General features: G+C 73.2%; 56 protein-coding genes (2 of these 56 only partly in view). 31 read left to right on the forward strand and 25 right to left on the reverse strand.

Going from position 1 to position 53,580, the window contains the following annotated elements; genetic code table 11:
- The 5 genes in view from ureG to ACIA6C_RS28480 are tightly spaced (at most 25 nt apart) and all read right to left on the reverse strand, a layout consistent with a single transcriptional unit that may run on beyond the window.
- A protein-coding gene (gene ureG, locus ACIA6C_RS28460; RefSeq protein ID WP_361137591.1) for an urease accessory protein UreG crosses the window boundary here: on the reverse strand, nt 1–573 show its 5' portion. Its footprint begins 114 nt before the window's first position; only the first 573 of its 687 coding nucleotides appear in the window; its start codon is at nt 571–573; the stop codon falls past the left edge of the window.
- Between the two features lie 25 nt (nt 574–598).
- Entirely contained in the window at nt 599–1,273 is a 675-nt protein-coding gene (locus ACIA6C_RS28465; RefSeq protein WP_399280109.1) for an urease accessory protein UreF, read from the reverse strand.
- A 13-nt stretch (nt 1,274–1,286) separates the two neighbouring features.
- Complete coding sequence (locus ACIA6C_RS28470) at nt 1,287–3,008, reverse strand: urease subunit alpha (RefSeq protein ID WP_399280111.1); 1,722 nt, start codon at nt 3,006–3,008, stop codon at nt 1,287–1,289.
- Entirely contained in the window at nt 3,001–3,312 is a 312-nt protein-coding gene (locus tag ACIA6C_RS28475) for an urease subunit beta (protein WP_399280113.1), read from the reverse strand. Before ACIA6C_RS28475 ends, ACIA6C_RS28470 begins: the two co-directional genes overlap by 8 nt.
- 14 nt (nt 3,313–3,326) lie before the next feature.
- The gene (locus ACIA6C_RS28480; protein WP_190186959.1) at nt 3,327–3,629 is read right to left on the reverse strand and encodes an urease subunit gamma; all 303 of its coding nucleotides are present in this window, start codon (nt 3,627–3,629) and stop codon (nt 3,327–3,329) included.
- 302 nt (nt 3,630–3,931) lie between these two features.
- Here ACIA6C_RS28480 and ACIA6C_RS28485 point away from each other — a divergent pair, with 302 nt between their 5' ends.
- The gene (locus ACIA6C_RS28485; RefSeq protein WP_361137594.1) at nt 3,932–4,321 is read left to right on the forward strand and encodes a VOC family protein; all 390 of its coding nucleotides are present in this window, start codon (nt 3,932–3,934) and stop codon (nt 4,319–4,321) included.
- Between the two features lie 21 nt (nt 4,322–4,342).
- Here ACIA6C_RS28485 and ACIA6C_RS28490 read toward each other — a convergent pair whose 3' ends face one another.
- Nucleotides 4,343–4,792 (reverse strand): ATP-binding protein, encoded by a 450-nt coding sequence (locus ACIA6C_RS28490; protein WP_361137595.1) that lies wholly within the window; start codon nt 4,790–4,792, stop codon nt 4,343–4,345.
- A 197-nt stretch (nt 4,793–4,989) separates the two neighbouring features.
- Here ACIA6C_RS28490 and ACIA6C_RS28495 point away from each other — a divergent pair, with 197 nt between their 5' ends.
- Nucleotides 4,990–5,874: a helix-turn-helix transcriptional regulator gene (locus tag ACIA6C_RS28495; RefSeq protein ID WP_366080675.1), complete on the forward strand. Its 885-nt coding sequence runs from the start codon at nt 4,990–4,992 to the stop codon at nt 5,872–5,874.
- 12 nt (nt 5,875–5,886) lie between these two features.
- On the forward strand, nt 5,887–6,108 hold the full coding sequence (locus tag ACIA6C_RS28500) for a DUF397 domain-containing protein (protein ID WP_399280117.1): 222 nt from the start codon (nt 5,887–5,889) through the stop codon (nt 6,106–6,108).
- Nucleotides 6,109–6,111: 3 nt separating this feature from the next.
- On the opposite strand, the gene ACIA6C_RS28505 is transcribed toward ACIA6C_RS28500, so the two are convergent.
- Nucleotides 6,112–7,284, reverse strand: a complete 1,173-nt coding sequence (locus ACIA6C_RS28505; RefSeq protein WP_399280119.1) for an 8-amino-7-oxononanoate synthase — start codon at nt 7,282–7,284, stop codon at nt 6,112–6,114.
- A 193-nt stretch (nt 7,285–7,477) separates the two neighbouring features.
- Here ACIA6C_RS28505 and bioB point away from each other — a divergent pair, with 193 nt between their 5' ends.
- Genes bioB through bioD form a run of 3 tightly spaced genes read left to right on the forward strand, consistent with a single transcriptional unit; the run spans nt 7,478 to nt 10,740 of the window.
- On the forward strand, nt 7,478–8,716 hold the full coding sequence (gene bioB / locus ACIA6C_RS28510) for a biotin synthase BioB (RefSeq protein ID WP_361137599.1): 1,239 nt from the start codon (nt 7,478–7,480) through the stop codon (nt 8,714–8,716).
- Nucleotides 8,709–10,019: an adenosylmethionine--8-amino-7-oxononanoate transaminase gene (locus ACIA6C_RS28515; protein WP_399280121.1), complete on the forward strand. Its 1,311-nt coding sequence runs from the start codon at nt 8,709–8,711 to the stop codon at nt 10,017–10,019. Before bioB ends, ACIA6C_RS28515 begins: the two co-directional genes overlap by 8 nt.
- Nucleotide 10,020: 1 nt before the next feature.
- Nucleotides 10,021–10,740: a dethiobiotin synthase gene (bioD, locus tag ACIA6C_RS28520; RefSeq protein WP_399280123.1), complete on the forward strand. Its 720-nt coding sequence runs from the start codon at nt 10,021–10,023 to the stop codon at nt 10,738–10,740.
- A 195-nt stretch (nt 10,741–10,935) separates the two neighbouring features.
- Here bioD and ACIA6C_RS28525 read toward each other — a convergent pair whose 3' ends face one another.
- Nucleotides 10,936–11,586 carry a hypothetical protein gene (locus ACIA6C_RS28525; RefSeq protein ID WP_399280125.1) on the reverse strand — a complete coding sequence of 217 codons (651 nt, stop codon included), beginning with the start codon at nt 11,584–11,586 and terminating at the stop codon, nt 10,936–10,938.
- A 217-nt stretch (nt 11,587–11,803) separates the two neighbouring features.
- Here ACIA6C_RS28525 and ACIA6C_RS28530 point away from each other — a divergent pair, with 217 nt between their 5' ends.
- Complete coding sequence (locus tag ACIA6C_RS28530) at nt 11,804–12,469, forward strand: class I SAM-dependent methyltransferase (RefSeq protein ID WP_366080683.1); 666 nt, start codon at nt 11,804–11,806, stop codon at nt 12,467–12,469.
- 83 nt (nt 12,470–12,552) lie between these two features.
- Here the strand turns inward: ACIA6C_RS28530 and ACIA6C_RS28535 are convergent, their stop codons facing one another.
- A complete protein-coding gene (locus ACIA6C_RS28535; protein ID WP_399280127.1) occupies nt 12,553–12,978 on the reverse strand; it encodes a GNAT family N-acetyltransferase in 426 nt (141 codons plus the stop codon).
- Nucleotides 12,979–13,195: 217 nt separating this feature from the next.
- Between ACIA6C_RS28535 and ACIA6C_RS28540 the strand changes: the two genes are divergently transcribed.
- From ACIA6C_RS28540 to mug, 5 genes are all read left to right on the forward strand, one after another.
- Nucleotides 13,196–14,533: a hemolysin family protein gene (locus ACIA6C_RS28540; protein WP_399280129.1), complete on the forward strand. Its 1,338-nt coding sequence runs from the start codon at nt 13,196–13,198 to the stop codon at nt 14,531–14,533.
- Nucleotides 14,530–15,555, forward strand: coding sequence for a hemolysin family protein (locus tag ACIA6C_RS28545; protein WP_399280131.1), 1,026 nt, complete (start codon nt 14,530–14,532; stop codon nt 15,553–15,555). The genes ACIA6C_RS28540 and ACIA6C_RS28545 overlap by 4 nt, the downstream gene beginning before the upstream one ends.
- A 70-nt stretch (nt 15,556–15,625) precedes the next feature.
- Nucleotides 15,626–16,417 carry an SGNH/GDSL hydrolase family protein gene (locus ACIA6C_RS28550; RefSeq protein ID WP_399280133.1) on the forward strand — a complete coding sequence of 264 codons (792 nt, stop codon included), beginning with the start codon at nt 15,626–15,628 and terminating at the stop codon, nt 16,415–16,417.
- A gap of 71 nt (nt 16,418–16,488) precedes the next feature.
- Complete coding sequence (gene purB / locus ACIA6C_RS28555; protein WP_190186974.1) at nt 16,489–17,922, forward strand: adenylosuccinate lyase; 1,434 nt, start codon at nt 16,489–16,491, stop codon at nt 17,920–17,922.
- Nucleotides 17,919–18,485 (forward strand): G/U mismatch-specific DNA glycosylase, encoded by a 567-nt coding sequence (gene mug, locus ACIA6C_RS28560; RefSeq protein ID WP_366080697.1) that lies wholly within the window; start codon nt 17,919–17,921, stop codon nt 18,483–18,485. The genes purB and mug overlap by 4 nt, the downstream gene beginning before the upstream one ends.
- 33 nt (nt 18,486–18,518) lie before the next feature.
- Here the strand turns inward: mug and ACIA6C_RS28565 are convergent, their stop codons facing one another.
- The 3 genes from ACIA6C_RS28565 to ACIA6C_RS28575 all read right to left on the reverse strand — a co-directional run bounded on the left by ACIA6C_RS28565 (nt 18,519) and on the right by ACIA6C_RS28575 (nt 20,729).
- The gene (locus ACIA6C_RS28565) at nt 18,519–18,956 is read right to left on the reverse strand and encodes a hypothetical protein (RefSeq protein WP_399280135.1); all 438 of its coding nucleotides are present in this window, start codon (nt 18,954–18,956) and stop codon (nt 18,519–18,521) included.
- Nucleotides 18,957–18,996: 40 nt separating this feature from the next.
- On the reverse strand, nt 18,997–19,749 hold the full coding sequence (locus ACIA6C_RS28570; protein WP_399280137.1) for an ABC transporter permease: 753 nt from the start codon (nt 19,747–19,749) through the stop codon (nt 18,997–18,999).
- Between the two features lie 65 nt (nt 19,750–19,814).
- The gene (locus ACIA6C_RS28575) at nt 19,815–20,729 is read right to left on the reverse strand and encodes an ABC transporter ATP-binding protein (RefSeq protein WP_399280139.1); all 915 of its coding nucleotides are present in this window, start codon (nt 20,727–20,729) and stop codon (nt 19,815–19,817) included.
- A 108-nt stretch (nt 20,730–20,837) separates the two neighbouring features.
- On the opposite strand from ACIA6C_RS28575, the gene ACIA6C_RS28580 reads away from it, so the two are divergent.
- The 3 genes from ACIA6C_RS28580 (at nt 20,838) to ACIA6C_RS28590 (ending at nt 23,930) form a co-directional block, all read left to right on the forward strand.
- The gene (locus tag ACIA6C_RS28580; RefSeq protein ID WP_399280141.1) at nt 20,838–22,016 is read left to right on the forward strand and encodes a sensor histidine kinase; all 1,179 of its coding nucleotides are present in this window, start codon (nt 20,838–20,840) and stop codon (nt 22,014–22,016) included.
- Nucleotides 22,017–22,020: 4 nt separating this feature from the next.
- On the forward strand, nt 22,021–22,671 hold the full coding sequence (locus tag ACIA6C_RS28585; RefSeq protein WP_399280143.1) for a response regulator: 651 nt from the start codon (nt 22,021–22,023) through the stop codon (nt 22,669–22,671).
- 101 nt (nt 22,672–22,772) lie between these two features.
- Nucleotides 22,773–23,930 carry an ROK family transcriptional regulator gene (locus ACIA6C_RS28590; protein ID WP_366080693.1) on the forward strand — a complete coding sequence of 386 codons (1,158 nt, stop codon included), beginning with the start codon at nt 22,773–22,775 and terminating at the stop codon, nt 23,928–23,930.
- A 231-nt stretch (nt 23,931–24,161) separates the two neighbouring features.
- On the opposite strand, the gene ACIA6C_RS28595 is transcribed toward ACIA6C_RS28590, so the two are convergent.
- Nucleotides 24,162–24,926 carry a GntR family transcriptional regulator gene (locus ACIA6C_RS28595; RefSeq protein WP_399280145.1) on the reverse strand — a complete coding sequence of 255 codons (765 nt, stop codon included), beginning with the start codon at nt 24,924–24,926 and terminating at the stop codon, nt 24,162–24,164.
- A 336-nt stretch (nt 24,927–25,262) separates the two neighbouring features.
- On the opposite strand from ACIA6C_RS28595, the gene ACIA6C_RS28600 reads away from it, so the two are divergent.
- The 4 genes from ACIA6C_RS28600 to ACIA6C_RS28615 all read left to right on the forward strand — a co-directional run bounded on the left by ACIA6C_RS28600 (nt 25,263) and on the right by ACIA6C_RS28615 (nt 31,353).
- Nucleotides 25,263–26,135, forward strand: coding sequence for an alpha/beta fold hydrolase (locus ACIA6C_RS28600; RefSeq protein ID WP_399280147.1), 873 nt, complete (start codon nt 25,263–25,265; stop codon nt 26,133–26,135).
- Nucleotides 26,136–26,233: 98 nt separating this feature from the next.
- The gene (locus ACIA6C_RS28605; protein WP_399280149.1) at nt 26,234–27,832 is read left to right on the forward strand and encodes an alkaline phosphatase D family protein; all 1,599 of its coding nucleotides are present in this window, start codon (nt 26,234–26,236) and stop codon (nt 27,830–27,832) included.
- Between the two features lie 267 nt (nt 27,833–28,099).
- Nucleotides 28,100–29,527 carry a GNAT family N-acetyltransferase gene (locus ACIA6C_RS28610; RefSeq protein WP_399280151.1) on the forward strand — a complete coding sequence of 476 codons (1,428 nt, stop codon included), beginning with the start codon at nt 28,100–28,102 and terminating at the stop codon, nt 29,525–29,527.
- A 119-nt stretch (nt 29,528–29,646) separates the two neighbouring features.
- Complete coding sequence (locus ACIA6C_RS28615) at nt 29,647–31,353, forward strand: DUF885 domain-containing protein (protein WP_399280153.1); 1,707 nt, start codon at nt 29,647–29,649, stop codon at nt 31,351–31,353.
- A 166-nt stretch (nt 31,354–31,519) separates the two neighbouring features.
- On the opposite strand, the gene ACIA6C_RS28620 is transcribed toward ACIA6C_RS28615, so the two are convergent.
- Nucleotides 31,520–32,056 (reverse strand): rhodanese-like domain-containing protein, encoded by a 537-nt coding sequence (locus ACIA6C_RS28620; protein WP_399280155.1) that lies wholly within the window; start codon nt 32,054–32,056, stop codon nt 31,520–31,522.
- A gap of 94 nt (nt 32,057–32,150) precedes the next feature.
- Here ACIA6C_RS28620 and ACIA6C_RS28625 point away from each other — a divergent pair, with 94 nt between their 5' ends.
- The gene (locus ACIA6C_RS28625; protein WP_399280157.1) at nt 32,151–32,597 is read left to right on the forward strand and encodes an Lrp/AsnC family transcriptional regulator; all 447 of its coding nucleotides are present in this window, start codon (nt 32,151–32,153) and stop codon (nt 32,595–32,597) included.
- A 43-nt stretch (nt 32,598–32,640) separates the two neighbouring features.
- Here ACIA6C_RS28625 and ACIA6C_RS28630 read toward each other — a convergent pair whose 3' ends face one another.
- The 3 genes from ACIA6C_RS28630 to ACIA6C_RS28640 form a co-directional block, all read right to left on the reverse strand.
- Complete coding sequence (locus ACIA6C_RS28630) at nt 32,641–35,652, reverse strand: AAA family ATPase (protein ID WP_399280158.1); 3,012 nt, start codon at nt 35,650–35,652, stop codon at nt 32,641–32,643.
- A complete protein-coding gene (locus tag ACIA6C_RS28635; protein WP_399280160.1) occupies nt 35,649–36,818 on the reverse strand; it encodes an exonuclease SbcCD subunit D in 1,170 nt (389 codons plus the stop codon). Before ACIA6C_RS28635 ends, ACIA6C_RS28630 begins: the two co-directional genes overlap by 4 nt.
- Nucleotides 36,819–36,934: 116 nt before the next feature.
- Complete coding sequence (locus ACIA6C_RS28640) at nt 36,935–37,561, reverse strand: YigZ family protein (protein WP_399280162.1); 627 nt, start codon at nt 37,559–37,561, stop codon at nt 36,935–36,937.
- Between the two features lie 136 nt (nt 37,562–37,697).
- Between ACIA6C_RS28640 and ACIA6C_RS28645 the strand changes: the two genes are divergently transcribed.
- Both ACIA6C_RS28645 and ACIA6C_RS28650 read left to right on the forward strand, forming a co-directional pair.
- Nucleotides 37,698–38,225 carry a DUF3887 domain-containing protein gene (locus ACIA6C_RS28645; RefSeq protein ID WP_399280164.1) on the forward strand — a complete coding sequence of 176 codons (528 nt, stop codon included), beginning with the start codon at nt 37,698–37,700 and terminating at the stop codon, nt 38,223–38,225.
- Between the two features lie 100 nt (nt 38,226–38,325).
- The gene (locus ACIA6C_RS28650; protein ID WP_399280166.1) at nt 38,326–38,730 is read left to right on the forward strand and encodes a CoA-binding protein; all 405 of its coding nucleotides are present in this window, start codon (nt 38,326–38,328) and stop codon (nt 38,728–38,730) included.
- Nucleotides 38,731–38,739: 9 nt separating this feature from the next.
- On the opposite strand, the gene ACIA6C_RS28655 is transcribed toward ACIA6C_RS28650, so the two are convergent.
- The gene (locus tag ACIA6C_RS28655) at nt 38,740–39,336 is read right to left on the reverse strand and encodes an XRE family transcriptional regulator (protein ID WP_399280234.1); all 597 of its coding nucleotides are present in this window, start codon (nt 39,334–39,336) and stop codon (nt 38,740–38,742) included.
- Between the two features lie 135 nt (nt 39,337–39,471).
- Between ACIA6C_RS28655 and ACIA6C_RS28660 the strand changes: the two genes are divergently transcribed.
- Entirely contained in the window at nt 39,472–40,338 is an 867-nt protein-coding gene (locus ACIA6C_RS28660; RefSeq protein WP_399280168.1) for an EamA family transporter, read from the forward strand.
- 161 nt (nt 40,339–40,499) lie between these two features.
- Here the strand turns inward: ACIA6C_RS28660 and ACIA6C_RS28665 are convergent, their stop codons facing one another.
- Nucleotides 40,500–41,264: an acyltransferase gene (locus tag ACIA6C_RS28665; protein ID WP_399280170.1), complete on the reverse strand. Its 765-nt coding sequence runs from the start codon at nt 41,262–41,264 to the stop codon at nt 40,500–40,502.
- A gap of 130 nt (nt 41,265–41,394) precedes the next feature.
- Here ACIA6C_RS28665 and ACIA6C_RS28670 point away from each other — a divergent pair, with 130 nt between their 5' ends.
- Nucleotides 41,395–41,940, forward strand: coding sequence for a gamma carbonic anhydrase family protein (locus tag ACIA6C_RS28670; protein ID WP_399280172.1), 546 nt, complete (start codon nt 41,395–41,397; stop codon nt 41,938–41,940).
- A 53-nt stretch (nt 41,941–41,993) separates the two neighbouring features.
- Here the strand turns inward: ACIA6C_RS28670 and ACIA6C_RS28675 are convergent, their stop codons facing one another.
- Nucleotides 41,994–42,662 (reverse strand): DedA family protein, encoded by a 669-nt coding sequence (locus tag ACIA6C_RS28675; RefSeq protein ID WP_399280174.1) that lies wholly within the window; start codon nt 42,660–42,662, stop codon nt 41,994–41,996.
- A 201-nt stretch (nt 42,663–42,863) separates the two neighbouring features.
- Entirely contained in the window at nt 42,864–43,316 is a 453-nt protein-coding gene (locus ACIA6C_RS28680) for a DUF4442 domain-containing protein (protein WP_190186993.1), read from the reverse strand.
- A gap of 96 nt (nt 43,317–43,412) precedes the next feature.
- Here ACIA6C_RS28680 and ACIA6C_RS28685 point away from each other — a divergent pair, with 96 nt between their 5' ends.
- Both ACIA6C_RS28685 and ACIA6C_RS28690 read left to right on the forward strand, forming a co-directional pair.
- A complete protein-coding gene (locus ACIA6C_RS28685; protein ID WP_366080102.1) occupies nt 43,413–44,453 on the forward strand; it encodes a hypothetical protein in 1,041 nt (346 codons plus the stop codon).
- A 71-nt stretch (nt 44,454–44,524) separates the two neighbouring features.
- On the forward strand, nt 44,525–45,838 hold the full coding sequence (locus ACIA6C_RS28690; RefSeq protein WP_399280176.1) for an MFS transporter: 1,314 nt from the start codon (nt 44,525–44,527) through the stop codon (nt 45,836–45,838).
- Between the two features lie 17 nt (nt 45,839–45,855).
- Here ACIA6C_RS28690 and ACIA6C_RS28695 read toward each other — a convergent pair whose 3' ends face one another.
- The 3 genes from ACIA6C_RS28695 to tuf all read right to left on the reverse strand — a co-directional run bounded on the left by ACIA6C_RS28695 (nt 45,856) and on the right by tuf (nt 48,835).
- Entirely contained in the window at nt 45,856–46,647 is a 792-nt protein-coding gene (locus ACIA6C_RS28695) for a spermidine synthase (RefSeq protein WP_399280236.1), read from the reverse strand.
- Nucleotides 46,648–46,714: 67 nt separating this feature from the next.
- Nucleotides 46,715–47,560, reverse strand: a complete 846-nt coding sequence (locus ACIA6C_RS28700) for a patatin-like phospholipase family protein (protein WP_399280178.1) — start codon at nt 47,558–47,560, stop codon at nt 46,715–46,717.
- Nucleotides 47,561–47,656: 96 nt separating this feature from the next.
- A complete protein-coding gene (gene tuf / locus ACIA6C_RS28705; protein WP_361137634.1) occupies nt 47,657–48,835 on the reverse strand; it encodes an elongation factor Tu in 1,179 nt (392 codons plus the stop codon).
- Nucleotides 48,836–49,229: 394 nt separating this feature from the next.
- On the opposite strand from tuf, the gene ACIA6C_RS28710 reads away from it, so the two are divergent.
- The 5 genes from ACIA6C_RS28710 (at nt 49,230) to lnt (ending at nt 53,299) form a co-directional block, all read left to right on the forward strand.
- Nucleotides 49,230–49,958, forward strand: a complete 729-nt coding sequence (locus tag ACIA6C_RS28710; RefSeq protein WP_399280180.1) for a TVP38/TMEM64 family protein — start codon at nt 49,230–49,232, stop codon at nt 49,956–49,958.
- A gap of 48 nt (nt 49,959–50,006) precedes the next feature.
- Nucleotides 50,007–50,879 carry an undecaprenyl-diphosphate phosphatase gene (locus ACIA6C_RS28715; RefSeq protein ID WP_361137636.1) on the forward strand — a complete coding sequence of 291 codons (873 nt, stop codon included), beginning with the start codon at nt 50,007–50,009 and terminating at the stop codon, nt 50,877–50,879.
- 112 nt (nt 50,880–50,991) lie between these two features.
- Nucleotides 50,992–51,168, forward strand: coding sequence for a hypothetical protein (locus tag ACIA6C_RS28720; RefSeq protein WP_190186999.1), 177 nt, complete (start codon nt 50,992–50,994; stop codon nt 51,166–51,168).
- Nucleotides 51,169–51,236: 68 nt separating this feature from the next.
- The gene (locus ACIA6C_RS28725; RefSeq protein ID WP_366080107.1) at nt 51,237–51,704 is read left to right on the forward strand and encodes a nuclear transport factor 2 family protein; all 468 of its coding nucleotides are present in this window, start codon (nt 51,237–51,239) and stop codon (nt 51,702–51,704) included.
- Between the two features lie 38 nt (nt 51,705–51,742).
- Nucleotides 51,743–53,299: an apolipoprotein N-acyltransferase gene (gene lnt / locus ACIA6C_RS28730; RefSeq protein WP_399280183.1), complete on the forward strand. Its 1,557-nt coding sequence runs from the start codon at nt 51,743–51,745 to the stop codon at nt 53,297–53,299.
- Here lnt and ACIA6C_RS28735 read toward each other — a convergent pair.
- A protein-coding gene (locus ACIA6C_RS28735; protein ID WP_399280185.1) for a Gfo/Idh/MocA family protein crosses the window boundary here: on the reverse strand, nt 53,244–53,580 show its 3' end. 569 nt of this gene lie beyond the right edge of the window; only the last 337 of its 906 coding nucleotides appear in the window; the start codon falls outside the window, past its right edge; it ends in the stop codon at nt 53,244–53,246. The two genes, lnt and ACIA6C_RS28735, sit on opposite strands and share 56 nt — an antisense overlap.

Below are 53,580 nucleotides of genomic sequence, written 5' to 3' on the forward strand. Positions count from 1 at the left end.
GGCGTCGCGGGCCATCCGGTCCAGGTCGGAGCCGACGTGGGGGGCGAGGTCGGTCTTGTTGACGATGAGCAGGTCGGCGGTGGTGACGCCGGGTCCGCCCTTGCGCGGGATGTCGTCGCCGCCGGCCACGTCGATGACGAAGATCTGGGCGTCGACCAGGCCCCGGGAGAAGGTGGCGGTCAGGTTGTCCCCGCCGGACTCGACGAGGATCAGGTCCAGGGGGCCGACACGCTCCTCCAGTTCCTCGACCGCCTCCAGGTTGGCGGAGATGTCGTCGCGGATGGCGGTGTGCGGGCAGGCCCCGGTCTCGACGGCGGCGATCCGTTCGGGCGGCAGGACCGCCTCGCGGAGCAGGAACTCCGCGTCCTCGCGGGTGTAGATGTCGTTGGTGACGACGGCCATGGACAGTTCGGCGCGCAGGGCGCGGCACAGCGCGGCAACGGTCGCGGTCTTGCCGGAGCCGACCGGTCCGCCGAGGCCGACGCGCAGGGCGCGGCGGGTGCCGTCGGCCCGTACGGGCTCGGCGCTGTGGGTGTGGCGGTGGGGGTAGCTCCCACCGTGGTCGAGGTGCATGGTTTCTCCTTGGGTGGGGCGGCGGTCAGGAGGCGAAGAGCCGGACCGGCCAGTCGGCGTGGACCTGCGCCGCGATGTCCAGCAGCGGGGAGGAGGAGGCGGGCAGCGCCTCCAGGCCCTCGTGACGGGCCAGCAGGGCGGCGCTCGCGGCCCGCCCGGACACGGCGTCGAGTTCGGGGGCGAGGCCGGCCAGCACGGCGCTCGCCTCGAAGGGGTCCAGGCCCAGCAGCCGCACGGTCGCGGTCGCGGGACCGCTGACGCTCTCGTACGCCGCCACGTGCGCGGCGTCCAGCGGCCCGAGCCCGGCGGCCCGGGCGGTGACGCCGAGCACCACGGGCTGGTGGGCCCCGCGCGGGAACGCTGCGGCGAGGGCGTCGAGTTCGGCGGCCGGCCAGGTGGCACGGGCGGCGCGCAGCAGCTGCCGGCCGAGCCGCCGCGCGGCCAGCCGCAGCGCGGGCGAGGGGGTGCGGGCGTCGGCGGCGGCGTCGAGTTCCGCCGGGTCGAGGCCGTGGGCGGCGGCCGCCGCGAGTCCGGCTGCGACGAGGCCGGAGGTGTGCAGCCGGCCCCGGCAGAACTCGGCGAGCGTGGCGGCGTCGTGGATCCGGCCCGCCTTGCAGGCGGCCTCCGCCCCGCCGGAGTGGGCGTGCCCTCCGGCGGGGAAGCGGCCGTCCGCGAGGACGAGCAGCGCGGCGAGGCTCATCGGCAGACGCCCATCAGAACAGGAAGTATCTCTGTGCCATGGGCAGTTCCGCCGCCGGGGCCGGCTCCACGACCTCACCGTCGATGGTGACGGTGAAGGTGTCGGCGTCCACCTCGACCCGGGGCATGGCCTCGTTGTTGCGCATGTCCGTCTTGCTCACCTTGCGGGTGCTTTCGATCGCCACGAACCGCTTGTCGAGCCCAAGCCGTTCGGGCAGACCGTCGTCAAGCGCCGCCTGCGCGGTGAAGTTGATCGAGTTGAGCGCCGGCGCGCGCCCGCGGGCCCCGTACATGGGCCGGGGCAGGATGGGCTGCGGGGTGGGGATGGAGGCGTTGGCGTCACCCATCTGCGCGTAGGCGATCTGGCCGCCCTTGACGACGACCTCCGGCTTGACCCCGAAGAAGGCGGGGGTCCACAGCACCAGGTCGGCGAGCTTGCCGACCTCGACCGAGCCGATCTCGCGGGCCAGTCCCTGGGCGATCGCGGGGTTGATCGTGTACTTGGCGACGTAGCGCCGGGCACGGTGGTTGTCGGCCGGGCCGTCGCCGGGCAGGAAGCCGCGCCGCTTCTTCATCACGTGGGCGGTCTGCCAGGTGCGCAGCACGACCTCGCCGACCCGGCCCATGGCCTGGGAGTCGGAGGAGATGATGGAGATGGCCCCGAGGTCGTGCAGGACGTCCTCGGCGGCGATGGTGGACGGCCGGATGCGGGACTCGGCGAAGGCGAGGTCCTCGGGGACCGCCGGGTTGAGGTGGTGGCAGACCATCAGCATGTCGAGGTGTTCCTCGATGGTGTTGACGGTGTGCGGCCGGGTGGGGTTGGTGGAGCTGGGCAGGATGTTCGGCTCGGAGACCACGGTGATGATGTCCGGTGCGTGGCCGCCGCCCGCGCCCTCGGTGTGGTACGAGTGGATGGTCCGCCCGGCGATGGCCGCGAGGGTGTCCGCGACGAACCCGGCCTCGTTGAGCGTGTCGGTGTGGATGGCGACCTGGGCGCCGGTCTCCTCGGCGACGGTCAGGCAGGCGTCGATGGCGGCCGGGGTGGCCCCCCAGTCCTCGTGAATCTTGAAGCCGAGGGCGCCGCCGCGCAGCTGGGAGTACATGCCCTCGCGGGACATGGTGTTGCCCTTGCCGAGCAGGCCGATGTTGACGGGGTAGGCCTCCAGCGCCGCGAACATCCTGGCCAGGTGCCAGGGTCCGGGCGTGACGGTGGTGGCCTTGGAGCCCTCGGCGGGTCCGGTGCCGCCGCCGACGAGGGTGGTGATGCCGGAGGCGAGGGCCTCGTCGATCACGGTGGGCGCGATGAAGTGCACGTGGGCGTCGATGGCGCCGGCGGTGACGATCTTCCCGTTGCCCGCGATGATCTCGGTCTCGGGGCCGATGATCAGGGCGGGGTCGACCCCGTCCATGGTGTCCGGGTTGCCGGCCTTGCCGATGCCGCAGATCCGGCCGTCACGGATGCCGAGGTCCGCCTTGACGATGCCCCAGTGGTCGAGGATGACCACGCCGGTGATCACCGTGTCGGGGGCGCCCTCGGCGCGGGTGGTGCGGGCCTGGCCCATGGACTCGCGGATGACCTTGCCGCCGCCGAAGACGGCTTCGTCCCCCGAGTGTCCGGGGCCGCCGCTGAGGTCCTGTTCGATCTCCACGAAGAGGTCGGTGTCGGCGAGCCGGATGCGGTCGCCCTTGGTCGGCCCGAAGAGGTCCGCGTACGTCTGGCGCGAGATCTCAGCCATCGAGCGGCCCTCCGGTTTCCCCGCGCAGGCCCGGCACGGTGCGCAGGCCCCCCAGCGGGACGAGTTCGACGGAGACGGGGATGCCCGGCTCGAAGCGGACGGCGGTGCCGGCGGCGATGTTGAGCCGCAGGCCGTGGGCGGCGGCGCGGTCGAAGTCGAGGCCCGGGTTGACTTCGGCGAAGTGGTAGTGGGAACCGACCTGCACGGGACGGTCGGCGGCGTTGAGCACGGTGAGACGGGTTACGGCGCGGCCTTCGTTCAGGCGCACCGGACCGTCCCCGAAGACGATTTCGCCGGGGATCATGCGGGTGCTCCCGTTCAGACGATGGGGTCGTGGACAGTGACGAGCTTGGTGCCGTCCGGGAAGGTCGCCTCGACCTGGACGTCGTGGATCATCTCGGGGATCCCCTCCATGACCTCGTCGCGGCGCAGCACGGTGCGGCCCGAGGCCATGAGCTCGGCCACGGTCCGCCCGTCGCGGGCGCCTTCGAGGATGTGCGAGGTGATCAGGGCCACCGCCTCCGGGTGGTTGAGGCGCACCCCGCGCGCCCTGCGCTTTTCGGCCACATCAGCCGCGACGTGGATGAGCAGTCTTTCCTGCTCGTGCGGTGTCAGTTGCACACGTATCACCAAGTTTCCAGGACAAGATCAACTTCGCGCCAAGAAGACCCTAATCCCCTTCAACACTTTGTTGACCTGTGCATATCCGTGCCAAGCATGTCTTGCCCAACACAGGGAGAGACTTTCCGTCCCGATCACCACTGCTTTACCGGCTCATGGGTGATCATTGGCGCAAGCGCGCGGGCGCCAGAGTAGGACCCGCGCTTTTCCGCCGAGTTAACCCACGTTTCCGGGAGGCACCCGGTTCGGCCCGGGGCCGAGTTCCTCGGGCTTCCCCGCACCGAGGCCGCATGGAGGCCAGCATGCTGAACCCAGTCCGCAACATCACCTTCGACGCCCTCGACCCTTGGAAGGTCGCGCGGTTCTGGTCCGAGGTGACCGGCTACGCGATCGCCGAGGACGGCGTGGAGGGCGACGAGGAGATCCAGCTGGAGTCGGGGCAGCCCGGCACGCCGGGCCTGCTGTTCATCCGGGTGCCCGACGGGAAGAAGGTGAAGAACCGGGTGCACCTGGACATCCAGCCGCCTACGGGCACCCGCGACGAGACGGTCGAGCGGCTCGTCGGTCTCGGGGCGCGGGTCGTTGACGACCGGCGGGACGAGGACGGCATCGCGGGCTGGGTCGTACTGGCCGACCCCGAGGGCAATGAGCTGTGCATCGAACGCAGCGCCGCGGAGCGCGGCATCGCCTGAGCGGGCATCTGCCCGGCGGGCTCAACAGCCGGTGGCGGTCCTCGCCGGAGCCCCCACCGTCCAGGGCAGTGCGATCCACACCGTCTTGCCGCCGTCCTCGGTCGGCGTGACCGAGAGCCGGCCGCCCGCCTCGGCGGCGAGCCAGCGGATGATGACCATCCCCCGGCCGTTGTCCTGCTGGACGGCGGCCGGCAGCCGCCGGGGGCGGCGCGGGTGACTGTCCGTCACTCCGACCCGCAGCCATTCGCCGCGCTCCAGGTGGACCTCCACGGTGAAGGTGGGCGACTGGCCGAAGGTGTGCTGCACCGCGTTGGTCGCGAGTTCCGAGACGATCAGCCGGACGGTGTCGGCCGTCTCGGACTCCTCGGGCAGTCCCCATTCACCGAGCACCTCCGCGACGTACCGGCGGGCAGCGGCGACCGCGGCCGGGTCGCTCGGCAGAGTGACGGATGCTTCCTGGTGGTCTGCCATGGCGACGTCCCTTTCCCACCGGGGCGCAGCCGCCCCGGATCTACGCTGAGCGTCAGAGTGCACCCATCGTGCCGTCGTTTCCTGCGTTCTCCCAAGATATGCATATATCTGTCGCTCGATGCGGTGAACTCTGCTACGGAAGAGCGTATTTGGACGGCAGACTGGTGCGAGGTGTGCCGGTGGGAAGGAGAGCGGGTATGCAGCACGGTCCCGCGGTACGCCGCCGCAAGCTGGGCGAGGAATTGCGTGCGCTCCGTGACCGCAGCGGTCTCACCAGTGGTGAGGCCGCCCGGTTGGTGGGGTGGCACCAGTCGAAAATCAGCCGTATCGAAACGGGTCGAAGTGGCGTGAAAACCGAGGACATCCGCCTCCTCCTCGACGCCTACGGGGACGTGGTGAGTGCCCAGCAGCGGGCGCTGCTGGAGGCCTTGGGGGCCTCGGCGGCGGGCCCCGGGGCGGGGGCCGACCCCTCGCCGGGGCGCCAGTGGTGGCACGACTACCGGGGGCTGCTGCCCCAGGAGTACCGGGACTTCATCAGCCTGGAGGCGGGGGCCCGCTCTGCCCGTACCGTCGAACTCTCCGTGGTTCCGGGTCTGTTGCAGACCCCGGAGTACGCCCGCGCCGTGACCCGGGCCGCGCTCGGCGGGCTGCCGGAACCGAAGGTGGACGCGCTGGTCGACGTACGCCTGGCACGCCAGTCGGTGCTGCGGGCCGACCCCCCGATCGAGCTGAGCGCGGTGCTGGACGAGGCGGTGCTGCGCCGGCAGATCGGCGGGCCGGGAGTGATGCGGGAGCAGTTGCGGCACCTGGTGGAGGTGGCACGCCTGCCACAAGTGCGGTTGCAGGTACTGCCGTTCAGCGTGGGGGGGCATCTCGGCCTGACCGGACCGTTCGTCATTTTCTCATTTCCGAACATCGCCGATCTGGATGTGGTGGTCCTCGACCATTTGACGAGTAGCCTCTACCTGGAGCGGAAGGAAGACCTAGAGGCGTACAGCGCCGCGTTCCGCACCATCCAGGCGCACGCCCTCCCGCCCCAGGACTCGTCGGATCTGATCAGCTCTATCGCTGACGACGCGTAAGGAGGCACCCCCGTGTCCGCAACCCCCTTATCCACCAGCGGACTTCTGATCGGCGCGCGGTGGCGGCGGAGCAGCCGCAGCACCGGAATGAACAACTGCGTGGAAGCGGCCGCCCTCAGTGGCGGTCTCCTGGCCGTCCGGGACTCCAAGCGCACGGAGGGGCCGGCCGTACTCTTCACCGGACCCGCCTGGTGCGGCTTCCTCGACTCGGTTCGGGCGGACGCCCCGGCGTGACGCTCAGCGGTCCGTGGCTCCCGCGGGTGCGGTACGCAGGATCACCGCGACGGCCCGACTGATCTCGTCCCCCGTGAGATCGGCCCGGGCGGTCAGCCGCAGCCGGGAGACGCCGTCCGGAACCGACGGCGGCCGGAAGCACCCCACGGACAGACCTGCCTCGCGGCAGTCGGCGGCCCAGCGCAGTGCCGCCGAAGCCGACGGGGCCCGTACCGACACCACGGCCGCGTCCGGCCGGGCCGCGGTCAGGCCGGACGCGGTGAGCCGTCCGTGCAGCAGGGCGGCCACCTCCCGCGCCCGCGCGGCGCGTTCCGGTTCCCGTCCGAGCAGGCGCAGGGCGGCGAGCGCGGCGCCCGTGGCGGCCGGAGCCAGTCCGGTGTCGAAGATGAAACTGCGGGCCGTGTTGACGAGGTGCCGGATCACCTTGGCCGGTCCGAGGACGGCGCCGCCCTGGCTGCCCAGCGACTTCGAGAGGGTCATCGTCGCGACCACGCCGGGCGCGCCCGCGAGACCGGCCGCGTGGAGGGCGCCCCGGCCGCCCTCACCCAGGACGCCGAGCCCGTGGGCGTCGTCGACGACCAGAGCGGCCCCCTCGTCGCGGCAGGCCGCGGCGTAGCCGGCGAGCGGGGCGGCGTCCCCGTCCACGGAGAACACCGAGTCGCTGACCAGCACGGAACGGCCCTCGTGCCCGGCCAGCGTCTTGCGTGCGGCGTCGACGTCCCCGTGCGCGATGACGCCGATGTCGGCGCGCGACAGCCGGCAGCCGTCGACGATCGAGGCGTGGTTCCCGGCGTCCGAGACCACCAGCGTGCCGCGGCCGCTCAGCGCGGTGACGGCGGCGAGATTGGCCGCGTAACCGGACGAAAGCACCAGAGCGGCCTCGAAGCCGCAGAACGCGGCGAGTTCGCGCTCCAGCGCGGCGTGCAGTTCGGTGGTACCGGTGACCAGGCGGGAACCGGTGGCTCCGCCGCCCCAGCGCTCGGCGGCCCGCACGGCACCGGCGATGACCTCGGGGTGCTGGGTCAGGCCCAGGTAGTCGTTGCTCGCGAGGTCCATCAGCGGCGAGGAAGCCGGACGCGGACGCAGCGTCCGCACGAGCCCGGCCCGCTCGCGGGCCCGTTCCGCTTCGTCGATCCAGCCGAAGACGTCCACGGGCTCGGGGGGGTGCTGGAGCATCGGCGGGGTCCTCGTGTTTTGTCGGCTGTCCACAGGCCTGCTACGGGGTGTCCGGCGGATCCGGGCCGGACGGTTTCTCGACCCTAGCTGCCCAGGCGCGGGCACCCGGTGTGGCGATACACACACTCGGTTCGGGCGATGTTGTGCGATCTCTCCTTGGCCGTGAGTGGTCGTGTGGTCCAGGATCGGCGTCATGGACCTGCTGAACACCCTGGTGGAAAAGGGGCTGCGGCGCGAGCTGCCGACCCGCGAAGAGGCACTCGCCGTACTGGCGACTTCCGACGACCGACTGCTCGACGTGGTGGCCGCGGCCGGCAAGGTACGCCGCCAGTGGTTCGGACGGCGGGTGAAGCTGAACTACCTGGTCAACCTCAAGTCGGGGCTCTGCCCGGAGGACTGCTCCTACTGTTCCCAGCGCCTGGGATCGAAGGCCGAGATCCTCAAGTACACCTGGCTCAAGCCCGAGGAGGCCTCGCAGGCCGCCGCGGCCGGGGTCGCGGGCGGTGCGAAGCGCGTGTGCCTGGTGGCGAGCGGACGCGGTCCGACGGACCGTGACGTGGAGCGGGTCGGCAAGACGATCGAGGCGATCAAGGAGCAGAACGAGGGCGTCGAGGTCTGCGCCTGTCTGGGCCTGCTCTCCGACGGCCAGGCGGAACGCCTCAAGGACGCGGGCGCCGACGCGTACAACCACAACCTCAACACCTCCGAGGCGACGTACGGTCAGATCACCAAGACGCACACCTACGCGGACCGGGTCGACACCGTACAAAAGGCGCACGCGGCGGGCCTGTCCGCCTGCTCCGGCCTGATCGCGGGCATGGGCGAGAGCGACGAGGACCTGGTCGACGTCGTCTACTCGCTGCGCGCACTCGACCCGGACTCGGTGCCCGTCAACTTCCTCATCCCCTTCGAGGGCACCCCGCTGGCCAAGGAGTGGAACCTCACCCCGCAGCGCTGCCTGCGGATCCTGGCGATGGTGCGGTTCGTCTGCCCCGACGTCGAGGTCCGTCTCGCGGGCGGCCGGGAGGTGCACCTGCGCAGCATGCAGCCGCTGGCCCTGCACCTGGTGAACTCCATCTTCCTCGGCGACTACCTGACGAGTGAGGGCCAGGCCGGTCAGGCCGACCTCGACATGATCGCGGACGCCGGTTTCGAGGTGGAGGGCGCCGGTACGACCACCCTCCCGGCGCACCGCTCGGAGCAGGGGGCGGCCGGCGGCTGCGGTTCGGGCGCCGCGGGCGGCTCGCCGTGCGGATCGGCCCCCGCGGACTCCGCGGACGCGCCCGGTTGCGGCTCGGCGTGCGGCGGGTGCTCGGGACACGCCGAGCACGAGGCCCCCGCCCCCGCCCAGGCGGAAGCCGGCGAGGTGCGCCCGGACCTGGTGGCGGTACGCCGCCGTGGCGCGGGAACGGACCTCGCCCCGAATGCCTGACCAGCACCCCCTTTCCACCGCCGGTCTGCTCGCGCTGGACCGGCAGCACGTCTGGCACCCGTACGGTCCGATGCCCGGGCGGCAGGAGCCGCTGGTCGTCTCCTCCGCCGCGGGTGTCCGGCTGCGGCTCGGCGCCCCGGCGCACGGGCAGGAGGAGCTGGTCGACGGCATGTCCTCCTGGTGGTCGGCCATCCACGGCTACAACCACCCGGTGCTGAACGAGGCCGTCACCGCCCAGCTCGGGCGGATGTCGCACGTGATGTTCGGCGGGCTCACCCATGAGCCCGCCGTCCGGCTGGCGGCGAAGCTGGTCGAGATCACCCCGGACGGTCTGGAGCACGTCTTCCTCGCCGACTCGGGCTCGGTCTCGGTCGAGGTCGCCGTCAAGATGTGCCTGCAGTACTGGCGCTCCGTCGGACGGCCCGGCAAGACCCGGCTGCTGACCTGGCGCGGCGGCTACCACGGGGACACCTGGCAGCCGATGGCGGTCTGCGACCCCGAAGGCGGGATGCACGAACTGTGGTCGGGGCAGCTGCCCCGGCAGGTGTTCGCCGACGTCCCGCCCGGCGGCTTCGATACCCCGGTGGACCCGGAGTACGCCGCCCACCTGCGCTCCCTGATCGCCGCGCACGCGCACGAGCTGGCCGCCGTGATCGTGGAACCGGTCGTGCAGGGCGCGGGCGGGATGCGCTTCCACAACCCGGACTACCTGCGGGTGCTGCGGGAGCTGTGTGACGAGTACGACGTGCTCCTGGTCCTGGACGAGATCGCGACGGGCTTCGGCCGCACCGGCGCCCTGTTCGCCGCCGGCCACGCGGGCATCACCCCCGACGTGATGTGCCTGGGCAAGGCCCTGACCGGCGGCTACCTCACCCTGTCGGCGACGCTGTGCACGGCCCGGGTGGCCGACGGGATCTCGCGCGGCGAGGTGCCGGTCCTGGCGCACGGGCCGACCTTCATGGGCAATCCGCTCGCCACGGCGGTCGCGCTGGCCTCGGTCGAGCTGCTGCTGAGCCAGGACTGGGCGGCGGAGGTCAAGCGGATCGAGACCGGCCTGCTGGAGGGCCTGGCCCCGGCCGCGGCCCTGCCCGGGGTGCGGGACGTACGGGTGCTGGGCGCGATCGGCGTGGTCCAGCTCGACCACGAGGTCGACATGGCCGCGGCGACGCGGGCGGCGGTGCGCGAGGGCGTCTGGCTGCGCCCGTTCCGCGACCTGATCTACACGATGCCTCCGTTCGTGACGGGCGACGCGGATGTGACCCGCATCTGCCGTGCCGTCCGCGCGGCGGCGCAGGAGGGCTGACATGACGATCCTGTTCGTATCGGGCACCGGCACGGAGATCGGCAAGACGGTGGTGACCTCGGCGGTCGCGGCCGCGGCGGTGGCCGCAGGCCGGTCGGTGGCGGTCCTCAAACCGGCCCAGACGGGCGTGGGGCCGGACGAGCCGGGTGACGCGGCGGAGGTGGTGCGCCTCGCGGGCCCCTCCGTCACCGCGCTGGAACTGGCCCGCTACCCCGAGCCGTTGGCGCCCGACACGGCTGCCCGCCGATCCGGCCTGCCGACGCTGTCCCCCGCCGCCGTCGCGGAGGCGGCGCAGGAGCTGGCGGCCTCGCACGACCTGGTCCTGGTGGAGGGCGCGGGGGGTCTCCTGGTCCGCTTCGACGAGGAGGGGCACACGCTGGCCGACGCGGCGCGGCTGCTCGGCGCGCCGGTCCTGGTCGTCGCCCCGGCGGCCCTCGGCACGCTCAACTCCGCGGCCCTGACAGCGGAGGCGCTGCGGGCGCGGGGCCTCGGCTCGCCGGGCCTGGTGATCGGCAGCTGGCCGGCCTCCCCCGACCTTGCCTCGCGCTGCAACCTGGCCGACCTGCCCGAGGTGTCGGGCCTGCCGCTGCTCGGCGCGGTCCCGCAGGGCTCCGGCGCGCTGACGCCCGCCGGCTTCCGGGCCGCGGCGCCGGGCTGGCTCGCGCCGCCGCTGTACGGCGACTGGTCGGCGGAGGCGTTTTCGGCGGCCTGGCCCGCCTGACGGGGCGGGCCGGGGCCGCGGGGATTTCGGGAGCCGCCCGGCAGGCCTGACAGGGCGCCGCGCGGCTGGTGCGGCGGGGCGCTGCGGGAGGTACCTGGCCGGGCGCCGCGCCGCTGGTTCGGCGGGGCGCTGCGGGAGGTACCTGGCCGGGCGCCGCGCGGCTGGTGCGGACTGCGGGCCGGCCGGGACCGCGCCTCAGTGGCCGCCGCGGGGCTCGTGGCAGCCGCCCTCCAGGTACGCCCCGTGGGCCTCGATCTTCACGGGGGTGCCCAGATATCCCGTGACGCAGGGCCCGCTCTCCGGGACCGACAGCACGAACGTGAGGTTCTGCGGCCCGGACCCGTACACATCCCCGCTGTCCAGCCGGTAGCCCATCCCCGTCAGCAGGCCGCGGAGCTCCTCCGCGGTGCGCGGCGCGCCCTTGCCGCCGGAGCCGTCCAGCGCCGCCTTGATCCGCGCGGCATGCGCCTCGCCCCGGCACTGGCCCGCCGGGGTGAGCGCGGCCTGCGTCTTGTACCCGTGGTTCTCGGCGTACTTGCGCGCCTCGGGATCCGTCGGCAGTCCGGCCGGCGTGCTCGCCCGGGTCGGGAGGGTCTCGGACTTGCCCGCACACCGCGCGGCGATCTCGGGGAACAGCTTGTCGTGGCGCTCCACCGCGGCCGCGGCCCGCGCCGCGTAGTCGACGCCCGGCGTCGCGGAAGGAGCCGTGGGCGGGGCGGCGGAAGGAGCAGCGGACGCGGCCGCACCCGAACCGGCGCCCGGGGCTAGTGTGGTCCCACAGGCGGTCAACGCGAGCAGTCCCGCCGCGAGCAGCACGGTACGGACCGGGTCGGTACGGAACTTCACTTGGTCTCCACGTCCTGGGGCAGCCCCCGGCAGGGGCCGGATCGTCCGATTATCCGTACGGCCCGGCCCGGGTTCATGAGTACGCGTACTCACCGCACGCGGCCCAACTGCCCCACTGTCGCGGCCGGTACCGCCCGCCGCCGGTTTCGTGGGCCGCCTGGACGGGGAACAGCCCGGCAGGGCACACGCACCCGTCGCACCCGCCCGGAGGCCCGTCATGCCCACTTCACCCCTCAGCTCGGATTCCGTCCATCACCCCCTCTTCGCCCGGTTCTACGCCCGCGTCAGTCCCACCGCCGACGCGCGGGGCGGTATCGCCGCCGTCCGGCGTGAGCTCCTGCACGGGGTCTCCGGCCGCGTCATCGAGATCGGGGCGGGCAACGGGCTGAACTTCGCCCACTACCCCCGCGCCGTCTCCGAGGTCGTCGCCGTCGAACCGGAGCGCATCCTGCGCCGGCGTGCCGCGGCGGCCGCGCTGCGCGCGGAGGTGCCGGTGGATCTGGTGCCCGGCGTCGCGGAGGCCCTCCCGGTCAAGAGCGAGGCCTTCGACGCCGCGGTCGCCTCCCTCGTGCTGTGCACCGTACGGAGCCTGCCTCGGGCCCTCTCCGAGCTGTACCGCGTGCTGCGCCCCGACGGCGAGCTGCGCTTCTTCGAGCACGGTCTGGCGCCGGGGCCGGGCATGGCCTCCGTCCAGCGCACGCTGGACCGGACCGTCTGGCCGCGCCTGTTCGGCAACTGCCACACGGCGCGCGACCCGCTGGCCTCGATCGAGGCCGCCGGTTTCCGGATCGTCTCGCAGCGGACCTTCCGCCTGCCCGAGCGGGGGCCGGCGCTGCCGACCTCGTACTGCGTCCTGGGGACGGCCCGACGGGGCGTCGACTGAGCGGCTGCGCGGGGTCGTGGCAGCGCGACGCGGCGGCACCGCGGGGTCGTGGCAGCGCGGCGCCGTCGGGCGAGCAGCCGGTGTCAGCCGTTCAGCGGCTTGACCCAGCGCGTCCACTGCTCCTCGGGGTGGTACCCGGCCGCCTCCCACACGGCGTGCGCCCGCAGGTTGCGGTCGAGCACCATCGCATCCGCACGCCGGCCGCCGAGAGCGGAGAAACGCTCCTCCGCGGCGGCCACCAGTGCCGTGCCGATGCCCTGTCTCCGGTGCCCCGGGTGCACCGCGAGCCGGTAGAGGTGGCAGCGCCAGCCGTCGAACCCGGCGATCACGGTGCCGACCAGCTCGCCGTCGCGGAAGGCGAGGAGCAGGGAGCGGGGATCGCGGGCGTGGAGCCGTTCGACGCCCGGGAGATCGTCGCTGATGCTCGTGCCCGCGGCGGCCGCCTTCCAGAAGTCGAGGACTGCTGCGAGGTCGGCGGCCGAAGCGGTCACGATGTCAAGATCACTCATCCGGTGATCCCATCATCCGGCGGATCGGCCCAAAACCACGGGCTTACCCTTTGCCCCTCCTTTACCATTGTCGGGAACCGTCCACTCGACCGACGACCGAAAGGTGTGAGCGTCCGCCCATGGGCGAGCCCCCCAGTACCCGTAGACGACCCGGGTCGAAGCGACACCGCGCGACACCCCTCCTCCTGACCGATCATGGGACGGAGGTGACCGACCGATGACCGAAGTGCTCCTGCTCCTCCTGGCGCTGTTGCTCTGCCTCGCCTGCGGGGTCTTCGTCGCGGCCGAGTTCTCCCTGACGACCGTCGAGCGCGGAGAGCTCGAACGGGCCGTCGAGCGCGGTGAGCGGGGGGCCGAGAGCGCCCTGGCCGCCGTCCGCAGCCTCACGTTCCAGCTGTCGGGTGCACAGCTCGGCATCACCGTGACCGGCCTGGTCATCGGCATGATCTCCAAGCCGTCGATCGCCGCCCTGCTCAAGGGTCCGTTCCAGGCCATGGGCCTGTCGGCCGGCGCCGCCTCCTCCACCGCGCTGGTGCTCGCCACCGTGCTGTCCACGGTGGTCCTGATGGTGGTGGGCGAGCTGGTGCCGAAGAACTGGGCGATCTCCTCCCCCCTGGCCATCGCGAAGCGCGTGGCCACCCCTCAGCGCGTGTTCAGCCGGGCGTTCCGGCCCTTGATCAGCCAGCTCAACCGGACGGCGAACCACATGGTCCGCCGGTTCGGCATGGAGCCGGCCGAGGAACTCGCCTCGGCACGCAGTCCGCAGGAGCTCGTCGCCCTCGCCCGGCACTCCGCGAAGGCGGGAGCCCTGGAGAAGGACACCGCCGAACTGTTCGTACGGACCCTGAACCTGGCCGACCTGACCGCCGAGAACGTGATGACCCCGCGGGTCCAGGTCACCGCCCTCGACGTGCAGACCACCGCCGAGGACGTGGCGAACGCGACCCTGGCGACGGGCCTGTCCCGTTTCCCCGTGTACCGGGGCAGCCTCGACACCGTCGTGGGCACGGTCCACATCAAGGACGTCCTGGCCCTGTCCGCCGAGGAACGGCACGGCTACCCGGTGTCGCAGCTGCTGCGCGCGCCGCTGCTGGTGCCCGAGTCGCTCACGGTGGACCGGCTGCTGGACCGGCTCTCCGGCAAGCAGACGATGGCCGTGGTGATCGACGAGTACGGCGGCACGGCCGGGGTGGCCACGCTGGAGGACATCGTCGAGGAGGTCGTCGGCGAAGTCCGTGACGAGCACGACCCGCACGAGACGCCGGACCTGGCTCCGGCCGGTACGGACGCCTCCGGCCGGCCGCTCTACTCGGCCGACGGCGCCGCGCGCACCGATCAGCTGCGGCGGATCGGCCTGCGGGTGCCGGACGGCCCGTACGAGACGCTGGCCGGGCTGATAGCGACCGAGCTGGGCCGGATCCCGCAGGTCGGGGACAGCCTGGAGCTGGACGGCTGGCGCCTGGACGTGGTGGACGCGAGTGGACGCAGGGCGGCCCGCGTACTGCTGTGCCGGCCCGCGGCCGCCGGTGACGAGGATGCGGGGGACGCGCGATGACCGTGGTGCAGTTGCTGATCGGCCTGGCGACCCTGGTCGTCAATGCCTTCTTCGTGGGCGCGGAGTTCGCGCTGATCTCCGTGCGGCGCAGCCAGATCGAGCCGTACGCCGAACAGGGCGACCGGCGCGGCCGGGCGGTGCTGTGGGGCCTTGAGCACGTGTCGGCGCTGATGGCGGCGGCGCAGCTGGGGATCACCCTGTGCACCCTGGTGCTGGGCGTGGTCGCCGAGCCGGCCATCGCCCACCTGCTGGCGCCCGTGTTCGACTTCTTCGGAGTGCCGAGCGGGCTGACGCACGCCGTCTCGTTCGTGATCGCACTGGCCCTGGCGACCTACCTGCACATGCTGTTCGGCGAGATGCTGCCGAAGAACGTGGCGCTGTCCGAGCCGGTGCGGACGGCGCTGCTGCTGGGGCCGCCGCTGGTGACGCTGACGCGGGCGCTGAAACCGGCGATCTTCGCGATCAACGCGTTCGCCAGCCTCATCCTGCGCCTGCTCCGGGTGGACGCGAAGGACGAGGTCTCGGCCACGTTCTCCGACGACGAACTGGCCCGGATGGTCAAGGACTCCAGTGCCGCGGGGCTGCTCGACGTCCGGGCGAGCGCCCGACTGCACGACGCCCTGGAACTCGGCCGACGGCCGGTCACCGATGTGGTGCTGCCCGCGGAACGGGTGGTCCCGGCGCGCGCGGACATCACCCCGGCGGGGCTGGAGCGGCTCGCCGCCACGTCCGGCTACTCCCGCTTCCCGGTGATCGACGCGCAGCAGAAGATCCTCGGGTACCTGCACGTCAAGGACGCGCTCGACGCGGACGCGACCCAGCGGGACCAGCCGTTCCCGGCCTCCGCGCTGCGCCCGATCGCGCAGGTACGGGCGCAGACCCCGCTGGACGACGTACTGACCGCGATGCGGCGCAGCCGCACGCACCTGGCCGCCGTCCAGGGGCCGGGCGGCGCCTTGACGGGTCTGGTGACCATGGAGGACGTCCTGCGCGAGCTGTTCGGCAGGCCGGCCACGGCGTGAGACCAGCGTCGCGTCCCCGTTCCGCACGGCCGTGCGGAACGGGGATACCGCGCGGTAGCATCGCTGCGCCATGCAGATGAATGCGTCTTACACCAGTCTCGTCGCGATCGGCGACTCCTTCACCGAGGGCATGTCCGATCTGCTCCCGGACGGCTCCTACCGGGGCTGGGCCGACCTGCTGGCCGCGCGTCTCGCGGCGCGGGAGCCGGGCTTCCGGTACGCGAACCTCGCGGTCCGGGGGAAGCTGATCGGGCAGATCGCCCGGGACCAGGCGCCCCTGGCCGCGGGGATGGGCGCCGACGTGGTGACCCTGGTGGGCGGTTTGAACGACGCGCTGCGCCCGAAGGTCGACATGGGCCGGGTGCGCGGGCACCTGGAGGAGGCCGTGGAGCTCCTCGCCCCCACGTGCGGGACGCTGGTCCTGATGCGTTCCCCCGGCCGCGACGGGCCGGTGATGGAACGTTTCCGCCCGCGGATGGAGGAGCTCTTCGCCATCCTGGAGGAGCTGGCCGCCCGGCACGGTGCGCTGCTGGTGGACCTGTACGGGGCCCCGGTGCTCGCGGACCCCCGGCTGTGGGACGTGGACCGGCTGCACCTGACCGCCGAAGGCCACCGACGCGTGGCGGAGGCGGTCTGGCAGGCGCTGGGCCTGCCTCCGGAGGCGGATTGGCGGGCCCCGTTGCCGCCCTCGGCGGCCCCCGGCTGGTCCGTTCGCCGGACCGAGGACTTCCGCTTCGCCCGGCAGCACCTGCTCCCCTGGATCGGTCGCCGGATCACGGGTCGTTCCTCCGGCGACGGCCGGGCGGCCAAGCGCTCGGAGCTGCTGCCGTACGAGGCCTGGGCGCCCGACCGGCTCTCGTAGCAAGGCACAATCCGGGACGGGTCCCCTACCTGCGTAAACACACAGCGGAGGCCCAAGTAGAATCCCTACACGTGACAGCCAAGCCCCGCATCCCCAATGTCCTGGCCGGCCGCTACGCCTCCGCGGAGCTCGCCGTCCTGTGGTCCCCCGAGTACAAGGTGACGCTGGAGCGGCGGCTGTGGCTCGCCGTGCTGCGCGCCCAGAAGGACCTCGGCATCGAGGTCCCGGACGCCGCCCTCGCCGACTACGAGCGCGTCCTGGAGACCGTCGACCTCGCCTCCATCGCCGAGCGCGAGAAGGTCACCCGGCACGACGTGAAGGCCCGCATCGAGGAGTTCAACGCCCTCGCCGGCCACGAGCACGTCCACAAGGGCATGACCTCGCGCGACCTCACCGAGAACGTCGAGCAGCTCCAGATCCGGCTCTCCCTGGAGCTGGCCCGCGACCGTACGGTCGCCGTCCTCGCCCGCCTCGGCAAACTGGCCGGCGAGCACGCCGAGCTGGTCATGGCCGGCCGCTCCCACAACGTCGCCGCGCAGGCCACCACCCTGGGCAAGCGTTTCGCCACCGCGGCCGACGAGCTGCTGGTCGCCTACGACCGCCTGGAGGACCTGCTGGCCCGCTACCCGCTGCGCGGGATCAAGGGCCCGGTCGGCACCGCCCAGGACATGCTCGACCTGCTGGGCGGCGACGCCGCCAAGCTCGCCGACCTGGAGCAGCGGATCGCGGCCCACCTCGGCTTCGCCCAGGCCTTCACCTCGGTCGGCCAGGTCTACCCGCGTTCGCTCGACTACGACGTGGTCACCGCCCTGGTGCAGCTGGCCGCCGCCCCGTCCTCGATCGCCAAGACGATCCGTCTGATGGCCGGCCACGAGCTGGTCACCGAGGGGTTCAAGCCCGGCCAGGTCGGCTCGTCCGCGATGCCGCACAAGATGAACACCCGCTCCTGTGAGCGCGTCAACGGCCTCATGGTCATCCTGCGCGGTTACGCCTCGATGACCGGCGAGCTGGCCGGCGACCAGTGGAACGAGGGCGACGTCTCCTGCTCCGTGGTCCGCCGCGTGGCGCTGCCGGACGCCTTCTTCGCCTTCGACGGCCTGCTGGAGACCTTCCTGACCGTCCTGGACGAGTTCGGCGCCTTCCCGGCGGTCGTGGCCCGAGAGCTGGACCGCTACCTGCCCTTCCTCGCCACCACCAAGGTGCTGATGGGCGCGGTACGGGCCGGGGTCGGCCGGGAGGCCGCCCACGAGGTCATCAAGGAGCACGCAGTGGCCTCCGCCCTCGCCATGCGCGAGCAGGGAGCCGAGCGCAACGAGCTCCTGGACAAGCTGGCCGCCGACGAGCGGATGCCGCTGGACCGGGCCCAGCTCGACGCCCTGATGGCCGACAAGCTGTCCTTCACGGGCGCCGCCGGTGACCAGGTCGCCACGGTGGTCTCCCGTATCGAGGACATCGCCAAGCAGCACCCGGAGGCCGCCGGGTACACGCCGGGGTCGATCCTCTGACCCCCGACGAGCTGAACGCCGCCCGTGACCGCGTCGTCCCCGACGTGGTCGCGGGCGGTCTGCGCGTGCTCTTCTGCGGGATCAATCCGGGGCTCCTCTCCGCCGCGACGGGCCATCACTTCGCCCGCCCCGGCAACCGCTTCTGGCCGGTCCTGCACCTGTCCGGTTTCACCCCGCGCCGGCTGGCCCCCGCCGAGCAGGAAGAGCTGCTGACCTACCGCCTCGGCATCACCAACGTCGTGGCCCGCGCCACGGCCCGCGCCGACGAACTGAGCGCCGAGGAGTACCGGGAGGGCGGCCGCATCCTGACGGCCAAGGTGGAGCACCTGCGCCCCCAGTGGCTGGCCGTGGTCGGTGTCACCGCGTACCGCATCGCCTTTCAGGAGCCCAAGGCCAAGATCGGCCCCCAGGAGCGCACCATCGGCGCCACCCGCGTCTGGGTCCTCCCCAACCCCAGTGGCCTCAACGCCCACTGGACGGCAGCGACCATGGCTCAGGAGTACGCCCGCCTCCGTGCCGCCGCCGAGGCCACCGAGGCCGTCGACCGGGCACCTGACGCCTGATGCGTGATGCCTGATGCCTGACTGTGGCCGGGGCTACGGCGGGTCGATCACAGTGACGCCGGCCATCAGCCGGAACGGGTCTTCCGCCTCCCCGTAGGCGACGTAGGCCACGAGCCACCGGTCCTCGGCCCGCCACAGATGTACGTGGTCGGTGCTGTTGCTGAGCTCCTCCCAAGGCTGCGGTATCTCCTCCCCGTCGAGCCCCCGGTGCATCGCCCCTTCGAGGGTGAAGACCTGGGGCTTTCCCCATCGATCGGTGAGCGCCTGCTCCAGCGCCCCGTACTCGGCACTGATCTGGTCGGCCGCCTCGATCCGCCCCGAGCCGTCGTCCTCCCAGAAGTCCCGGGTCTCCACGAGCTGGACCAAGTGGTATCCCGGCCCACTGCTGTGCCGGCCGGACCAGACCGGTTCCGGAGGAAACACCTGCGCCCGGAGCCGGTCGATCGTGTCGAGATGCTCTGCCGTGGTCATGGCGTCAGTATCTCGGCGGGCACTGACAACTGGCCCCGCGTCACGCCGCCCGACGTCGCATCGCCAGCCATCCCGCCCCGAGGGCCGCCAGCGACCACAGCGCGGCGACCCCGAGCCCGCTCCACGGGCCGAGCGACCCCTCCGCCTCCATGCGCATGACCAGCTGCCCCGCCCGGTCGGGCATGAACTGCCCCGCCCCGCCCGCAACCTGGCCGATGACGAAGGGCAGGATCAGCAGGAAGGGTATGAGCAGACTCATCACGAGGGTGCCACTGCGCACCAGCGCCGTCAGACCGGCCGACAGCAAGGCGATCAGCATCAGATAGACACCACTGCCGAACACCGCGCGCAGCGCCCCCGGGTCCCCGATGCCCAGGGCTCGCTCCCCCATGAAGGCTTGTCCGGCGACGAAGGCGACCAGGCCGGTGATCTCCCCGATCAGGAAGGCCAGTACGGCCACCACCGCGCTCTTGGACAGGTACAGCCGGCTGCGGTTGGGCACGGCGGTCAGCGAGACCCGCAAGGCTCCGTCGCGGAATTCACCGGCGAAGGCGGTAGCGCCGAACGCGACGGCCGCTATCTGCCCGAAGTTGATGCCGTAGAAGGCCCCGGCGAGCCGGTCGTCTCCCAGCGCGTCCTCCTGCCCCGCACTGAGCGCTCCGGCGACGAGGAGGGTGATCGCGGCGGTGGTGAGGAGCACGGCTATGAGAGACCCGAGGGCCGCGCGGGCGGACCGTATCTTGATCCATTCCGAGTGCAGCACGGGGACGGTGGGCAGGCTCGCTGCGGTCATGACGGTGGCTCCGTTCAAGGGCAGGGGTAGAGGAATCAGGTACCGGGATCGGCGATCGCGGGACATCAGGCGGGCGTCGCGGAAAACTGGGCGTGACCCGCGGTGAGTTCGAGGTAGGCCTGTTCCAGCGAGGCCCGCTCGTCCGCCAGCTCCAGCAGCGGCACCCCGTGGCGGGCCGCGATGGCGCCGAGGCTTTCGGCCCGTATGCCGTCGACGGTCCAGCACCCGTCCTCGGCGGCCAGGAGTCCGAAGCCCTCGCGGGCCAGGGCCTCGCGCAGCCGGTCCGGCTCGGAGGTCCGCAACCGCGCCCGGGGGGAGCTACGGGAGTCGATGAACTCCTTCATGGGGCTGTCGGCGAGCAGCTTGCCCTGCGCGAGCACGATGAGGTGGTCGGCGAACGAGGCGGTCTCGGCCATCAGGTGACTGGAGACGAGGACCGTGCGCCCGTCGGCGGCGAAGCTCCGCATCAGCTCCCGGATCCAGATGATGCCCTCCGGGTCCAGGCCGTTGGTCGGCTCGTCCAGGAGCAGTACCGCGGGGTCCCCGAGCAGTGCCGCGGCTATGCCCAGCCGCTGGCGCATGCCGAGTGAATACGTCTTCACCCGGCGGCGGCCCACCGAGGCGATGCCGCACTGTTCCAGTACCTCGTCCACCCGCCTCGCCGGAATACCGTTGCTGACGGCGAGGGCGAGGAGGTGGTCCCGTGCGGTGCGGCCCCCATGGGCTGCCTGCGGATCGAGCAGGGCGCCCACCTGGTGCAGCGGCTGCCGGAGTTCGGTGAAGCGGGTGCCTGCGATGGTCGCGGCGCCGGATGTCGGCTGGTCGAGCCCGAGGAGCAGGCGCATCGTCGTGGACTTTCCCGCCCCGTTGGGGCCGAGGAAGCCCGTCACACGGCCGGCCAGGACATCGAAGGTGAGGTGGTCCACGACCCGTGTGGTGCCGTAGTCCTTGGTCAGTTCGCGGATCTCGATGCGGTTCATGCCTCAAGACTCGCCGTCGGCCCCCGCCCTCATCCTCCCCCGTGCGTGGGTGCCGTCTCCCCCACGTGGGGGAGACGCCCGGCACCCCGGCGCTGTCACGATGAAGCCATGTACCGACTGCTCCGCGCACCGCTCCAGGCGGTGACGTACTCCCGCTGGCTGCATCTCTGTGTTCCGTTGCTGCTGCTGGCGATCTGGATGTTCATCTCGCCCGACATGCCGTGGGTCCCGTTGCTGATCGTCGTGCCGTTCGGCTTCGTGCCGTGGGTCCGGCTGGCCGAGGGACTGCAGGCCCGGTTCCTGCTGACGCCGGACGAGGGCGACTCGGTGGCCGCCGGCATCACCACGGTCCCGTCGGCGCGTTGGGGCGACCGGTGGCGGACCCTGCTGTGGCTGGAGATACGGCTGGTCGTCGCCGGGGGCGCCATGTTCGCGACCGTCGCCCTGCCGATACTCAGCATCCAGCTCCTGGCGATCGCGGTCGGCCACCCGTCGGGGGCGGAGCAGACGGTGCCGTTCCCCACCCCACCGCGTTGGGCGGCCGCCATGCTGTCACCCCTTCCGTTGGCCCTGCTGATCGTCATCGTGGTGCTGCTCGGCGAGATGATCACTGCGATCGCCCGCCGGCTGCTGGGGCCTTCTGCGGCGGAGCGGGTGTCGGCGCTGGAGGCCAGAACGGAGCAGTTGCTGGAGCGGACCCGGATGGCGCGGGAGCTGCACGACTCGATCGGGCACGCACTGACCGTCGCCGTCATGCAGGCCGGCGCGGCACGGGCCGCCGGGGACCCCGCGTTCACCGAGCGGGCGCTGTGCGCGATCGAGGAGACGGGCCGGGCGGCCCTGGAGGACCTGGAGCGGGTCCTGCTGGTCCTGCGGGAGTCGGCGCAGCCTCCGTCCCAGCGTCCCACCCTGGCCGAGGCGGACCGGCTCCTGGAGTCGGCGCGGGCTTCGGGGGCGGAGGTCGATGTCCAACTGCGAGGCCCGCTCGAAACGTTGCCGGGTCCGGTCACCCGGGAGGGGTACCGGATCCTCCAGGAGGCGCTCACCAATGTGCTGAGGCACTGCGGGCCCGTACCCGTCCGGGTGCGGGTCGAGAGGGGGCCGGACCGGCTCGACCTGGAGGTGTCGAACCCGCTGCCGGACGGGCCGAGCGTCATCACGGGCAACGGCAGCGGCCTGCGAGGGATGCGGGAGCGGGCCGCGCTGCTCGGCGGGGAGGCCGAGACCGGTCCGTACAAGGGGCGTTGGAGGGTGCGCGCCCGGCTTCCGCTGGAGCGAATACCCTGATGGGATGCCGGTTACCGTACTGCTCGTCGATGACGAACCCCTGGTGCGTGCGGGCCTGCGCGCCGTTCTCGAAGCCCAGCCCGACATCGAAGTCGTCGGCGAGGCGGCGGACGGGGCGTCCGTGGTCCCGCTGGTGCGGCAACTGCGTCCGGACGTGGTGGCGATGGACGTGCGGATGCCACTGCTCGACGGCATCGAGGCGACGCGGGCGGTGCTGCGCTCCGTGGAGGCACCACCGAAGATCCTTGTGGTCACCACCTTCGAGAACGACGAGTACGTCTACCAGGCGCTGCGTGCCGGCGCCGACGGGTTCCTGTTGAAGCGAGCCCGGCCGTCGGAGATCGTGCACGCGGTACGGCTCGTCGCGGAAGGGGAGACCCTCCTCTTCCCGGCCGCGGTACGGGCCCTGGCGGCGGAATACGGCAACCGCAAGGCCCGGACGCTGCTGGAGCGGGCCGCGCTCACCGAGCGGGAGGAGGCGGTGCTCCGGCTGATGGCCCGCGGGCTGACCAACGTGGAGATCGCCACCGAACTGATCGTCGGCACGGAGACGGTCAAGTCCCGCGTCAGCGCGATCCTGGCGAAGCTGGGTGCACGTGACCGCACCCAGGCGGTCATCACGGCGTACGAGTCGGGCTTCGTCTCCCCGGCCTGAGACGACCGCGTGGATCCGGCCGATGGGGGGCCGCTTCTCGCCGCCGCACCAGGTGCGCAGTACGATCCGGCTGACAGGGCCGCTAGCTGGGAGGACACACGTTGGGGCAGCTGACCGGCGGGGATCCCTCTCTGCTCCGGCGCATCAATTCGGCCGTGGTGCTGCGCGCCCTGCGGGCGGCCGGATCACCGACCCTCACCGACCTCACCCGGGTGACCGGCCTGTCTCGGCCTACGGTGGAGGGAGTCGTCGAGGGGCTGATCGGGGCCGGGCTCGTCGTCGAGGCCGACGCCGAGGAAGGTGCGCGGCGGCAGGGCCGGCCGGCCAGGAGGTTCCGTTTCCGGGCCGAGGCAGGTCACCTGCTGGGCATCGAGATCGGCTCCCACCGGGTCGCCGTCCTTCTGTCCGGGCTGGACGGGCGGGTGATCGGCGCGGGCACCAAGGACGTCGCCGAGTCGGCTTCGGCCGACGAGCGGCTGGAGCGGGTCCGCGCGGCGGTGGCCGACCTGCTGCGGCGTGCGGGTGTGCCCCGGGACTCACTGAGGGCGGTGGGCGTCGGCAGCCCCGGCATCGTGGAGGCGGACGGCACGGTCCGCCTCGGGACGGCACTGCCCGGCTGGACGGGGCTGCCGCTCGGGGACCGGCTGCGGCGCTCGTTCCGCTGCCCGGTGCAGGTGGAGAACGACGCCAACGCCGCAGCGGTCGCCGAGCACTGGAAGGGCGCCGCACGGGACACCGACGACATGGTCTTCGTGATGGCGGGGCTCAGTCCCGGTGCCGGCTCCCTGATCGGCGGCCGACTGCACCGCGGGTTCGGCGGGGCGGCGGGCGAGATCGGCGCGCTGCACCTGCTGGGACGGGAGGCCACGCCGGAGAGGCTGCTGTCGACCACCGGCGAGCCGCTGCACCCGCTGGACGAGCCGGCGGTCGCGGAGGTCTTCGCGATGGCCAGGCGGGGGGACGAGCGCGCGGTGGCGGCGGTGGAGCGCTTCCTGCAACGGCTGGTGCACGACGTGGCGGCGCTGGTTCTGGCGATGGACCCGGAGCTGGTGGTGGTCGGCGGCTGGGCGGCCGGCATCGACGGGGTCCTCGAACCGCTGCGCCGTGAGCTGGAACGGTATTGCCTGCGCCCGCCGAAGGTGGAGCTGTCGCTGCTCGGTGAGGCGGCGGTGGCCACCGGAGCGCTGCGGCTGGCGCTGGACCACGTGGAGGAAGAGCTGTTCGCGGTGGAGAAGACGGTGACGGCCCGCCGCCGCTGACAGCCGGCGCGACGTCCTGCGGCATGCCCCCACCGCCGCTGCGCACCCGGCCGAACGGTGCCGCTCGCCGCCGTCCGGTCCCGGGTTACACCTTTGCCCCGAGCCGGCATGGGCGGCGACCGCGCGGGCCGCCCAGCGCCGTTGAGGACGTCTCAACCGCCGGGGTTGCGGCGACGTGCCGACGGCGGCGGGGCCTGGCCGCCGGGTGGTCGGGGGCGGGCGGGCCTGGCGTCAGGAGGCGGCGCGGGTTTCCGTGATTTCGACTCCGGCGTCGCCGAAGGTCAGGCGGCAGGTGTCGGCGCGGTACGTGGCCACCGAGACGGCGGCCGTGCCCTCGGCGGTGAAGTAGCGGGTGGTCACCAGCAGCACGGGAGCGCCGGGCAGCCGGTCCAGCTCCTTGGCGTCGTCGGCGCGGGCCGAGCCGAGTTCCACCGAGCGGTCCTGCCCGTCGAGGGTGAGCCGCTGGAGCTCCCGCAGCACCGCCCGGGCCCGCGCGGGACCGGCCGGCGCGTCGATGGCGGAGAGGCCGGGCACGGACCCGGCGGGCACGTACAGCAGCTCGGCCGCCACGACCTGCCCCTGCGTGACGCGGGTCCGGCGCACCGTGTGCACCGGCTGGTCGGCGGCGAAGCCCGGCCCGGCGGCCAGCAGCGTACGGACCGCGGCGGGCGCCACGGCCTCCACCGCGTCCACGTTCTCCCAGCCGTCGGCGCTCTCCCCCGGCCAGCTGGGGCCCGTACTGCCGACGGCGACGCCCACCCGGGGCGGGGCGACGGTGGTGCCCACGCCGCGACGACGCTGCAGGCGGCCTTCCAGCTCCAGTTGCTCCAATGCCTGACGCAGGGTGGCGCGGGCGACTCCGAAGCGGGCGGCGAGCTCGCGCTCGTTGGGCAGGACCTCACCCACGGAGAAGTCCTGGTCCAGCGCCTCGCTGAGAACGGTCTTCAGGTGCCAGTACTTCGGCTCCGGCACCGATTCGAGCTGCGTGGTCCCCACCCTGACTCCTCCTGCAATCGCTGCACGCCGTATTCCAGCGGCAGTTCCGCACCGCAGTTCCGCGCCCTTGTTTATTAAAGGTTCCTGCACTATCCCTGGCGACGATAGGACGGCGCACCACCTTGGTCAAGACCAATGGTCGCTCCCGCCCCGGGCAGATCGGGCGTATGTGGCGCATATGTAGCAAGCCGTTCACAGGATGTTCGCGCGTGACGTCCCCGCCTTCGCGCGGGCGTGAGCGCGAGAGCACGCCGCGGCGCCTTGCCCTCGACATCTACTGAGCGGTAGTCATTACTGACAGCCTGTCTCACACGCGTCCACCCGACGAGGAGCAGCATGACCGCCACGGTCTCCTTCCCCATCGACTCGCCGCACGGCCCGCGCACCGCCACCGTCGCCTACGAACGCAAGGGCGCCGGCGAACCGCTTCTCCTCCTGCACGGCATCGGCCACCACCACCAGGCCTGGAACCCGGTGACCGACGTCCTGGCCGGCGAACACGACGTCATCGCCATCGACCTGCCCGGCTTCGGCCTCTCGGGCCCGCTGCCCCACGGCGTCCCCTACGACCTGGCCACCGTCGCCCCGGCCCTCGGCGCGCTCTGCTCCGCGCTCGGCGTCGAGCGCCCGCACGTCGCGGGGAACTCCCTCGGCGGCCTGCTCGCGCTCGAAATGGCCCGCGGCGGCCTCGTCCGCTCGGTCACGGCCCTGTCCCCCGCCGGTTTCTGGTCGCCGGGCGAGCGCCGCTACGCCTTCACCGCCCTGCGCGCCATGCGCACCGGAGCCAGGGCGCTGCCCCGCCCCGCGCTGGAGCGGCTCTCCCTCACCGCCGCGGGCCGGGCGGCGCTCACCGGCAGCATCTACGCCCGTCCGGCGCGCCGTTCCCCCGAGGCCGTGGTCGCCGAGACGCTGGCGCTGCGCGGGGCCACCGGCTTCGACCAGACGCTGGCGGCGGGCGCCGCCGTCCGCTTCACCGTCGACCTCCCCGGACTGCCCGTCACCATCGCCTGGGGCGACCGCGACCGGCTGCTCCCGCGCCGCCAGGGCATCCGCGCGAAGCAGGCCATCCCGGGTGCCCGCCTGGTCCGGCTCCCCGGCTGCGGCCACGTCCCGATGAACGACGACCCGGCCCTCGTCGCCCGGGTCATCCTCGACACGGCGCGCATCACCTCCCCCGCGCCCGCGCCCGCGGAAGCGGTGATCAGCTGACGGGTGTTCACCCGAGGTTCGCGTGGGCGACGCGGCCGGGCCGGTGTGCGTCGGCACACTGGTCCGGCCCACCCCCCGCCGGTCCCTGGAGACGCACCATGGCACCCACGCCGCACACCCGACGGTCCCTGCTCGGCAGTTCACTCGCCGTCCCGGTCGGCCTCGCCCTGTCCGGCGCGCTCGCCGCACCGGCGTTCGCCGCCACCCGCAAGGCGCCGGCCCTCGCCCTGTCCGGCCGGCCGAGCGCGCTCTGGGGCGCCCAGTCCGGCGAGATCACCGCCCACTCCGCGACGGTCTGGACGCGCTCCGACCGCCCCGCCCGGATGTACGTCGAGACCTCCCCGAGCGACTCGTTCCGCTACGGCGTGCGCCGCCACGAGGGCCCCTTCCTCGGGCCCGGCACCGACTTCACCGGCACCACCTCGCTGCGCGACCTGCCCCCCGGACGCCAGATCCACTACCGCGTGCTGCTCGCCGACCCCGCCGACCCGCGCCGTACGAGCGAACCGGTCCGCGGCACCTTCCGCACCACACCCGTCTCGCGCCGCGACGACGTGCGCTTCCTGTGGTCCGGAGACCTCGCCGGCCAGGGCTGGGGCATCAACCCCGCCCTCGGCGGATACCGGGTCTTCGAGGAGATGCGACTGCGCGACCCGGACTTCTTCCTGTTCAGCGGCGACACGATCTACGCGGACGGCCCGATCCAGGCTTCCGTGGCGCGCCCCGACGGCAGTATGTGGCGCAACGTCACCACCGCGGAGAAGGACAAGGTTGCCGAGACGCTGGCCGAGTTCCGCGGGAACTTCCGCTACAACCTGCTCGATCACAACCTCAGGGAATTCAACGCGCAGGTGCCGGTGCTCGCACAGTGGGACGACCACGAGGTGCGCAACAACTGGTACCCGGGGCAGCTCCTCGAGGACTCCCGCTACACCGTCAAGGACGTCGACACCCTCGCCGCGCGGGCGCGGCAGGCCTTCGGCGAGTACTTCCCCGTCACCGACCTGCGCGGCGGCCGCGCCGAGGGCCGCATGTACCGGGTGATGCGGCACGGCCCGCTGCTCGACGTGTTCGTCCTGGACATGCGCACGTACCGCGACGCCAACTCCCCCGGCACCCAGACCCAGGACCCCGTCGGCATCCTCGGCGCGGAGCAGCTGGCCTGGCTCAAGCGCGAGCTGTCCCGCTCCCGCGCCACCTGGAAGGTCATCGCCGCCGACATGCCGCTGGGCATCGTCGTCCCGGACGGCGCCGCGAACTTCGAGGCGGTCGCGCAGGGCGACCCGGGCGCACCGCTCGGGCGTGAGCTCCAGATCGCCGAACTCCTGCGCCACATCAAGCACCAGCGCATCACCGGCACCCTGTGGCTCACCGCCGACGTCCACTACACGGCCGCGAACCACTACGCGCCGGAGCGGGCCGCCTTCACCGACTTCGCGCCGTTCTGGGAGTTCGTCTCCGGACCCATCGGCGCGGGCGGCTTCCCGGCCGGCCGGCTCGACGCCACCTTCGGCCCGCGAACGGCGTACGTACAGTCCGCGCCGATCGCCAACATGTCGCCGGCGGAGAACCCCCCGTACTACGGAGAGGTGTCGATCGACGGCGGCAGCGGCGAGCTCACCGTCCGGTTGCGCCGCCAGGGGGGCGGCGTACTCTTCACCACGACGCTCCAGCCGGGGCGCGTGGGACAGTCGTAACGGCTCCCGGCCACGACGGTCGCAGCGACTCGCGCGCACGACGGTCGCAGTGTCCCGGGCCCGGGGTGGTGGCAGTTCCCAGGCCCAGGAGGTCGCAGCGGCCCCCCTCCGCCCCGGCCCGGGAAACCGGCCCGAACCGGGCAGCTCACCCGAACCGGCTGAACCGGCCAAGAGGGCCATGACGGCCAGACCCACCAGATCCACGCTTAACCAGTCGGTCACAGATCGTTCGCGATCACGCAACACCCCTGCGCCACAGTGGTGTGCATGACTGACCGTAACCCCGACTCCGCCCAGCGTCCCCACCGCCACCACTGGCGCCGTGACGTCGTCGAACTCGCCGCCCTGTTCTGCGCCGTCGCGGTCGCCGACGGCATCGCCAATCTCGTCGCCCACGGCCCCGGGGGCCCCGCCCTGCTGGTGATCTCGGCCGTCGCACTGCTGGTCACGACGGCGTTCCACACCTGGTGGGCACGCCGCCACAGCCACGCGCCGCCGCCGGGCCCGGCGCACCCCGATCCGGGCGGCCGGGCCGCCGCGCGCACCGCCCCGACGGCCACCACGTCCGCATCCGCCCTGTGGCGGATGCGGACGACGGTGCGGGACGAGCCCGGCAGCCTGGCCGCGCTCTGCTCGGCCCTCGCCCGCAACGGCGTGGACATCCTGACCCTCCAGACCCACCCGCTGCCCGAAGGCGGCACCGTCGACGAGTTCCTGCTCCGCGCCCCGCAGGAGCTGCCCTCCGCCGACCTGACCCGGGCCATCTCCGGCGCGGGCGGCCGCAGCACCTGGATCGAGCGCGCCGACGCCCACGACCTGGTGGACACCCCGACCCGGGTACTGGGCCTCGCCACCCGCACCGCCCTGGACGCCGCCGAACTCCCCTTGGCCCTGCGCCAGCTGCTCGGCCGCTGCACCATCCACTCCATCCCCGCGACCACCCTCTCCGGGCGCCCCAACGCGGGCGCCGACGCCCCGGTCGAGGGGGTCCTGGAGGCGACGGTGATGCGGCTGCGCGACCCGTCGGGCGGCGCCATCACCGTCGAACGCCCCTACCTCCCCTTCACCCCCACCGAGTTCGCCCGCGCCCGGGCCCTGGTCGAACTCGACGCCCGCCTGGGCCCGCGCGTCCCGCGCAACCAGCACGTACTGACGCTGCCCGAGGGCAACGAGATCACCGTGCGCCGCGCCGACGGCTCCGACCGGGCCGCCGCCCGCGCCATGCACGACCGCTGCTCCGAGCGGACGCTGGGCCTGCGCTACCACGGCCCGGTCGCCGACGCCGACCGCTACCTCGGACACCTGCTGAGCCCCCGCTTCGGCCGCACCCTCGCCGCCACCACCGCGTCGGGCAAGCTCGTCGCCCTCGGACACCTGCTGTGGGACGGTGACGAGACCGAGGTGGCGCTGCTCATCGAGGACGACTGGCAGCGCCGCGGCATCGGCTCCGAGCTGCTGCGCCGCCTCATCGCGATGGCCGTCGAAGCCGGCTGCGACAGCGTGTACGCCGTCACCCAGGCCTCCAACACCGGCATGGTCGCCGCGATGCGCGGCCTCGGCCTTCCCCTCGACTACCAGATCGAGGAGGGCACTCTGGTGATCACGGCCCGGCTGGGCGCGACACCGGTCACCTCCCGGCTCCCGTACGAAGTCCCGCGCGAGCGGCCCGCGTACGGGATGCGCCACCAGGGCTGAGCGGCGGCGCGGCACCGCGTGGAAGGCGGACCCCGGCACCCCGGGGCCGCCTTCCCGCGTAAGCAGGCCCAGAGCGAACGCTGATGACGCGGGGAGGTTCCCCGTACGAAGATGGCCGCATGTCAGACACCCTCCACAGTGACAGCGCCACCAGGCTTCCCCGCCAGGTCGCAGACGCCTACGTAGACGACCTGATCGCCATCAACCCGGTCATCGGCACCTACCTCGGTGTCACCGCCAGCTCCGGCGAGCTCCCCGACTACTCCCCGGCCGGCCGCGCGGCCGTCGCCGACCTCGCCCGGGCCACCCTCGCGCGGCTCGACGCCGCCGAGCGGGTGCCCGGTGCGGACTCCGAGGCCGAGCGGCGCTGCGGCCGGCTGCTGCGCGAGCGCCTGACGGCGGAGATCGCCGTATACGAGGCCCACGAGGACCTGCGCACGGTCAGCAACATCCATTCCCCGGCGCACGAGGTCCGCGAGGTCTTCACCCTGACCCCGGCCGAGACCGAGGAGGACTGGGCCGCGATCGCCCAGCGGCTGCGCGCGGTTCCCGAGGCCTTCGCCGGCTACCGCGAAAGCCTGGCGCTCGGCCTGGAGCGCGGCCTGTACGCCGGCCCCCGCGCCACCGCCACCTTCGTCGGCCAGCTCACCACCTGGGCGGGCCAGGACACCGACGGCGAGCGGGACTTCTTCGGCGCATTCGTCACCGACGGTCCCGAGAGCCGGCGCGCCGAGCTGGACAAGGCCGCGGCCGGGGCCACCGCCGCCGTCGTGGAGCTGCGCGACTGGATGCGCGACGTGTACGCCCCCGCCGTCGAAGGCCGCCCGGACACCGTGGGCCGCGAGCGCTACGCCCGCTGGGCGCGGTACTTCAACGGCACGGACCTGGACCTCGACGAGGCCTACGCGTACGGCTGGGCGGAGTTCCACCGCCTGCTGGCCGAGATGAAGGCGGAAGCGGCCAAGATCCTTCCGGGCGCCGGCCCCTGGGAGGCCCTCAAGCACCTCGACGAGCACGGCACCCGCATCGAGGGCGTCGAGGAGGTGCAGGCCTGGCTCCAGGGCCTCATGGACGAGGCCATCGAGAACCTCGACGGCACGCACTTCGAACTCGCCGAGCGGGTCAAGAAGGTGGAGTCCATGATCGCCCCGTCGGGTGGCGCGGCGGCTCCGTACTACACCAGCCCGTCCGAGGACTTCTCGCGCCCGGGGCGCACTTGGCTGCCGACCATGGGCCAGACCCGCTTCCCGGTGTACGACCTGGTCTCCACCTGGTACCACGAGGGGGTTCCGGGCCACCACCTCCAGCTCGCGCAGTGGACGCACGTGGCGGACCGGCTCTCCCGCTACCAGGCGAGCGTCGGTATGGTCAGCGCGAACTGCGAGGGCTGGGCCCTGTACGCGGAGCGGCTGATGGACGAACTCGGCTACCTGCGGGACGCCGAGCAGCGGCTGGGCTACCTGGACTGCCAGATGATGCGCGCCGCCCGCGTCATCGTGGACATCGGCATGCACCTGGGCCTGGAGATCCCGGCGGACTCGCCGTTCCACCCCGGCGAGCGCTGGACGGTGGAGCTGGCGCAGGAGTTCTTCGGCCTGCACAGCGGCCGGCCGGCGGACTTCATCGAGAGCGAGGTGACGCGCTACCTGTCGATGCCGGGACAGGCGATCGGCTACAAGCTGGGCGAGCGTGCCTGGCTGCTGGGCCGGGACAACGCGCGCGCCGCGCACGGCGACTCCTTCGACCTGAAGGCGTGGCACATGGCGGCGCTGTCCCAGGGCTCGCTCGGGCTGGACGCGCTGGTGGACGAGCTGTCGAGGCTCTGACCGGAGCCGGCCCGTCAAGACGGGCCGCTCGCCTCCCCCGTGGGGCGAGCGGCCCGCTATTCCGGCCCGTCCGGCCACCGCTCCGGCCCGTTCCGGCCACCGCTCCGGCCCGTTCCGGCCACCGCTCCGGCCCGCCCGCCCGCGGGTTCCAGCCGGGACGGCGGTTTCAGCAGCCGCAGTCGTCGGAGTCGGTCGGGGCGGTCAGCGGGTCGGCCTCGGCTCGCTGCTCGCTGCCCTGCCAGGTCTCGACCTCGAAGCCCTCGCGGATCCAGTACTCGATCCCGCCGAGCATCTCCTTGACCCGGAAGCCCAGTTCGGCGAGGGCCAGGGCGGAACGGGTCGCACCGTTGCAGCCGGGGCCCCAGCAGTACGTCACCACCGGAATGTCCTTGTCCAGGAGCCGCTCGGCCTGCTCGGGGATGAGCGCGGTGGGCAGGTGGATCGCGCCCGGCACGTGGGCCTGGTCCCAGGAGGGCGTGGAGCGAGAGTCGATGAGCTGGAAACCGAGTTCGGCCCCCTGCTCCCGGTGGGCCTTGAAGGCGGCAGCGACGTCGGACACGTCCGCGTGGAAGGCGAGGCTCGCCGCGAAGTAGGCGGCCGCCGCGGCCGGACTGGCCGGCGGTACCCGGAGCACGGGGTTGGCGGGGGCGGCAGGGGCAGTAGTGGCTGCGGTCGCGGTGGCTTGGGCCTGAATCGTCGTCATGGCTCAGAATCTACGAGCCGTCCGACGGCCCCGGAAGCACAATTCCGCGGCCTTCCCCGTGTTCCACCGGGGAATCCCCTGCTATACACGCAGCATGAGCGACTATTCCCCCGACGCCACCGACTGGCGGATCTTGCAGGCCCTCCAGGCCGACGGCCGCGCCAGCTTCGCCGATCTGGCCCGTACCGTCTCGATGTCCGCCAGCGCCGTCACCGAACGCGTGCGGCGGCTGGAGGAGGCCGGCGTCATCACGGGCTACACCGCCGTGGTGGACCCGGAGAAGCTCGGAAAGTCGATCCTCGCGCTGACCCGGCTGCGCTACCCGCACGGCAACTACAAGCCGTTCCACGACCTCTTGGAGGCGACCCCCGAGATCCTGGAGGCGCACCACGTGACGGGCGACGACTGCTTCGTCCTCAAGGTCGCGGCACGCTCGATGTCGCACCTGGAGGAGGTCACCGGCCGGATCTCCGGCCTCGGCCCGGTCACCACCAGCATCGTCTACTCCTCCCCGCTCCCCCGCAGGCCGCTGAGTCCGTGAGCCGCGCTCAGCGCACAGCGGGCAGCGGGCAGCGGGCAGCGGTTCAGCCCGCCGGACTCCCCATCCGGTGGCGCACCACCGAGCCGCCGCGCTGCTTGACGATCTCCAGCTGGGCCTGGACCCGGGTCCGCAGGTCGGCGACGTGGCTCACGATGCCGACGCTGCGGTCCCGTTCCCGCAGCGAGTCCAGCACGTCGAGCACCTCGTCCAGTGCCTGGTCGTCGAGGCTGCCGAAGCCCTCGTCGATGAAGAGGGTGTCCAGGCGCATGCCGCCCGCCTCGTCGGTCACCACGTCGGCCAGCCCCAGCGCGAGGGCGAGCGAAGCGAAGAAGGTCTCGCCGCCGGACAGGGTGGCGGTGTCCCGCTCGCTGCCCGTCCACGCGTCCACGACGTGCAGCCCGAGGCCCGAGCGGCCCCGTCCGCCGGACCGCGCGTCGGAGTGGACCAGGGTGTAGCGGCCTCCGGACATGCGCAGCAGCCGTACCGTCGCGGCGGCGGCGACCTGCTCCAGGCGCGCGGCCAGTACGTACGACTCCAGTCGCATCTTGCGCTCGTTGTCGGCGGAGGTACCCGCGGTGAGGCCGGCCAGCCGGGCCACCCGGTCGTACTCCTCTCGCAACGGGCCCAGGGCCCGCAGTTCCTGCTCCGCCCGCTGCGAGAGCCGGTCCAGTTCGGCGCAGCTCACGCGGGCGGCGTCGACGGCCGAGCCCGCTTCCCTCAGTTTCGCCGCCGCCGCGGCCGCGTACTGCTCGGCGCCCTGCGGGTCGGCGGGCGGCAGCGCGGCCGCCGCCGTGGCGTCGTGCTCGGCGCGCCGGTCGGCCAGCATGGCTTCCTCGGCCTGCCAGGCGTCCAACCGGTGCTGGAGGGCGGTGCGTTCGTACTCCGGCAGCACCGCGTCGGCCGCCGCGCCGGTGGTGTCGAACCCCGCCTTGAACGCGGCGTCGGCCAGCTGGTCGTCGGCCTCCTTGAGCCGGGCGGCGGTGGCGTCGGCGCGCCGCAGCGCGGCGGCGGCCGCGGTGACGATCCGGACCCGGTCCTCCAGCACCCTGGCGCGGGCCGCCACACTGGGCGCGTCGCCCCGTACGAGGGTCAGCTCGGCCTCCAGCGCTGCCTGTTCGCGGTCCAGGGCCTCCCGCCGCGAGGCCCTGGCGGCGGCCCGGCGTTCGGCGTCGAGCCGGTCGGCGCTGCGCGCGGCGTACTCGCGCTCGGCGCGGGCCAGGCGCTCCCGGGCGGTGTGCAGCCCCGCCGCGTCCGCGTGGGCGGCGGCGTGACGGGCACTCAGGTCGCAGGTGAGCGCGAGGAGTTCGGCCGTGGTGGCGTCCCCGGCGGCGGACGCTGCTTCGGCCTCGGCCTCCCGGAGCGCGGCCAGTTTCCGTTCGGCGGCGCCGCGCCGCTCCTCGGCCTGCTCGAAGCGGGCGTGGGCGGCGTCTTCGGCGGCCCGGTCGACGTGTCCGGGGGCCGGACGCGCGGGGAGCGGGTGCTCCGCCGACCCGCACACCTTGCAGGGCTCCCCCGCCACCAGGGCGGCGGCCAGTTCGGCGGCGATCCCGCTGAGCCGGGCCTCCTTCAGCTCCAGCCAGTCCTCCCGCGCGGCGGTGGACTCCTCACGCAGCCGCAGCAGGGCCGCGTCGGCGACCTCGGCCTCGGCGGCCAGGGCGTCGCGCCGCCGGGCGGCGTTCAGGTGCAGCCGGGCGGGCTCCAGCCGGGCCGCGAGCTGCTCGGCGAGGGTGGCGGCCTGCTGGGCGGCTTCCACGTGACCCGCCAGCTCGGCGCGGGTGCCCTCCCAGCGGGCGAGCCACTCGGCGGACTCCTGGCGCTGCTCCTCGTCGTCGCGGGACTCGCGCTCCAGCGTGGCCCGCTCGCGGCCGATGGCGGCGCTGCGCTGCTCGGCGCGCCGGGCGGCTCCGACCGCGCCGAGTTCCTCCCGCAGCCGCTGCTCGGTGGCGGCGAGCTGCTCGGCTCCGGCTTCGGCGAGGGCGGGCGGGAGTTCGGCGAGGGCGAGCGTCTGGGCGTGGGTGGCAGTCAGGTGCGCGGCGGCGGCGGCCCCGCGCAGTTCCAGGGCCGGGGCCACGAGGGCGCCCCGGCGGGCCCGGTCGAGCAGGGCGCGCACCCGCTCCCGTTCGGGCGCGGCGGCTTCGAGCAGGGCGACCCGGCGGGCGGTCTCCGCGTGGCGGCGCTGCAACCGGTCGAGTTCCCGCGCCTCCTCGGCGGCCCGCCGGGCGGCCGCGTACCGGCTCTCCACGGCGGCCAGCGCGTACTCGGCGACGGTGAGCCGCTCCCGGGCGGCGCAGCGTGCCACCGCCGCCCAGGCGCGGACGGCCTCGGCGAGTCCGGGCTCGCCCGGCTGGTGGCGGGGCAGCGGCCAGGCGCGCAGGTCGGCGCTGTCGCCCGCGGCCTGGGCGATGCGCTGGGCGACACCGAGCACCTTCTCGTCGCCGGCGCGTACCTTGGCCTCGGCCTCCCGGCGCCGCTCGGCCAGCAGGGTCTCCACGGCGGCGAAGCGGCGGGTGTCGAAGAGCCGCCCGAGGAGCCGGCCGCGGGCTTCGGCGCCGGCGCGCAGGAACTGGGCGAACTCGCCCTGCGGCAACAGCACGACCTGGCAGAACTGTTCGCGGCTCATGCCGAGCAGCTGCTCGATCTCCTCGCCGATCTCCTGGTGGGAGCGGCTGAGGCCCTGCCAGGCGCCGTCGACGCGTTCGCGCAGCCGGCTCTGTGCGCGGTCCTTGGTGGTGCCGCTGCCGCGCTTCTTGGGCCGCTCCTGCTCGGGCCGCCGGGTGATCTCCAGGCGGCGTCCGCCGGCGGTGAGTTCGAGGGTGACCTCGGTCGCGGTGTCGGGGGCGGCGTGGTCGCTGCGCAGGCTGGTGAGGTGGGGGAGGCGGGAGCCGGGCACGGCCCCGTAGAGCGCGAAGCAGACGGCGTCGAGCACGGAGGTCTTGCCCGCGCCGGTGGGCCCGTGGAGCAGGAAGATCCCGGCACCGGAGAGGGCGTCGAAGTCGATCTCCTGGGGCTCGGCGAACGGCCCGAAGGCGGTGACCTTGAGCCGGTGCAGCCTCATCGCGGGGTCTCCTGGCTCACGGCCCGGGTGCGCACGTCGTCGAAGGCGCCCCGCAGCACGGCCCGTTCGGCGTCGTCGGCGTGGCCGCCGCCGCGGACGTGCGCGACGAAGTCCTCGGCGATCTCCTGGTCGCTGCGGCCCCTCAGGCGCTGCGCGTAGGAGGCGGCGCCGTCCTCCTCGCGGCCCTCGGGGTCGAAGGCGAGGCTGAGGACGTGCGGGAAGCGGGCGGCGAGGCGGGTCATGGGGTCCTGGGGGCGGACGGGATCGGTGAGGGTCGCTTCGATCCAGCGGTCCTCGTGGGCGTCGAGGGCCGGGTCCTCCAGCAGTTCCTCCAGCCGGCCGCGCAGGCGCCCGAGGGCGCGCGGTACGGGGGTGTCGATCCGCTCGCCGGTGACGAGTTCCCCGGCCGCCCCGAGTTCGATCAGCCACATCGACTTGCGGTGGTCGGCCTCGGAGAAGGAGTAGGCGAGCGGGGAACCCGAGTACCGCACCCGTTCGTTGATCTTCTGGCAGCCGTGGAGGTGGCCGAGGGCGGCGTAGTCGATCCCGTCGAAGACGGCCGCGGGCACGGCTTCCACTCCGCCGACGGTGATGTCGCGCTCGCTGTCGCTGGCCTGTCCGCCGGTGACGAAGGCGTGGGCGAGGACGACGGAGCGGGTCCCGGGGGCCCGGCCCGCGAGGTCGGCGCGCACCCGGTCCATGGCGGCGCCGAGCACCGCCTCGTGGCTGACCTTCGTCGCGCCGAGGGCCTCCTTCACCAGGGCCGGCTCCAGATAGGGCAACCCGTACAACGCCACGTCCCCGTGTACGTCGGCCAGCACCACGGGGTCCGAGCAGCCGGCGGGATCGGTCCTCAGGAATATCCCGGCCCCCTCGATCAACCCGGCCCCGACCCCCAGACGGCGGGCGGAGTCGTGGTTCCCGGAGATCATCACCGTGGGCACGCCGAGGGCGGCGAGCCGGTGCAGGGCCCGGTCGTACAGCTCGACGGCGGGCAGCGGGGGCACGGCCCGGTCGTAGACGTCCCCGGCGACGAGGACGGCGTCGACCCGGTGCTCCTCGACGGTCGTGACGAGGTGGTCGATGAAGGCGGCCTGGGCTCCGAGCATGTTGACGCGGTGGAAGGACCGTCCGAGGTGCCAGTCGGAGGTGTGCAGAAACTTCACTCGCCGGCCTCGCCGCGCATGCCCGTCCCCCTGGTCGTCCTCCGGCCCACTGCCCCCACTACGCTAACCCGTCGCCGGGGCCGCCACGGCCGCTCCGGCGAGACCGGGCGTGCGGCTCAGGGCGCGTACGTCTCTCCGCCCAGGGTGAGGGTGGCGCTGCCGGCGGTGCTGTCGGCCAGCCAGGCCTCGAAGGCGGGGAGGTCGGCTTCCGGGAGGGCGACCTCGATCTCCACGTCGGTGCCGTAGCGCAGGTCGACGACGGTCCGGCCGGTGGAGCGCAGGTCGTTCTGGGTCTTGCCGGCCCGCTGGTGGTCGACGGTGACGGTGGCCAGCCGGTAGCGGCGTCGGGTGACGGTGCCGAGCGCGTCGAGCGCTTCGCCGACGACCCCTCCGTAGGCCCTGATGAGCCCGCCCGCACCCAGCTTGACGCCGCCGTAGTAGCGGGTGACGACGGCGACCGCGTACCGGACGTCGCGCCGCGTCAGCATCTGGAGCATGGGCACCCCGGCGGTGCCGCCGGGCTCGCCGTCGTCACTGGCCTTCTGGACCGAGGCGTCGGCGCCGATCACGTAGGCGAAGCAGTTGTGGGTGGCGGCGGGGTGCTCCTTGCGGACGCGCGCGATGAACTCCTGCGCCTCCTGTTCCGTCGCGGCCGGCGCGAGCGAGCACAGGAACCGTGAGCGGTTGATCTCCGCCTCGTGCACGCCCTCCCGGGCCACCGTCACGTACTGGTCTGCCTTCACCGCTCCACCCTAAGCGGTGGCCGGGAACCGGCCGACCAGTCGGCCGCCGGGCAGCAGGACGGCCGAAATGCGCCCGCCATTCGGGCGATCTACGGTGAACGCATCCGGCCCTCTCGAATGCGGGAAGGGGAAATCCATGTTTTTGCTTCCCGGCAAGGACAGGACGCGCGGCGGAACGTGGCGGCGGCGGCTCCTCATGGCCGCGCCGGCGGCCCTACTGGCTTCCCAGGCACTGGTGCCGGTCGGCGGTTCCGTTCCGGGTCTGGCACAGGCCCGCGCCGTCGAGGGCGCCGCCGTCCCGGCCCCCGTGACGGTCCCGGCCGCCGTGACGGTTCCGGCCCGGCCCGACTACCAGCGGCTCGCCCTCGACACCTTCGACGAGGTGACACGAGGGGACTTCACCGCCGTCTCGGCCCGTTTCGACGAGGCCCTTCGCGGACAGGCCACTCCGGAATTCCTCGCGAAGTCCTGGAACGACTACCAAAAGGCGTTCGGTCGCTTCGAGTCGCACGGGGACCCGAAACAGGTCGCGTCGGGCAATGGGAACGTGGTCGACGTCCCGCTGCACATGGCGAAGCGGCCCGGGGATTTCCGCGTCACCTTCAATACCGAGGGACAGATCGTGGGCCTGTTCTTCCTGCGCACGGGAGTTCCGGTCCCCTGAGGGCCGTCCCGCAGGCCGGGGAATCGGCCACGCGCCCTCCCTGTTGATCCCCGTGCGGGCCGGTACGAGCCGGTCCGGCGAGCGTCAGGAGGCGGTGCGCGTGTACGGCGACCAGGAGACCATCCGCAGGATCCTCACCGAAGCCGGTGACACCTGGGCCGTGGTGGGGCTGTCCACCAACGAGCGGCGGGCGGCGTACGGGGTGGCGCGGGTGCTGCAGAGGTTCGGGAAGCGGGTGGTTCCCGTACATCCCAAGGCGGAGACGGTGCACGGCGAGCCGGGGTACGCGTCGCTGTCGGACATCCCGTTCGAGGTGGACGTGGTCGACGTCTTCGTCAACAGCTCCCTCGCCGGCGCGGTCGCCGACGAGGCGGTGGCCATCGGCGCGAACGCGGTCTGGTTCCAGCTCGGGGTGATCGACGAGGCGGCCTGGACGCGGACGCGCGAGGCGGGTCTGCTGATGGTGATGGACCGCTGCCCCGCCATCGAGATCCCCGTCCTGTAGCGACGGCCCTCAGTGGGCGGGCGCCGGCTCGTGCCCGCTGACCGGCGGGATCGAGACCGCCATCGTCATCTCCATCGGCTCGGCGCCGTCGTTGCGGTACTCGTGCGGGACGTTCGCCTCGAAGGAGACCGCCCCGCCCTGCGGCACCTCGTAGGGTTCGCCGTCCACGGTGAGGGTGAGCCGTCCGGCCGTCACGTGCAGCATCTCCAGGGTCCCCGCCGGGTGCGGGTCCGACGCCGTGCCCTCGCCGGGCTCCAGCCGGTACGCCCACACCTCCAGCGGGCCGCGCCGGTCGTCGCCGAGCAGCATGGTCGCGCCGCTGCCGCCGGCCGTGGACCACATCCGCACTCCCTGGCCGGGCTCCACCAGGTGCACCCGCGGGCCGCGGTCGCGGTCCAGCAGGGTGGTGATGCTGACGCCGAGGGCGTCGGCCAGCTTGACGGTGGTGCCGACGCTGGGGTTCGTCCGGGCCTGCTCGATCTGGATGATCATTCCGCGGCTCACCCCCGCCCGCGCGGCCAGCGCTTCGAGGGTGAAACCCCGTTCACCGCGCCAGCGCCGGAGGTTGCGGCCGAGCGCCTGCGTGAGCTGTTCCAGGTCCGACACCATTCCCCCAGCTTCGGCGTCCAACAAATGTGGCGTCCAATATTTTGGATGACGCAGTCCAGCAGACTGAACTACGGTGTGGTGTACTCGACGCTGCACTCCACCGTTCAAGACACTGTACTGCGAGGTCTCCGCATGACCGTCATCTTCGCCCTGGCGACAGCCCTGCTGTGGGGCCTCGCCGATTTCGGCGGCGGGCTGCTGACGCGCCGCATACCGGCGCTGACGGTGGTGGTGGTCTCGCAGGTGGTCGCCGTCGTGGTGCTCGGCTGCGTGGTCCTCGCCACCGACGCCTGGCAGGAGACGGGGCCGCAGCTGTGGTTCGCGGTCGCCGCCGGGCTCGTCGGCCCGGTCGCGATGCTCAGCTTCTACAAGGCGCTGGCCCTCGGGCCGATGGGCGTGGTCTCCCCGCTCGGCTCGCTGGGCGTGGTCGTCCCCGTCGGGGCCGGGCTGGCTCTGGGCGAGCGCCCGGGCCCCGGCCAGTTCGCCGGGATCGCGGTGGCCGTCGTGGGCATCATCCTGGCCGGCGGCCCGGAACTGCGCGGGGCGCCGGTCCAGCGCCGGGCCGTCCTGCTGACCCTGCTCGCGGCCTTCGGCTTCGGCGCGGTGATGGCCCTGATCGCGGAGGCCTCCCACACCGTCACCGGGCTCTTCCTGGCCCTGTTCGTGCAGCGCGTGACCAATGTGGCCGCGGGCGGCACCGCCCTGTGGGTGCAGGTGCGCCGGGGAACGCCCGCCCTGCCGCAGGGCAGCGGCGCGCGGCTCCTGTGGGGCCTCCTGCCGGCGCTGGCCTTCGTGGGCCTCGCGGACGTCGCGGCGAACGGCACGTACTCCGTCGCCGCGCAGAGCGGCCCGGTCACGGTGGCCGCCGTGCTCTCCTCGCTCTACCCGGTGGTCACCGCGTTCGCCGCCTTCGCCGTCCTCAAGGAACGCCTGCGTCCGGTCCAGGCCGCCGGAGCGGGCCTCGCGCTCGCGGGCACCGTCCTGCTCGCCGCCGGGTAAGGCCTGTCCCGTCGTCCGCGGCGGGTCGGCGCGCGGCGTCACATGCGGTGCGTCGCAAGGCGGAAGGCCGTCCTCCTACCGGGTATATGCGGGGGATTCCGACAACGCGGCGAGGCGCCGTAGCCGGCGCCGCGCGCCCGCCGGGGGTTACGGGACTGACCTCAGGCCCGGTCCGGGCTGAGCCGCCCCGCCTCCGCCTCGGCCGCCGCCAGGGCGGCGAGACCGCGCAGTTGCTCCGGTGTGATGCCGTCGGCGATCGGTACCGGCGCCGGGGTGCGCAGCGGCGGCTGCCATCCCGTCTCGGGCTCCCACCGCCGCACGATGCGCGCCGGGGCCCCGGCCACCACCGCGTGGTCGGGCACCTCGCCCCGCACGACGGCTCCCGCCGCGACGACGACGTTGCGGCCCAGCCGCGCGCCCGGCAGGATCACGGCCCCGGTGCCCAGCCAGCAGCCGGGGCCGATCTCCACCGGCGAGCTGCGGGGCCACTGCCGGCCGACCGGCTCGTGCGGGTCGTCGTAACTGTGGTTGGTGGAGGTGATGTACACGCCCGGCCCGCAGAAGGTGTCGTCGCCGATGCTGATCCGGGTGTCGGCTATCACGTGGCTGCCACGGCCGAGGACCACCCCGTTGCCGAGCACGAGCACCGGGTCCGGGCCGAGGTCCAGGTCGGGCATCATCCCGGCCGTCAGGGTCACCTGCTCGGCGATGATGCAGTGTTCGCCGAGGCGGATCCACTGCTCCCCGAAGACGGTGCCCTGCGGGAAGGCGAGCCGGGTCCCCTCGCCGATGGCGCCGAAGCGCAGCCGCCCGGGCGTCCCGGCGGTCACGGCGCCGGCCTGTTGCATCCAGCGCCACCCGGCCTGGACGGCGCGGTTGGCCACGCGGCGGCGCAGGGATGAGAACGTGTTCTGGTTCTTCGGCACCGGGCAACCGTAGCGTGCCGCGCGCCGGAACCGCGCCGTGATCTTCACCCCATCACCGCAGGCTCCGGGCGGGTGTCCTACCGTGCTCTGAGCGCGGCACCGGTGGAGAACAGAGAACGAGGGACAGAACATGACACAGCAGGCGGCCCGGGCACTCGTGGGGGGCGTGGGCGGTAAGCAGCCGGTCGTCGACCCGTCGGCCTTCACCGCGCCGACCTCCGTGGTGGTGGGCGACGTCACCCTCGGCGCCCGCTCCAGCGTCTGGTACTCGGCGGTGCTGCGCGCCGACTGCGGTCCGATCACGCTGGGCGCCGACAGCAACGTGCAGGACAACTGCACCCTCCACGTCGACCCCGGGTTCCCGGTCACCATCGGGGAGCGCGTCTCCATCGGGCACAACGCCGTCGTGCACGGATGCACCGTCGAGGACGACTGCCTGATCGGCATGGGCGCGACCGTGCTGAACGGCGCGGTGATCGGCGCCGGTTCGCTGGTGGCGGCCCAGGCGCTGGTCCCGCAGGGCATGGTGGTCCCGCCCGGCTCGCTCGTCGCGGGGGTTCCCGCCAAGGTGCGGCGGGAGCTGACGGAGGAGGAGCGCGAGGGCATCCGGGTCAACGCCCTGATGTACACCGGGCTCGCCGACCAGCACCGCGCCTCGGTGGGCCCGAAGGAGTAGCGAGGCGCACCGACCACCGGCGCCGGACCGGCCCGGCCGGCTCGTCGCCGGTCTCAGTCCGAGACCGCCGCCGGCGCCGGAGCGGCCGCGGGCTCGTTCTCGGCCTCGCGGGCCGCGGCCGCCGCCTTGCGCATCCGCACGCGCAGCACCAGGGTCACCGCGAGGCCGATCAGCAGGGCCGCCACCAGCGCCAGCCAGGAGAACCGCTTGAGCCACGGCTCGGCGACGATCCCGACGGTGTAGATGACGGCGGTCGTACCGCCGGCCCAGAGGATCCCGCCGAGCACGTTGGCGATCAGGAACTTCCAGTACGGCATGCGCAGCACGCCCGCCAGCGGTCCGGCGAAGATCCGCAGCAGGGCCACGAACCGCCCGAAGAAGACGGCCCACATGCCCCACTTCTCGAAGGAGCGTTCCGCCAGGGCCACGTGCTGCGGTCCGAAGTGCTTGGGGAAGCGCCGGCCGAGCCGCTCCAGCAGCGGCTTGCCGCCCCGCCGCCCGATCGCGTAGCCGATGGAGTCGCCGACGATGGCGCCCGCGATGGCGCACAGCCCCAGCACCACCGGGTCGATGTGCCCCTGCTGCGACGCCAGCAGGGCGGCGCTGACCAGGATGACCTCACCGGGCAGTGGAACGCCCAGGCTCTCCAGCCCGATGACCAGCCCCACCAGGAGATAGACGCTGACCGCCGGGATCGTCTCCAGCCATTCCTGGATGTGCACCGGTACGTCCTCCAGAGTCGTCTCCGGCGCGCCCCCTGTGACACGCCGAACACGCAGCCTATCGGCTCGCCGCCACGGCCTTCCCGCTCAGCGGCGGCTCCCGAGGTGAACAACCGACACATGCACGGCGCGCGGGACGGCGCCCCGCACCCGGGTGTGCCGCTCGGGGTCACAGGACGACGGCGCGTCGTCACCCGGTGGCTACGCGTTGGGCCGCAGGGTCCAGACCACGGTCATCTCTCCGGTCACGGCCTCGTCCTCGCGCTGGATGGCGATGGTGACGGGGAACTCGGGGCGGCCGCCCGCGTCGAGCTCCGCGATGACCTCGGCGGCCGGGCGGCCGAGGGTGGCGGTGGCGGTGACGACGCCCTTGGCGAGCTTCTTGTAGCCGATCTCGGCCTTGACGGCGAGCGGCACGGCGCGCGAGAGCTGGTCCCCGAAGGCGGCGAGGACGATGGCGCCGCTCGCGGACTCGGCCAGGGTGAACATCGCGCCCGCGTGCGGACCGCCGACGTGGTTGTGGAAGTCGGGCTGGTCGGGCAGCCGGACGACGGCGCGCTCCGGGGTCGTCTCCAGGAACTGGAGGTTCAGGGTGCGGGCCATCGGCACGGTCGCGGCGAGCAGTTCGCCCACGTTCATCTGTTCTGCGCTCATGGGACGCGATGTTACCCACGAGTAAGGCCGGTTGGCCAGACCCGCCGAGGGGGCGGCCGTGGCCACCCCCACCCCCTCCCACTATCGTTACCGGCCATGTGGCCAGGACAGCAGCAGCCGCCCGGGGGACAGCCGAACCCCCAGGACGCGCAACAGAACCCGTACCAGCAGCAGCCGGGACAGCCGAACCCGTACCAGCAGCAGCCGCAACCGGGATTCGGTGAGCCGCAGCCCGGTTACGGGTACCCGCAGGCGGGCTACCAGACGCCGCCCCCGCCCGCCCAGCCGTGGGGTCAGCCCCAGACGGTGGCGCAGTCGACGGCCCGCGCCAGGAGCCCGTACTCCACGAAGACGGTGGCCATCGTCGCGGCCGCCGCGGTGGTCGTGACCGCGGCCGCCACCGGGACGTTCGTCCTCACCCGGGACAAGAAGACGGTCCAGGCCAACGACAAACCGGTCGCCGTCTCGTCCCCGCCCGCCACCAAGTCGGCCGCCCCGCCCGCCCCGACCGGGAACCCGCGCGCCGGCGGCGACGTCAAGCCGGTGATCCCGGGCTGGAAGGTCGTCATCAACCCGTTGCACGGCACCGCCTTCGACGTACCGCCGGACTGGACGGTCGCCAGCTCGGGCGTCAGCAGCGGCTTCGAGGACTCGAAGAAGGGCGACGGCTCCCCGCTCGTCACGATGACCGCACCCGCCTTCTACAAGGAGGACTGGTGCAAGGTCGACTCCAACAAGGACGGCAAGGAGGAGAAGACCGAGCTGGCCGGCACCGGCGCCAAGGGCGCCCAGGGCGCCAAGGACACCGCCGAGGCCGCGCGGATCGCCGCCGAGAACTGGGTGTACGCCGCTTACGCCCAGGACTCCCCGAACCCGAAGGAGACGGTCAAGTCCACCGACGCCAAGGACTTCACGACCCTCTCCGGCCTCAAGGGCAGCTTCTCCACGGCCACCGCCACCGGCCTGCCGAAGAAGAGCAAGTGCGACTCCGACGGCAAGAGCATCGCCTTCGCCTACAAGATCGCCAACGGTGACTTCGCGGTCTGGGTGCTCTACGCGGTCGCGGGCGTCCCCGGCGAGGTCTCCAAGGAGACGTACGAGAAGATCATGAGCTCGGTCCGCCTCACCGGGAGCTGATCTGCGGTCGACCCCGCCCCGGGCCGGGAATCCGTTTGGTTTCCCGGCCCGGGGGGGGTGATAGTCCCTGGGTGAGTTCTCCCCCGGCCGCCCCGTCCCCCGTACCCGACCGCCGTCTGCCCGCATGGGCCGGGCGCAACTACGCCCTGCTGACGGGCGCCGCCGTCGTCACCAACCTCGGCAGCCACGGGGCGCTCATCGCCGCCGCCTTCGCGGTCATCGACTCCGGCGGGAGCGCGGGCGACGTCGGCCTGGTGGCGGCGGCCCGCACGCTGCCGCTCGTCCTCTTCCTCCTGATCGGCGGCGCGCTGGCCGACCGGCTGCCGCGACACCGGGTGATGGTCGCGGCCAACGCCCTCAACTGCCTTTCCCAGGCCGCCTTCGCGGCGCTCGTGCTCTCCGGCGACCCGCAGCTGTGGCAGATGATGCTGCTCACCGCGCTCTGTGGCACGGGTACCGCCTTCTTCAACCCGGCCGCCGAGGGAATGCTGCTGTCGAGCGTCTCGGGCGAGCACGCGAACCGCGCTTTCGCCCTGTTCCGGATGGCGATGAACGGTGCGGGCATCGGCGGCGCCGCCCTGGGCGGCGCCATGATCGCCGCGATCGGCCCGGGCTGGGTCCTGGTGGTGGACGCCGCGGCCTTCGCCGTCGCCGGTGCGCTACGGGCCTTCCTGCGCGTCGGCCACATCGCCGGGCGGGCTCCCGGCGGAGGTCTGCTTGCCGATCTGCGCGAAGGCTGGGTCGAGTTCAGGAGCCGCCCCTGGCTGTGGCGGATCGTGCTCCAGTTCTCGGTGGTCGTCGCCGTCGTGGGCGCGGCGGAGGCGGTCTACGGACCGCTGGTCGCCCGGGACCGGCTGGGCGGCCCCGCTCCCTGGGGCGTGGCCCTGGCCTTCTTCGGCGTGGGCACCATCGGCGGGGCCGTCCTGATGACCGTGTGGAAGCCGCGCCGGCTGCTGCTCGTCGGCACGCTGTGCGTGTTCCCGATGGCCCTTCCCTCGGCGGCGCTGGCGGTGCCGCTGCCGGCCTGGGGGCTGTGTGCGGTGATGCTGGTCAGCGGTGTGGCGATCGAGGTATTCGGCGTGAACTGGATGACGACCCTGCACCAGGAGATACCGGAGGACAAGTTCTCCCGCGTATCGGCGTACGACTGGTTCGGCTCGGTGTCGATGGTCCCGCTGGCCACCGCCCTGGCCGGTCCGGCCGAGACGGCCTTCGGCCGCACGCAGGCGTTGTGGGGCTGCGCGACGCTCGTGGTCCTGGCCACCGCGGTGGTCCTCGCCGCGCCGGACGTCCGCCGCCTGACCCGCAACCCGGCACCGGCGCCCTCCTCGGCGCCTTCCCCTTCCACGGCCCCCTCCCCGGCAGCCGAGCCCGCTGCCGTGTGACGCCGGGCCGGGGGTGATCAGCCGACGCTGAACGCCCCCGCCGGGGGCTCCGGCGAGGCCACGGCCTGCGCGTCCCGCACCGCGGCCGCGCCCCGCATCAGCCGGGCCAGGGCCGGACCCTCCTCCACCCGGGCCGGGAACGCATCCGCCGCGCAGCGCCGGGCCAGGGCGGCCACCGGGATCTCCCGGTCCGAGGCCACGAGCACCGCGTTGCCGAACCTGCGGCCCCGCAGCACCCCCGGCTCCGCGATCAGCGCCAGCTCCGCGAACACCGCCCCGAAGTTCGCCAACTGCCCCCGCAGGAACGCGAACGGGGCCCCGTCGGCCAGGTTCGCCGCGTACAGACCGCCCGGTCGCAGCACCCGCGCCGCCTCCCGCGCGTACTCCAGGGAGGTCAGCTGCGCCGGGACCCGCGAGCCCCCGAAGACGTCGGCGACCACCACATCGGCGCTCGCCCGGGGGGCGCCCTCCAGCCAGGTGCGCGCATCGGCGGCGTGCACCGTGATCCCGGACTCCTCGCCCCAGGGCAGGTGTTCCGCCACCAGCTCCACCAGGCCCGCGTCGAACTCCACCACCTGCTGGCGGGAGCCCGGCCGGGTCGCGGCGGCGTACCGGGGAAGGGTGAGGGCGCCCCCGCCGAGGTGCAGCAGGTCCAGCGGCGCACCCGGCTCCGCCGCGCCGTCCAGTACGTGCGCGAGGCGTCGTACGTACTCGAACTCCAGGTGCTCCGGCTCGTCGAGGTCGACGTATGACTGCGGCGCCCCGTCGACGGTCAGCAGCCAGGCCCGCTCCCGGTCCACGTCCGGCATCAGCTTGGCGGTGCCCTGGCCCACGTCCCGGATCACCGGGATCTGCTCGTCGTTCACGACACCATTGTCAGGCCGCCCAGACGCGCGCCGCCTCCGCCGCGTGCGCCGGCGCCTGCGCCAGGCCGGCCCGGGCGGCCGGATCGCGCCGCGCCGGATCCAGGACGTTGCGCCCGAAGGTCTTGCGGGCCTCGGCGGACGGAGTGATCAGCAGGACCTCCGCACCGGCCTTCCGCAGTTGCTCGGCCTGCGCCGCGGGCGAGGGGATCAGCCTCGACCCGAGCGCCAACGGCGCGATGATCACCACCCGCTCGTACCCGGCGGCCAGGTCCGCGTTGGTCGCGGAGCGGACGCCGCCGTCGATGTACCGCCGGCCTTCCACGGTCGCCGGCGGCCACACCCCCGGCACCGCGCAGCTCGCGGCGACCGCGTCGAGCAGTCCGGCCCCGCCGTCCCGGTCGAAGGCCGCCAGTTCGCCGGTCAGGGCGTCGACGGCCGTCACGACCAGCCGCCGCTCGGGCCACTCGCGGGAAACCAGCCGGGCTTCGAGCACCGCGCGCCGGTCCGCCTCGGGCACGGTGTCGGCGGCCAGCGCGAAAGCGCCGACCCTCCGGCGGTAGGCCGCGGCGTCCCGGGAGCGCAGCATCGTGACGGCGTACCGCGCGAAGGTGGCGGCTCCCAGCTTCGCAGCGGCCTCGCCGGCCGGGTCCCCGAGCTGGCGCTCGTACAGTTCCCTCGGGGTGAGCAGCCCGGAGGCGAGCTGAGCTCCGACCACCGAACCGGCCGAGGTGCCGACGACGAGGTCGGCGGTGGTCAGATCCGTACCGGCGGCGGCCAGGCCGCACAGGATCCCGGCCTCCCAGCCGACTCCGGTGAGTCCGCCGCCGCCCAGTACCAGTGCCGTCCTGCCACCCATCGCCGCCCGCCCCTCGTCACCTCACCAACCCTGTGGTGACGGCAGTCTGCCCCAGCCCCACCACCGTCACCACACCGGGCCCTCGATCCGATCGGGTCAGTCGACCGAGGTCACCGTCCCCGCACCGACCGTGCGTCCGCCCTCGCGGATCGCGAAGCCGAGACCGGCCTCCAGGGGAACGTCACGGCCCAGTTCGACGGTCATGGTGACCGTCTCCCCCGGCCGGGCCACCCCCGCCGCGCCCAGGTCCACGTCCCCGACGACGTCCGCGGTCCGGATGTAGAACTGCGGCCGGTAGCCGGAGGCCACCGGCGTCGTCCTGCCGCCCTCCCGGGCGGAGAGCACGTACACCTGGGCGGTGAAGCGGCGCCGGGGCTCGACGCTGCCGGGCGCCGCGACCACGTGCCCGCGGCGCACCCCCTCGCGCGGCACCCCGCGCAGCAGCAGCGCGACGTTGTCGCCCGCCTCGGCGGACTCCATCGGCTTGCCGAAGGTCTCCAGCCCGGTCACCACCGTCACGGCCGGCTCCCCGTCGCCGCCGAGCACGCTCACCCGGTCGCCGACGCGTACGCTGCCGCGCTCGACGGCGCCGGTCACGACCGTCCCGCGCCCCGTGATGGTCAGTACGTTCTCCACCGGCAGCAGGAACGGCGCGTCCGTGTACCGCACGGGCATCGGCACATACGTGTCCACCGCGTCCAGCAGCGCCTCGATCGCCGCGGTCCAGCGCGGGTCGCCTTCCAGCGCGCCGAGCCCGGAGACCCGTACGACGGGCGCCGCGTCGCCGCCGTAGCCGTGGGCGTCGAGCAGCTCGCGGACCTCCAGTTCGACCAGGTCGGTGAGCTCCGGGTCCCCGGCGTCGGCCTTGTTGAGGGCCACCACGATGTGGTCGACACCGACTTGGCGGGCGAGCAGCACGTGCTCGGCGGTCTGGGGCATGACCCCGTCGAGGGCGGAGACCACGAGGATCGCGCCGTCGAGCTGGGCCGCGCCGGTCACCATGTTCTTGACGTAGTCGGCGTGACCGGGCATGTCGACGTGCGCGTAGTGGCGGGTGTCGGTCTCGTACTCGACGTGCGTGAGGTTGATGGTGATCCCGCGCCGGGCCTCCTCGGGGGCCCGGTCGATGCGGTCGAAGGGCACGAAGGAGGCTCCGCCGCGCTCGGCGAGGACCTTGGTGATGGCGGCGGTCAGGGTCGTCTTGCCGTGGTCGACGTGGCCCATGGTGCCGATGTTGAGGTGAGGCTTGGTGCGTACGAAGGCCGTCTTGGCCATGATGTCTTCCCGTGTGTCGCGAAGCCGGTACGGGACCCCTGGAGCGAACCGACCCTCCCCCTGCGGGGTCCGCCGGACGTTCCGGGAAGGGTCAGCTTCGTGCGCCGTCGAATGCGGCGAAGGGGAGTGCCTCTGCGAGGACGGCAGCCTTCGGCGCGTCCGCGACTGCGGACGGCGCTGCGGGGAAGGCGTACCGGGACATGCACCTGATCCTGCCTCAGCCTCCGGGCGGCGTCGAACGGTTTTCCCGTGGTGCCCCGGCGGGTGCGCGACGTGGTCTTCGTCACTGCCGGTGTCGGGCGCGGCCCCGTGGCCTCGTGGGCGTCGGGCGGCGTTCATGCGCGCGCGAGGCGGAGGTCGGCGCCGCGTCCGACGTGTCGGTTAGTCTCCCGGGATGTCCCTCCTCCTCGCGCCGTGGGCCCGGCTGTCGCTGCTCGTCCTGCTGCTCGCGGCGGGGGGCGCGTGCGTGCTGCTGTACGAGCCCCAGCGCCTGCTGTCGCAGGGCCTGCCCGCCGGTCTTCCGGTGGGTGCGGCGACGCTGCTGTTCGCGACGGTGTACGGCCTGTGCACGGCGGCGTTCGTCCCGAGGCCGTTGCTGAACCTGGCGGCGGGGGCGGTACTGGGATCCCCGCTGGGGCTGCTCGCGGCGGTCGCCGGAACGGTCCTCGGCGCCGCGATCTCCTTCGGACTGGGCCGGGCGCTGGGCCGCAGCGCACTGCGGCCCCTGGTGCGGGGCCGCTGGCTGCGGGCGGCCGACGGGCAGCTCGGCCGGCACGGCTTCCGCTCGATGCTCGCGATCCGCCTCTTCCCGGGCGTCCCGTTCGCGGCAGCCAATTACTGCGCGGCGGTGTCCCGCTGCGGCTGGCTGCCGTTCCTGTGCGCGACCGCGCTGGGCACCGTGCCCAACACCGCCGCGTACGTGATCGCCGGGGCGAGCGCCTCCGCGCCCGATTCCCCGGCGTTCCTCGTCTCCTTCGGCTTCATCGCGGTGTCGGGGGTGGTCGCGGCGGCGGTCGCCTGGCGCAAACGGCACCGCCTCGCGGCCCCTCCCGCGCCGATGGCGACCTGCGGCCGCACGCCCCGGCACCCCCCTGTGGTCACCGGCGTTTCCCACGGGCCCTAGCATCGGACGCGACCTTCCCGACGATCACAAGGACGAGCGCACCCCGACATGAGCTGGTTCGAATCCCTAATCCTCGGTCTCGTCCAGGGGCTTACGGAGTTCCTCCCGATCTCCTCCAGCGCCCACCTCCGGCTGACCGCGGCATTCGCCGGCTGGCAGGACCCGGGCGCGGCCTTCACCGCGATCACCCAGATCGGCACCGAGGCAGCCGTGCTGATCTACTTCCGCAAGGACATCGCGCGGATCGTCTCCGCCTGGTTCCGGTCGCTCTTCGACAAGTCCTTGCGCTCGGACCAGGACGCCAAGATGGGCTGGCTGGTGATCGTCGGCTCGATCCCGATCGGTGTGCTGGGCATCACGCTCAAGGACGCGATCGAGGGCCCGTTCCGTGATCTGCGGCTGACGGCCGCCACGCTCATCGTGATGGGTGTGGTGCTCGGCATCGCCGACCGGCTGGCGGCGCGCGACGAGGAGGGCGGCCGGCACCGCGCCGTCCGCGAGCGCAAGACGCTCAAGGAACTCGGGGTCAAGGACGGTCTGATCTTCGGTGTCTGCCAGGCGATGGCTCTGGTGCCGGGCGTGTCCCGGTCCGGTGCGACGATCTCCGGCGGTCTGCTGATGGGCTTCACCCGTGAGGCCGCGGCGCGTTACTCCTTCCTCCTGGCCATCCCGGCGGTACTGGCCTCGGGCGGCATGGAGTTGAAGTCGCTGGGCGAGGGCCACGTGTCCTGGGGTCCGACGGTCTTCGCCACGGTCATCGCCTTCGTCGTCGGCTACGTGGTGATCGCCTGGTTCATGAAATTCATCTCCAGCAAGAGCTTCATGCCGTTCGTGGTGTACCGCATCCTCCTGGGCATCGCCTTGATCGTGCTGATCAGCATGAACGTGCTGAGCCCCCACGCGGGCGAATCGGCCGGGTAAATCACCGTTTCGCGTGAATCGGAGGCCGTCCGGGAACGTTCCCGGACGGCCTCCGCGTCGTTGTGCCTGTAAAGACCTGAGAGAACCGAAGGCGAATTGCAGGGGGTGTCCCATGCGTCGAGTGGTGTTGGAGCGTTTTCCGGCCGGAAGTCCGCGGGGAAGCTGGCCGGCCGAGGAGTACGCGGCCCAGCGGATGCGCGAGGGCGTGCCGGCCGAGGTGGTGATGGACCTGGACAGTGACGCGTTCCTGGTCGTCGTGCGCCAGCGGGAGGCGCATTCCGGTCGCTGAGGTGCCGGCGGGGATCAAGTCCGCGCACGGCCCTTGGCCTCGCGGCCGGGCGCCCGCACACTGACCCGATGACGCAGCGTGTGGACCTCGCGACGGTGTTGGACCGGCTGGCGATCGACGAGGTGGTGTCGGGATACGCCGTGGCCGTGGACGACGGCGACTGGGACGCCTACCGGGCCCTGTTCACCCCGGCCGGGCGGGCGGACTACCGGTCGGCCGGCGGGGTGGAGGGCCCTGCGGCGGAGGTCGCGGACTGGCTGGCGCGGACCATGACGCTGTTCCCCGTGCGCCAGCACCTGATCGTCAACCGGCTGATCCGGCTGGATGTCACCGACGGCGCGCCCGGTGACACGGCGCGGGTGGGGGCCGACTTCCTCAACCCCATGCGGCTGGCCGGTGCCGGCTCCGGCCCCGCGGACACCGCCCCCAACTTCGTCGCCGCGGGCCGCTACGCCTTCGATCTGGCCCGGACCCGCGATGGGTGGCGGCTCGCCGGGGTAACCGTGCACGAGAAGTGGCGGCACCTGGCGGGCTGACGCGGCCCGGCCGTCCCACACTGGAAGCGGAGGCGCCCATGGCCCGGGATCTCAGCGGATGGTGGCGCGCGGGCGCCGCGGCCGGCGCGGGGGCACTGCCCGCGCTCGCCTTCCCCGCCCCGGCGCTCTGGTGGTTCGCCTACGTGGCCCTCGTGCCCTGGATGCTGCTGCTGAGGTCCGCCCCCACCGGGCGGCGCGTCGCCCTGGAAGGCTGGCTCGGCGGCACCGGGTTCGTCTTCGCCGTCCACCACTGGCTGCTGCCGAGCCTGCACGTGTTCCTGTTCCTGCTGGCCGCCCTGCTCGGGGTGCTGTGGATCCCCTGGGCGCTGCTCGTACGGGAGCTGCTCGGCGGGGTCCCGGCGGGCGGGCGCGCGGCCGCCGCGCTGGTGCTCCTGCCGGCGGGGTGGCTGTTGCCGGAGCTGGTCCGGTCCTGGCAGGGGCTGGGCGGTCCCTGGGGGTTGCTGGGGGCCAGCCAGTGGCAGGTACCGCCCGCGCTGATGCTGGCGTCGGTGGGCGGGGTGTGGCTGGTGAGCCTGCTGGTGGTGGCGGTGAACTGTGCGCTGGCGATGGTGGTCGCGGTGCCCGGGGCGCGGGCCGCGGCGGTGGCCGGCCTGACGGGGTGCGCGCTGCTGACGGGGGCGGTGTGGCTGTGGGTACCGCGGCCGGAGGTGTCGGGCGGGCTGCGGGTGGCCGTCGTACAGCCGGGTCCGGTCGCGGACGGCCCGGACAGCACGGAGCGGCGGTTCGCGGCCGGGGAGCGGCTGACCCGGCAGCTGGCCGGGGCGCCGCCCGGCCGGCGCCCGGACCTGGTGGTCTGGGGTGAGAGCAGCGTCGGCGAGGACCTGGCGGCCCGGCCGGACCTGGCCCGGCGCCTCGCGGCGCTGTCGGCGCAGGTGGGTGCACCGCTGCTGGTCAACGTCGATGCGCGGCGCAGTGACCGGCCCGGGATATACAAGAGTTCGGTGCTCATCGGTCCCGACGGGCCGACCGGGGACCGGTACGACAAGATGCGTCTGGTGCCGTTCGGGGAGTACATACCGGCGCGGCCCCTGTTCGGCTGGGCCACCTCGGTCGGCAAGGCGGCGGGCGAGGACCGGATGCGCGGTGACGCGCCCGCCGTCATGGAGCTGCCGGGCCGCCCCGGAGTGCTGCTGGGCCCGCTGATCTGCTTCGAGTCCGCCTTCCCCGACATGAGCCGGCACCTCACCCGCGACGGGGCCGCGCTGCTCGTCACCCAGTCGGCGACCTCCAGCTTCCAGGACAGCTGGGCCCCGGCCCAGCACGCTTCGCTCGCCGCCCTGCGGGCAGCCGAGGACGGTCGGCCGGTGGTGCACGCCACCTTGACGGGGATCAGCGAGGTCCACGGCCCCTCCGGGGAGCGGATCGGGCCGGCGCTGCCCACGTCGGCGAGCACGGCGGCCCTGTACGAGGTTCCGCTCGCCCGGGGCACGACGCCGTACGTGCGCTTCGGGGACTGGCCGGTGGGCGCCGCCCTCGCCGCCCTGGCCGCGTACTGCGCGGCGCAGGCGGCGCGTTCGCTCAGGAGGCCTGCTCCAGAGCCGAGCGCACCACCCGCTCGCACAGTTCATGGGTGAGCAGGGCGTCGCGGGCGCTCGGGACCCGGCCCGCGCCGACCTCCTCCAGGAAGGCGTCCACGACCTGTTCGATACCGCGCTGGCGGGCGACCGGCACCCAGTCGCCGCGCCGGCGCACGGTCGGCTGGCCCCGGTGGTCGATGACCTCGGCGAGGTTGACGACCTGCCTCTTGGTGTCCTGCCCGGACACCTCCAGGATCTCCTCGGTGGAGCCGGAGAGGCGGTTCATGACGCCGAGGGCGGTGAATCCGTCGCCGGACAACTGGAGGACCACCTGGTGC

Origin of the sequence: Streptomyces sp. NPDC051578, assembly GCF_044454045.1 — a bacterium.
Lineage (GTDB): Bacteria > Actinomycetota > Actinomycetes > Streptomycetales > Streptomycetaceae > Streptomyces.

What these genes read in the sequence shown, in the direction of transcription:
- ACIA6C_RS28575 (WP_399280139.1), bottom strand. Translation starts at nt 20,729, where the DNA reads ATGAACCGCATCGAGATCCGCGAACTGACCAAGGACTACGGCACCACA.
- ACIA6C_RS28570 (WP_399280137.1), bottom strand. Translation starts at nt 19,749, where the DNA reads ATGACCGCAGCGAGCCTGCCCACCGTCCCCGTGCTGCACTCGGAATGG.
- ACIA6C_RS28485 (WP_361137594.1), top strand. Translation starts at nt 3,932, where the DNA reads ATGCTGAACCCAGTCCGCAACATCACCTTCGACGCCCTCGACCCTTGG.
- tuf (WP_361137634.1), bottom strand. Translation starts at nt 48,835, where the DNA reads ATGGCCAAGACGGCCTTCGTACGCACCAAGCCTCACCTCAACATCGGC.
- ACIA6C_RS28535 (WP_399280127.1), bottom strand. Translation starts at nt 12,978, where the DNA reads ATGAGTGATCTTGACATCGTGACCGCTTCGGCCGCCGACCTCGCAGCA.
- ACIA6C_RS28465 (WP_399280109.1), bottom strand. Translation starts at nt 1,273, where the DNA reads ATGAGCCTCGCCGCGCTGCTCGTCCTCGCGGACGGCCGCTTCCCCGCC.
- ACIA6C_RS28660 (WP_399280168.1), top strand. Translation starts at nt 39,472, where the DNA reads ATGACCGTCATCTTCGCCCTGGCGACAGCCCTGCTGTGGGGCCTCGCC.
- ACIA6C_RS28685 (WP_366080102.1), top strand. Translation starts at nt 43,413, where the DNA reads ATGTGGCCAGGACAGCAGCAGCCGCCCGGGGGACAGCCGAACCCCCAG.
- ACIA6C_RS28545 (WP_399280131.1), top strand. Translation starts at nt 14,530, where the DNA reads ATGACCGTGGTGCAGTTGCTGATCGGCCTGGCGACCCTGGTCGTCAAT.
- ACIA6C_RS28580 (WP_399280141.1), top strand. Translation starts at nt 20,838, where the DNA reads ATGTACCGACTGCTCCGCGCACCGCTCCAGGCGGTGACGTACTCCCGC.
- ACIA6C_RS28610 (WP_399280151.1), top strand. Translation starts at nt 28,100, where the DNA reads ATGACTGACCGTAACCCCGACTCCGCCCAGCGTCCCCACCGCCACCAC.
- ACIA6C_RS28725 (WP_366080107.1), top strand. Translation starts at nt 51,237, where the DNA reads ATGACGCAGCGTGTGGACCTCGCGACGGTGTTGGACCGGCTGGCGATC.
- ACIA6C_RS28630 (WP_399280158.1), bottom strand. Translation starts at nt 35,652, where the DNA reads ATGAGGCTGCACCGGCTCAAGGTCACCGCCTTCGGGCCGTTCGCCGAG.
- ACIA6C_RS28585 (WP_399280143.1), top strand. Translation starts at nt 22,021, where the DNA reads ATGCCGGTTACCGTACTGCTCGTCGATGACGAACCCCTGGTGCGTGCG.
- ACIA6C_RS28700 (WP_399280178.1), bottom strand. Translation starts at nt 47,560, where the DNA reads ATGGGTGGCAGGACGGCACTGGTACTGGGCGGCGGCGGACTCACCGGA.
- ACIA6C_RS28530 (WP_366080683.1), top strand. Translation starts at nt 11,804, where the DNA reads ATGCCCACTTCACCCCTCAGCTCGGATTCCGTCCATCACCCCCTCTTC.
- ACIA6C_RS28680 (WP_190186993.1), bottom strand. Translation starts at nt 43,316, where the DNA reads ATGAGCGCAGAACAGATGAACGTGGGCGAACTGCTCGCCGCGACCGTG.
- ACIA6C_RS28715 (WP_361137636.1), top strand. Translation starts at nt 50,007, where the DNA reads ATGAGCTGGTTCGAATCCCTAATCCTCGGTCTCGTCCAGGGGCTTACG.
- ACIA6C_RS28620 (WP_399280155.1), bottom strand. Translation starts at nt 32,056, where the DNA reads ATGACGACGATTCAGGCCCAAGCCACCGCGACCGCAGCCACTACTGCC.
- ACIA6C_RS28670 (WP_399280172.1), top strand. Translation starts at nt 41,395, where the DNA reads ATGACACAGCAGGCGGCCCGGGCACTCGTGGGGGGCGTGGGCGGTAAG.
- ACIA6C_RS28495 (WP_366080675.1), top strand. Translation starts at nt 4,990, where the DNA reads ATGCAGCACGGTCCCGCGGTACGCCGCCGCAAGCTGGGCGAGGAATTG.
- ACIA6C_RS28505 (WP_399280119.1), bottom strand. Translation starts at nt 7,284, where the DNA reads ATGCTCCAGCACCCCCCCGAGCCCGTGGACGTCTTCGGCTGGATCGAC.
- ACIA6C_RS28710 (WP_399280180.1), top strand. Translation starts at nt 49,230, where the DNA reads ATGTCCCTCCTCCTCGCGCCGTGGGCCCGGCTGTCGCTGCTCGTCCTG.
- bioB (WP_361137599.1), top strand. Translation starts at nt 7,478, where the DNA reads ATGGACCTGCTGAACACCCTGGTGGAAAAGGGGCTGCGGCGCGAGCTG.
- ACIA6C_RS28550 (WP_399280133.1), top strand. Translation starts at nt 15,626, where the DNA reads ATGCAGATGAATGCGTCTTACACCAGTCTCGTCGCGATCGGCGACTCC.
- ACIA6C_RS28540 (WP_399280129.1), top strand. Translation starts at nt 13,196, where the DNA reads ATGACCGAAGTGCTCCTGCTCCTCCTGGCGCTGTTGCTCTGCCTCGCC.
- ACIA6C_RS28515 (WP_399280121.1), top strand. Translation starts at nt 8,709, where the DNA reads ATGCCTGACCAGCACCCCCTTTCCACCGCCGGTCTGCTCGCGCTGGAC.
- bioD (WP_399280123.1), top strand. Translation starts at nt 10,021, where the DNA reads ATGACGATCCTGTTCGTATCGGGCACCGGCACGGAGATCGGCAAGACG.
- ACIA6C_RS28600 (WP_399280147.1), top strand. Translation starts at nt 25,263, where the DNA reads ATGACCGCCACGGTCTCCTTCCCCATCGACTCGCCGCACGGCCCGCGC.
- ACIA6C_RS28565 (WP_399280135.1), bottom strand. Translation starts at nt 18,956, where the DNA reads ATGACCACGGCAGAGCATCTCGACACGATCGACCGGCTCCGGGCGCAG.
- ACIA6C_RS28605 (WP_399280149.1), top strand. Translation starts at nt 26,234, where the DNA reads ATGGCACCCACGCCGCACACCCGACGGTCCCTGCTCGGCAGTTCACTC.
- ACIA6C_RS28695 (WP_399280236.1), bottom strand. Translation starts at nt 46,647, where the DNA reads ATGCCGGACGTGGACCGGGAGCGGGCCTGGCTGCTGACCGTCGACGGG.
- ACIA6C_RS28475 (WP_399280113.1), bottom strand. Translation starts at nt 3,312, where the DNA reads ATGATCCCCGGCGAAATCGTCTTCGGGGACGGTCCGGTGCGCCTGAAC.
- ACIA6C_RS28645 (WP_399280164.1), top strand. Translation starts at nt 37,698, where the DNA reads ATGTTTTTGCTTCCCGGCAAGGACAGGACGCGCGGCGGAACGTGGCGG.
- ACIA6C_RS28615 (WP_399280153.1), top strand. Translation starts at nt 29,647, where the DNA reads ATGTCAGACACCCTCCACAGTGACAGCGCCACCAGGCTTCCCCGCCAG.
- ACIA6C_RS28625 (WP_399280157.1), top strand. Translation starts at nt 32,151, where the DNA reads ATGAGCGACTATTCCCCCGACGCCACCGACTGGCGGATCTTGCAGGCC.
- ACIA6C_RS28470 (WP_399280111.1), bottom strand. Translation starts at nt 3,008, where the DNA reads ATGGCTGAGATCTCGCGCCAGACGTACGCGGACCTCTTCGGGCCGACC.
- ACIA6C_RS28720 (WP_190186999.1), top strand. Translation starts at nt 50,992, where the DNA reads ATGCGTCGAGTGGTGTTGGAGCGTTTTCCGGCCGGAAGTCCGCGGGGA.
- ACIA6C_RS28490 (WP_361137595.1), bottom strand. Translation starts at nt 4,792, where the DNA reads ATGGCAGACCACCAGGAAGCATCCGTCACTCTGCCGAGCGACCCGGCC.
- lnt (WP_399280183.1), top strand. Translation starts at nt 51,743, where the DNA reads ATGGCCCGGGATCTCAGCGGATGGTGGCGCGCGGGCGCCGCGGCCGGC.